General features: G+C 68.7%; 54 protein-coding genes, 6 tRNA genes, 1 pseudogene and 1 riboswitch (1 of these 62 only partly in view). Of the genes and pseudogenes, 42 read left to right on the plus strand and 19 right to left on the minus strand.

Features of this window, described 5'->3' with window-relative positions; all coding sequences use genetic code 11:
• Positions 1–197: 197 nt before the first annotated feature.
• The 3 genes from KY572_RS15225 to KY572_RS15235 all read left to right on the plus strand — a co-directional run bounded on the left by KY572_RS15225 (position 198) and on the right by KY572_RS15235 (position 4,417).
• Positions 198–1,115, plus strand: a complete 918-nt coding sequence (locus KY572_RS15225) for a hypothetical protein (protein ID WP_224243344.1) — start codon at positions 198–200, stop codon at positions 1,113–1,115.
• Positions 1,116–1,394: 279 nt separating this feature from the next.
• A complete protein-coding gene (locus KY572_RS15230) occupies positions 1,395–2,312 on the plus strand; it encodes an aldo/keto reductase (protein ID WP_224243345.1) in 918 nt (305 codons plus the stop codon).
• 104 nt (positions 2,313–2,416) lie between these two features.
• Entirely contained in the window at positions 2,417–4,417 is a 2,001-nt protein-coding gene (locus KY572_RS15235) for an Ig-like domain-containing protein (RefSeq protein ID WP_224243346.1), read from the plus strand.
• Positions 4,418–4,684: 267 nt separating this feature from the next.
• Here KY572_RS15235 and KY572_RS15240 read toward each other — a convergent pair whose 3' ends face one another.
• Complete coding sequence (locus KY572_RS15240; protein WP_224243347.1) at positions 4,685–5,497, minus strand: SDR family NAD(P)-dependent oxidoreductase; 813 nt, start codon at positions 5,495–5,497, stop codon at positions 4,685–4,687.
• A 112-nt stretch (positions 5,498–5,609) separates the two neighbouring features.
• On the opposite strand from KY572_RS15240, the gene KY572_RS15245 reads away from it, so the two are divergent.
• Complete coding sequence (locus tag KY572_RS15245; protein ID WP_224243348.1) at positions 5,610–6,227, plus strand: TetR/AcrR family transcriptional regulator; 618 nt, start codon at positions 5,610–5,612, stop codon at positions 6,225–6,227.
• 65 nt (positions 6,228–6,292) lie between these two features.
• Here KY572_RS15245 and KY572_RS15250 read toward each other — a convergent pair whose 3' ends face one another.
• The gene (locus tag KY572_RS15250; protein WP_224243349.1) at positions 6,293–7,366 is read right to left on the minus strand and encodes an aldo/keto reductase; all 1,074 of its coding nucleotides are present in this window, start codon (positions 7,364–7,366) and stop codon (positions 6,293–6,295) included.
• Between the two features lie 119 nt (positions 7,367–7,485).
• Here KY572_RS15250 and KY572_RS15255 point away from each other — a divergent pair, with 119 nt between their 5' ends.
• On the plus strand, positions 7,486–8,382 hold the full coding sequence (locus KY572_RS15255) for a LysR family transcriptional regulator (protein ID WP_224243350.1): 897 nt from the start codon (positions 7,486–7,488) through the stop codon (positions 8,380–8,382).
• On the opposite strand, the gene KY572_RS15260 is transcribed toward KY572_RS15255, so the two are convergent.
• Positions 8,379–9,344: an aldo/keto reductase gene (locus KY572_RS15260; RefSeq protein WP_224243351.1), complete on the minus strand. Its 966-nt coding sequence runs from the start codon at positions 9,342–9,344 to the stop codon at positions 8,379–8,381. The two genes, KY572_RS15255 and KY572_RS15260, sit on opposite strands and share 4 nt — an antisense overlap.
• A 180-nt stretch (positions 9,345–9,524) precedes the next feature.
• On the opposite strand from KY572_RS15260, the gene KY572_RS15265 reads away from it, so the two are divergent.
• Positions 9,525–9,914, plus strand: coding sequence for a YbaN family protein (locus KY572_RS15265; RefSeq protein ID WP_224243352.1), 390 nt, complete (start codon positions 9,525–9,527; stop codon positions 9,912–9,914).
• Positions 9,915–9,948: 34 nt separating this feature from the next.
• On the opposite strand, the gene KY572_RS15270 is transcribed toward KY572_RS15265, so the two are convergent.
• Positions 9,949–10,323, minus strand: coding sequence for a hypothetical protein (locus KY572_RS15270; protein ID WP_224243353.1), 375 nt, complete (start codon positions 10,321–10,323; stop codon positions 9,949–9,951).
• Between the two features lie 352 nt (positions 10,324–10,675).
• Here KY572_RS15270 and KY572_RS15275 point away from each other — a divergent pair, with 352 nt between their 5' ends.
• A complete protein-coding gene (locus KY572_RS15275) occupies positions 10,676–10,861 on the plus strand; it encodes a hypothetical protein (protein WP_224243354.1) in 186 nt (61 codons plus the stop codon).
• Between the two features lie 52 nt (positions 10,862–10,913).
• The gene (locus KY572_RS15280) at positions 10,914–12,089 is read left to right on the plus strand and encodes a YARHG domain-containing protein (RefSeq protein WP_224243355.1); all 1,176 of its coding nucleotides are present in this window, start codon (positions 10,914–10,916) and stop codon (positions 12,087–12,089) included.
• A gap of 78 nt (positions 12,090–12,167) precedes the next feature.
• Here the strand turns inward: KY572_RS15280 and KY572_RS15285 are convergent, their stop codons facing one another.
• Positions 12,168–12,944, minus strand: a complete 777-nt coding sequence (locus tag KY572_RS15285; protein WP_224243356.1) for a TetR/AcrR family transcriptional regulator — start codon at positions 12,942–12,944, stop codon at positions 12,168–12,170.
• 92 nt (positions 12,945–13,036) lie between these two features.
• Between KY572_RS15285 and KY572_RS15290 the strand changes: the two genes are divergently transcribed.
• From KY572_RS15290 to KY572_RS15300, 3 genes are all read left to right on the plus strand, one after another.
• Positions 13,037–14,227, plus strand: a complete 1,191-nt coding sequence (locus tag KY572_RS15290) for an epoxide hydrolase family protein (protein ID WP_224243357.1) — start codon at positions 13,037–13,039, stop codon at positions 14,225–14,227.
• A gap of 140 nt (positions 14,228–14,367) precedes the next feature.
• Positions 14,368–15,294 (plus strand): hypothetical protein, encoded by a 927-nt coding sequence (locus KY572_RS15295; RefSeq protein ID WP_224243358.1) that lies wholly within the window; start codon positions 14,368–14,370, stop codon positions 15,292–15,294.
• A 327-nt stretch (positions 15,295–15,621) separates the two neighbouring features.
• A complete protein-coding gene (locus KY572_RS15300; protein ID WP_224243359.1) occupies positions 15,622–17,055 on the plus strand; it encodes a sensor histidine kinase in 1,434 nt (477 codons plus the stop codon).
• An 18-nt stretch (positions 17,056–17,073) separates the two neighbouring features.
• Here KY572_RS15300 and KY572_RS15305 read toward each other — a convergent pair whose 3' ends face one another.
• Together KY572_RS15305 and KY572_RS15310 are read right to left on the minus strand one after the other, a co-directional pair.
• Positions 17,074–17,973: a tRNA threonylcarbamoyladenosine dehydratase gene (locus KY572_RS15305; protein ID WP_224243360.1), complete on the minus strand. Its 900-nt coding sequence runs from the start codon at positions 17,971–17,973 to the stop codon at positions 17,074–17,076.
• Between the two features lie 27 nt (positions 17,974–18,000).
• Positions 18,001–18,798: a TatD family hydrolase gene (locus KY572_RS15310; RefSeq protein WP_224243361.1), complete on the minus strand. Its 798-nt coding sequence runs from the start codon at positions 18,796–18,798 to the stop codon at positions 18,001–18,003.
• 146 nt (positions 18,799–18,944) lie between these two features.
• Between KY572_RS15310 and KY572_RS15315 the strand changes: the two genes are divergently transcribed.
• Entirely contained in the window at positions 18,945–19,193 is a 249-nt protein-coding gene (locus KY572_RS15315) for a hypothetical protein (protein ID WP_224243362.1), read from the plus strand.
• 29 nt (positions 19,194–19,222) lie between these two features.
• Here the strand turns inward: KY572_RS15315 and KY572_RS15320 are convergent, their stop codons facing one another.
• On the minus strand, positions 19,223–19,429 hold the full coding sequence (locus KY572_RS15320; RefSeq protein WP_224243363.1) for a hypothetical protein: 207 nt from the start codon (positions 19,427–19,429) through the stop codon (positions 19,223–19,225).
• 303 nt (positions 19,430–19,732) lie between these two features.
• On the opposite strand from KY572_RS15320, the gene KY572_RS15325 reads away from it, so the two are divergent.
• The 6 genes from KY572_RS15325 to KY572_RS15350 all read left to right on the plus strand — a co-directional run bounded on the left by KY572_RS15325 (position 19,733) and on the right by KY572_RS15350 (position 26,594).
• Positions 19,733–20,689: a DHH family phosphoesterase gene (locus KY572_RS15325; RefSeq protein ID WP_224243364.1), complete on the plus strand. Its 957-nt coding sequence runs from the start codon at positions 19,733–19,735 to the stop codon at positions 20,687–20,689.
• A gap of 64 nt (positions 20,690–20,753) precedes the next feature.
• Complete coding sequence (locus tag KY572_RS15330) at positions 20,754–22,079, plus strand: MFS transporter (RefSeq protein ID WP_224243365.1); 1,326 nt, start codon at positions 20,754–20,756, stop codon at positions 22,077–22,079.
• 327 nt (positions 22,080–22,406) lie between these two features.
• Complete coding sequence (locus KY572_RS15335; protein ID WP_224243366.1) at positions 22,407–22,988, plus strand: YfiR family protein; 582 nt, start codon at positions 22,407–22,409, stop codon at positions 22,986–22,988.
• Positions 22,985–24,499 (plus strand): ATP-binding protein, encoded by a 1,515-nt coding sequence (locus KY572_RS15340; RefSeq protein ID WP_224243367.1) that lies wholly within the window; start codon positions 22,985–22,987, stop codon positions 24,497–24,499. The genes KY572_RS15335 and KY572_RS15340 overlap by 4 nt, the downstream gene beginning before the upstream one ends.
• On the plus strand, positions 24,496–24,885 hold the full coding sequence (locus tag KY572_RS15345) for a response regulator (protein WP_224243368.1): 390 nt from the start codon (positions 24,496–24,498) through the stop codon (positions 24,883–24,885). Before KY572_RS15340 ends, KY572_RS15345 begins: the two co-directional genes overlap by 4 nt.
• Positions 24,882–26,594, plus strand: coding sequence for a response regulator (locus KY572_RS15350; RefSeq protein WP_224243369.1), 1,713 nt, complete (start codon positions 24,882–24,884; stop codon positions 26,592–26,594). Before KY572_RS15345 ends, KY572_RS15350 begins: the two co-directional genes overlap by 4 nt.
• Before the next feature lie 18 nt (positions 26,595–26,612).
• Here the strand turns inward: KY572_RS15350 and KY572_RS15355 are convergent, their stop codons facing one another.
• The gene (locus tag KY572_RS15355) at positions 26,613–27,200 is read right to left on the minus strand and encodes a Maf family protein (protein WP_224243370.1); all 588 of its coding nucleotides are present in this window, start codon (positions 27,198–27,200) and stop codon (positions 26,613–26,615) included.
• Between the two features lie 113 nt (positions 27,201–27,313).
• Between KY572_RS15355 and KY572_RS15360 the strand changes: the two genes are divergently transcribed.
• Positions 27,314–28,561 carry a metallopeptidase family protein gene (locus KY572_RS15360; protein ID WP_224243371.1) on the plus strand — a complete coding sequence of 416 codons (1,248 nt, stop codon included), beginning with the start codon at positions 27,314–27,316 and terminating at the stop codon, positions 28,559–28,561.
• A gap of 4 nt (positions 28,562–28,565) precedes the next feature.
• Positions 28,566–29,750, plus strand: coding sequence for a class I SAM-dependent rRNA methyltransferase (locus KY572_RS15365; protein WP_224243372.1), 1,185 nt, complete (start codon positions 28,566–28,568; stop codon positions 29,748–29,750).
• 6 nt (positions 29,751–29,756) lie between these two features.
• Here KY572_RS15365 and KY572_RS15370 read toward each other — a convergent pair whose 3' ends face one another.
• The 4 genes from KY572_RS15370 to KY572_RS15385 form a co-directional block, all read right to left on the minus strand.
• Complete coding sequence (locus tag KY572_RS15370; RefSeq protein WP_224243373.1) at positions 29,757–31,628, minus strand: GAF domain-containing sensor histidine kinase; 1,872 nt, start codon at positions 31,626–31,628, stop codon at positions 29,757–29,759.
• 120 nt (positions 31,629–31,748) lie between these two features.
• Positions 31,749–32,204: a hypothetical protein gene (locus KY572_RS15375; protein WP_224243374.1), complete on the minus strand. Its 456-nt coding sequence runs from the start codon at positions 32,202–32,204 to the stop codon at positions 31,749–31,751.
• 166 nt (positions 32,205–32,370) lie between these two features.
• Positions 32,371–33,786 carry an adenosylhomocysteinase gene (gene ahcY, locus KY572_RS15380; RefSeq protein WP_224243375.1) on the minus strand — a complete coding sequence of 472 codons (1,416 nt, stop codon included), beginning with the start codon at positions 33,784–33,786 and terminating at the stop codon, positions 32,371–32,373.
• A gap of 73 nt (positions 33,787–33,859) precedes the next feature.
• Positions 33,860–33,927: riboswitch (S-adenosyl-L-homocysteine riboswitch) on the minus strand.
• An 86-nt stretch (positions 33,928–34,013) separates the two neighbouring features.
• A complete protein-coding gene (locus tag KY572_RS15385; RefSeq protein ID WP_224243376.1) occupies positions 34,014–35,126 on the minus strand; it encodes a glycoside hydrolase family 3 N-terminal domain-containing protein in 1,113 nt (370 codons plus the stop codon).
• Positions 35,127–35,268: 142 nt separating this feature from the next.
• Here KY572_RS15385 and KY572_RS15390 point away from each other — a divergent pair, with 142 nt between their 5' ends.
• Complete coding sequence (locus KY572_RS15390) at positions 35,269–35,877, plus strand: CAP domain-containing protein (protein ID WP_224243377.1); 609 nt, start codon at positions 35,269–35,271, stop codon at positions 35,875–35,877.
• A 55-nt stretch (positions 35,878–35,932) separates the two neighbouring features.
• Here KY572_RS15390 and KY572_RS15395 read toward each other — a convergent pair whose 3' ends face one another.
• Both KY572_RS15395 and KY572_RS15400 read right to left on the minus strand, forming a co-directional pair.
• Positions 35,933–36,427 (minus strand): caib/baif family protein, encoded by a 495-nt coding sequence (locus tag KY572_RS15395; protein WP_224243378.1) that lies wholly within the window; start codon positions 36,425–36,427, stop codon positions 35,933–35,935.
• Positions 36,428–36,455: 28 nt separating this feature from the next.
• Positions 36,456–37,022, minus strand: coding sequence for a hypothetical protein (locus KY572_RS15400; RefSeq protein WP_224243379.1), 567 nt, complete (start codon positions 37,020–37,022; stop codon positions 36,456–36,458).
• 34 nt (positions 37,023–37,056) lie between these two features.
• On the opposite strand from KY572_RS15400, the gene KY572_RS15405 reads away from it, so the two are divergent.
• The 4 genes from KY572_RS15405 to KY572_RS15420 all read left to right on the plus strand — a co-directional run bounded on the left by KY572_RS15405 (position 37,057) and on the right by KY572_RS15420 (position 41,660).
• Positions 37,057–39,105, plus strand: coding sequence for an ATP-dependent helicase (locus KY572_RS15405; RefSeq protein ID WP_224243380.1), 2,049 nt, complete (start codon positions 37,057–37,059; stop codon positions 39,103–39,105).
• A 183-nt stretch (positions 39,106–39,288) separates the two neighbouring features.
• Positions 39,289–39,735, plus strand: coding sequence for a 50S ribosomal protein L13 (gene rplM, locus KY572_RS15410; RefSeq protein WP_224243381.1), 447 nt, complete (start codon positions 39,289–39,291; stop codon positions 39,733–39,735).
• A 36-nt stretch (positions 39,736–39,771) separates the two neighbouring features.
• On the plus strand, positions 39,772–40,173 hold the full coding sequence (gene rpsI, locus KY572_RS15415) for a 30S ribosomal protein S9 (protein ID WP_224243382.1): 402 nt from the start codon (positions 39,772–39,774) through the stop codon (positions 40,171–40,173).
• Between the two features lie 134 nt (positions 40,174–40,307).
• Positions 40,308–41,660, plus strand: a complete 1,353-nt coding sequence (locus tag KY572_RS15420; protein ID WP_224243383.1) for a type IV pilus twitching motility protein PilT — start codon at positions 40,308–40,310, stop codon at positions 41,658–41,660.
• Positions 41,661–41,750: 90 nt separating this feature from the next.
• On the opposite strand, the gene KY572_RS15425 is transcribed toward KY572_RS15420, so the two are convergent.
• Positions 41,751–42,488, minus strand: a complete 738-nt coding sequence (locus KY572_RS15425) for a hypothetical protein (RefSeq protein ID WP_224243384.1) — start codon at positions 42,486–42,488, stop codon at positions 41,751–41,753.
• 34 nt (positions 42,489–42,522) lie between these two features.
• Here KY572_RS15425 and KY572_RS15430 point away from each other — a divergent pair, with 34 nt between their 5' ends.
• The 13 genes and pseudogenes from KY572_RS15430 (at position 42,523) to KY572_RS15490 (ending at position 50,100) form a co-directional block, all read left to right on the plus strand.
• A complete protein-coding gene (locus KY572_RS15430; RefSeq protein WP_224243385.1) occupies positions 42,523–43,029 on the plus strand; it encodes a regulatory protein RecX in 507 nt (168 codons plus the stop codon).
• Positions 43,030–43,044: 15 nt separating this feature from the next.
• Positions 43,045–43,818, plus strand: a complete 774-nt coding sequence (locus KY572_RS15435) for an outer membrane protein assembly factor BamD (protein WP_224243386.1) — start codon at positions 43,045–43,047, stop codon at positions 43,816–43,818.
• Entirely contained in the window at positions 43,815–44,549 is a 735-nt protein-coding gene (locus tag KY572_RS15440) for a hypothetical protein (protein WP_224243387.1), read from the plus strand. Before KY572_RS15435 ends, KY572_RS15440 begins: the two co-directional genes overlap by 4 nt.
• 29 nt (positions 44,550–44,578) lie before the next feature.
• Positions 44,579–45,316, plus strand: a pseudogene (locus KY572_RS15445) (tetratricopeptide repeat protein); the annotation flags it as partial.
• A gap of 37 nt (positions 45,317–45,353) precedes the next feature.
• The gene (locus KY572_RS15450; protein WP_224243389.1) at positions 45,354–46,295 is read left to right on the plus strand and encodes an FHA domain-containing protein; all 942 of its coding nucleotides are present in this window, start codon (positions 45,354–45,356) and stop codon (positions 46,293–46,295) included.
• A gap of 4 nt (positions 46,296–46,299) precedes the next feature.
• On the plus strand, positions 46,300–47,355 hold the full coding sequence (gene selD, locus KY572_RS15455) for a selenide, water dikinase SelD (protein ID WP_224243390.1): 1,056 nt from the start codon (positions 46,300–46,302) through the stop codon (positions 47,353–47,355).
• A gap of 54 nt (positions 47,356–47,409) precedes the next feature.
• The gene (locus KY572_RS15460; RefSeq protein WP_224243391.1) at positions 47,410–48,234 is read left to right on the plus strand and encodes an N-acetylmuramoyl-L-alanine amidase family protein; all 825 of its coding nucleotides are present in this window, start codon (positions 47,410–47,412) and stop codon (positions 48,232–48,234) included.
• 57 nt (positions 48,235–48,291) lie between these two features.
• Entirely contained in the window at positions 48,292–49,005 is a 714-nt protein-coding gene (gene rph / locus KY572_RS15465) for a ribonuclease PH (protein ID WP_224243392.1), read from the plus strand.
• Positions 49,002–49,598: an XTP/dITP diphosphatase gene (locus tag KY572_RS15470; protein ID WP_224243393.1), complete on the plus strand. Its 597-nt coding sequence runs from the start codon at positions 49,002–49,004 to the stop codon at positions 49,596–49,598. Before rph ends, KY572_RS15470 begins: the two co-directional genes overlap by 4 nt.
• A gap of 61 nt (positions 49,599–49,659) precedes the next feature.
• A tRNA-Pro gene (locus tag KY572_RS15475) sits at positions 49,660–49,733 on the plus strand.
• Positions 49,734–49,756: 23 nt separating this feature from the next.
• Positions 49,757–49,833: transfer RNA gene (locus tag KY572_RS15480), tRNA-Arg, on the plus strand.
• 94 nt (positions 49,834–49,927) lie between these two features.
• Positions 49,928–50,001 (plus strand) — tRNA-His (locus KY572_RS15485).
• A 25-nt stretch (positions 50,002–50,026) separates the two neighbouring features.
• Positions 50,027–50,100, plus strand: a tRNA-Arg gene (locus KY572_RS15490).
• Positions 50,101–50,178: 78 nt separating this feature from the next.
• Here the strand turns inward: KY572_RS15490 and KY572_RS15495 are convergent.
• Entirely contained in the window at positions 50,179–50,823 is a 645-nt protein-coding gene (locus tag KY572_RS15495; protein ID WP_224243394.1) for a hypothetical protein, read from the minus strand.
• A gap of 101 nt (positions 50,824–50,924) precedes the next feature.
• Here KY572_RS15495 and KY572_RS15500 point away from each other — a divergent pair, with 101 nt between their 5' ends.
• Positions 50,925–51,905, plus strand: coding sequence for a ketopantoate reductase family protein (locus tag KY572_RS15500; protein ID WP_224243395.1), 981 nt, complete (start codon positions 50,925–50,927; stop codon positions 51,903–51,905).
• Here KY572_RS15500 and KY572_RS15505 read toward each other — a convergent pair.
• Positions 51,898–52,056, minus strand: a complete 159-nt coding sequence (locus KY572_RS15505) for a hypothetical protein (protein WP_224243396.1) — start codon at positions 52,054–52,056, stop codon at positions 51,898–51,900. The genes KY572_RS15500 and KY572_RS15505 overlap by 8 nt on opposite strands.
• 131 nt (positions 52,057–52,187) lie before the next feature.
• On the minus strand, positions 52,188–53,285 hold the full coding sequence (gene bet, locus KY572_RS15510; RefSeq protein WP_224243397.1) for a phage recombination protein Bet: 1,098 nt from the start codon (positions 53,283–53,285) through the stop codon (positions 52,188–52,190).
• 329 nt (positions 53,286–53,614) lie between these two features.
• On the opposite strand from bet, the gene KY572_RS15515 reads away from it, so the two are divergent.
• The 3 genes from KY572_RS15515 to tig all read left to right on the plus strand — a co-directional run.
• Positions 53,615–53,687: transfer RNA gene (locus KY572_RS15515), tRNA-Lys, on the plus strand.
• Positions 53,688–53,806: 119 nt separating this feature from the next.
• Positions 53,807–53,888: transfer RNA gene (locus tag KY572_RS15520), tRNA-Leu, on the plus strand.
• Between the two features lie 103 nt (positions 53,889–53,991).
• Positions 53,992–54,855 carry the 5' portion of a trigger factor gene (tig, locus tag KY572_RS15525; RefSeq protein WP_224243398.1) on the plus strand. Its footprint extends 411 nt past the window's final position, so 864 of the gene's 1,275 nt are visible here — the first part of the coding sequence; it begins with the start codon at positions 53,992–53,994; the stop codon falls past the right edge of the window.

Consider the following 54,855-nt stretch of genomic DNA (forward strand, 5'->3'; position numbering starts at 1 on the left):
CCACTCCGGGCGCCCGGGGAGTGGGGCCGTCGTGCGACCGATGACCCGATTTCCGCGCTCCACGATGACCGCCAACATCCGGGTAAGCCCCGACAGAAGCCCGCTCACCAACACGCATTCGCATCCGCTCCAGAACGGAAGGAACCGTTTCTTTCCGCGATGGCGGTTGACGAACCTCCAACGAAGAGGAGTTAGTTATGTCTATTCACCGCCCTTTGATGGCTCTGGCCACATTCATCGTTTTCGGACTGTGTCCGGAGATTGCTTTTGCAGAGCGTGTCAATCGTGATCAGCCGATGTGGTTCTCCTATGCTTCCGAAGATGCAGCCACGTTCGGATCTCAGTACACCGAAGAGGTTTTCCTGGACATGTGCAGCTGGACGAGTCGGCCTAACAACGCCAGTTGCACGGTCCAGAGTCTCGATACCCCTTGGTCAAATGAGAGCGCTATCTCCTGTGGGCCGCCGACTGGCGCTGCGCCAAGCAACTCCTGGTTCAAATACACAGCCTCTCAGGTTTGTGTCGTCGATCCATATACGGGTTGCCGCACTCAGCGCTGGGAGTGGCCAGATGGGAGAATGTTGAGCGGCTCTGGCAATCATGTCCTCACCTGCCCTTCGGACTCGGCAAACATGGGCACTGGGCTGTTCAGCAAGGTACTGGTGAGCACGGTGCCCCACCACGTCTTTATGCGGTTGCCTGGCTTTTTCAGCCACATCCGGCCCCAATATGTTCGTGGCCAGGTGGTGCTCAGTGCCATCGCCAACCCCCCTTATTCCCCGAGTGGGCTTCCTTCGAAGCCTATGTCGTTCATCCTTGCCCTGCAGCACCTGACAGCAAATGGCCAATGGCAGGATCTCGCCACGCGGGAGTTCTGGGCTCAGTCTTCTACGGGAGGATATGAAAAGGCTTTGTATGAGGTCGGAGCCTGGGTATCTCCCAACACGAGCGTAAGGGTTGAGCTTCGCGCCAATGTGGTTCCTCCTTTGCGCGTTGCCAACGAAAACAACTTCTATGAGAACTACTCGTTGATGATTGACCTTGTTGATGCGCGTCTTGTGTTGCCGGTGTGTATTCCGGACATGAGTAATCCCGGGCAGTGCCTCTTATTCTAGCGCTCTTTGTTGGGACAGTTGGTGGGACTCCTCCGGGCGGACGGGGAGGCGAGCGGCCCAGAAGGGCTCGCCCTGGGGGCCGAAGAGGAAGATCTGGGTTCCACCGTATCGAGAGAGGATGCGGTGGCTGACAGCCGCCAGGAAACCATCGACGTCGTTGATAGAGACCATGGCCCGGACCTCCGGCGGAGGGACAGGGCCGCATCATAGCTGACACGGACCAGGTCTCCTTCACACGGAGCGGGCATCCCTGCTGAGTGCGGGGTAGGGTGGCCCGCCATGAGTCTGCCCCTGCGTGTGAAGATGGCTCCTGGAGGCCCCGAGGTCTCTCGGCTTGCGTACGGCGCGTGGCGACTGCTGAACGACGAGCAGGACGCCGACGCCCAGCGGGTGCTGGCGCTGATCCAGACCTGCCTGGATCAGGGCATCACGACTTTCGACCATGCGGACATCTACGGGGGGTATCGCTGCGAGGCGGCCTTCGGGGCCGCGCTGCGTGCCAGTCCCGGGCTGCGCCAGCGGATGGAGCTGGTCAGCAAGTGCGGCATCATGCTGGTGGACCCCGCGCGGCCCCAGAACCGCATCAAGCACTACGACTACTCGCGCCAGCACATCATCGCGTCCGTGGAGAACTCGCTGCGGAACCTGGCCACGGACTACCTGGACGTGCTGCTCCTGCACCGGCCGAGCCCGCTGCTGGACCCGGACGAAGTCGCCGAGGCGCTGCGCCAACTCGTGTCACAGGGCAAGGTCCGCTACCTGGGTGTGTCCAACTTCACTCCGGCGCAGCTCGATGCCCTGGCCAGCCGGCTCGATCAGCCGCTGGTGACGAACCAGGTGGAGCTCCACCCGCTCCGGCTCGAGCCCTTCCTGGATGGGACACTGGACCAGTGCCTGCAGCACCGGATCTCGCCCATGGCCTGGTCTCCCCTGGCCGGCGGTCGGCTGTTGAAGGGCGAGGGGGGCGCAGAGAGTCGGGTGCGCGCCGTGCTGTCGGAGCTGGCGCGCAAGTACGGCGCGGAGCTGGACCAGCTCGTCTACGCCTGGCTGCTGCGGCACCCGTCGCGGATCATCCCCGTGCTGGGCACCCAGCGGCTGGAGCGAATCACCTCGGTCGCGGGCGCGCTCTCGTTGGAGCTGGACATCCAGGACTGGTTCGCCGTGTGGAGCGCCTCCTCGGGAGCTCCGGTGCCTTAGCGGGCCCTGCGCTGGCGCTGCCAGGGCGATGCGACATTTTTCCGGGCTTCTCGTTCCAAGGATGAGCGCCACTCCCGGCGCGCTCTCTCACGAGGAATCCGTTCATGAACTGGCACCTGTGTTGCTTCCGCATTGCCCCTGCCCTGGGGTTGGCGGTGCTGCTGGCGAGCTGCGGCTCGGAGCAAGCCGCCGCTTCCGAGTCCGCGAGTGCTCCCGCCACGGCGCTGGCACCTCTCACCCTGCCGGAGCAGGCCGCGTATGGGTACCGCCAGGGAACGTGCAACTACACGGTGGTGGATGGATACGGGCGCCCCATGTCGGGGGTGACCGTGACGGCCGAGCTGGTGTCGCTCGAGCTGTTGGAGGTCGAACGCGCAACGGGCTCCACGGATGCTTCCGGATACGTGAGCGTCACCGTGGGCGCGGAGGGAGCCGCGAGCGACTGGCTCTTGCGGTGCGAGGCGGGCTCGGGGCCTCCGGACACCAAGGCGATCGGAGACACCCGGAAGCTGAGCCAGGTGGAATCGGTGCTCACGAACACGGTGATCTACGCGCCGGCTCCGAATGCCTCCTACCCGGTCTGCGGCGAAGTCTCGGGCTGCGGCATCCTGCGGCTGTACCTGAGCGGCGCGTATGACAAGCCCATCGTCGTCGCCGAGCCCTTCAACTCCGACGAGCCGCTCTACGGCCCGCGCTCGGCCGGCAGCCTGTGGGCGCAGTACAACGGTCATCCGTCTCACCTGGGCAGCTGGTCCAACACGATCCTCAACCGCATGTACCAGCAGGGCTACGACGTGTGGCTCTTCCAGCCGTACCAGACGGGCCAGAACGTGCACGAGCAGGCCGCCGAGTTCGCGCAGGCCATCCATCGAGCCCACACCCACGATGGCGCCGCGCGGCCCGTCACGGTGATGGGCTTCTCCCTGGGAGGGCTCGTCTCGCGCGTGGCCACGGCCCGCTGGACGTCCGACACTGCCTGGCGGACCCGGCTGGGCATCCCGTCATCCGCGCTGCCGGTCAACCTCATCGTGGCCGGGGACGCGCCGCTGCGGGGCGCGCAGGTGACCAACGAGCTCCAGCGCTCCATGTGGAGAGAGAAGAAGGAGAAGGAGAAGAACTTCAACACCTGCGCCGTCGAGCAGATGTTGCAGCGCTCCTGCCGGCTGAAGCCGACCGGCCCGGTGACGACGGACCTCGAGTGCAACGATGCCCACTGGGATGCCTTCTTCAACAAGGGCACGGCCTTCACCTACTACGACCGGGAGCCTGTCGAGCCCACCGCGCACACCTGCGCGGCCGGCCCCGCCGTGCTCATGCTGGGCGACGGAACAGGCTGGCCGGCCGGCGTGAAGCGGATCGCCTGGACGCAGGGGACGCTCGATACGGGCACGGGCCAGTGCTACGGAGACTATCGGGATCTCAATGGGGACGTGGAGGACCTCTGCCCCGACCGCGGCGCGGACACGTTCGGCTACGGCTTCAACTGGCTGAACATCGACATCAATGCGTACCCGGACAAGGCGCACTACCTGGAGCGCTTCTGCGGTACCAGCGTCTGCGCGGATGATCTCGAGCCGGGCAGCAAGCACGACAGCGTCTTCACCGGAGTCGCGGGCAGCTATCTCATCTGGCAGGGAGTCTTCGACCAGCACAGCCACGCGGGCACCTTCATTCCGTCCCGCAGCGCGCTGGATCGGGCGTGCCCCACGTGCGCCATCCCGTTCGACGACTACTGGCACCACTCGTACAACGCCGCCCACCGCGCCATCTCCCAGCAGCCCGGTCGCTACGGCAAGTCGGTGGTGGACTGGCTCAACGAGCACCTCGCCACGGCGTGGTCCAACGGTGGCTGTGTTGGCAACGTGGGCCAGGCCTGCGACGGCGGCGACAGCGACATGTGCCGCGAGGGGACCATCCAGTGTGACGGCACCTGCACCGACGCCACGGGCTCGACGGGAGAGTCCTGCGGTGACGGGGTCGACAACGACTGCGACGGGCTGGTCGATGAGGGGTGCGTCAGGTGCGGCGATGGCATCTGCTCCCCGGGGGAGACCTGCCTGTCCGACTGCCGTTCGAGCTGCTACCCCAAGCTCATCTGCGACTGATTGAGCAGGTCCGAAGAGTTTCATGCCCCCTGGAGGCAAATGTCCGTGCCAGGGGGCCGGTCTGGCCAGGGAGGCGCCCTGGGCGCGAACTGGTCCCCAACTGGTATGACAAGCAGACCAGTTCGGACCGAGCGCGACCGGCAGGGGGCGTACCGGGCGCGAGTGCGGACTCGGGCCCGGTGCCCGTTTCCAGGCTGAGCAGCCTCTTACAAGGAGCGTGAAGGTGCGCCTCCGCCCCGGAAGGGGGGTGTTTCCCCCTCCGGAGGGTCACGCGGCGGAGAGGAGGCGGGCCGTGGTTTCCCGCACCGCGCGCCGGGTGGCCTCGTCCTCGGCGACGGCGGGCCACGGCTCTTCCTTCTCCTCGAGGAGCCATCGGGCCTCGCCAGCGGGCGACCACCGCTCACGGGCGAGGATTCGGGCAAGGCGCGCGGCGCACACCTCGGGGGACTCCCAGCTGCGCTTCACCAGCGACAGGAGCCACCCTATCGGGCCCGTGCGCGCCCCCAGGTCCGTGCGCACCACGCCCGGGTGGAGGACGACGACGTCGATTCCAGGCCAGGCGGCGGCGAGCTCACGCATGGCCACGGCGAAGCAGAGCTTGGTGTTGCAGTAGGTGCGGATGCTGGAGAAGTCCTCGCCGGTCGGTGTCCGGGCGGCATCGAAGTGGCCCTTGATGATGAGGCCCGCGCTCACCACCATGATGCGGCGAAGGCGCTGGGCATCGAGCAATGGCCGCTGCATCACGAGCGGCGCCAGGTGGTTGACGACGAAGGCCGTCTCCAGGCCCTCGGGCGTGAGCACCCGCTTGGACGGCCACAGCCCGGCATTGTGGACGAGCGTCGCGCCTGGGCTCACGACGTCGGCCAGCCGCTGCCCGAGCGCCCGGGCCTCGGCCAGCGACGAGAGGTCTCCAGGCACCGCGACGGCCTTCCCACCCTTCTGCTGGACGGCGGTGACGAGGGCATCGAGGCGGGCGCGGTCGCGCGCCACGAGGACGAGCCGATCGCCGCGCTCGGCGAGGGCCAGGGCCAGGGCGTGGCCGATACCGCGGGAAGCTCCGGTGAGGATCAGGTCAGCCATACCCGAAGCCTGACAGGCCGGTCCTCAAAGTGGAAGTTTATTCCACTTTCATTTGATGGCACGACGGGGGTGGTCGACCCCGGACCGGGCTCCGCACTAGGGTAGGGGGAGGATGGAGCCAGCTAGACGTGACGGCCTGAAGCGCCGCGACGCACTCCTGGACGCGGCGCTGCGGTGCTTCGTGAGGCAGGGAGTGCTCGGCACCGGCATCGAGGAGATCCGCCGCGAGGCGGGAGCGAGCCCTTCGAGCGTCTACCACCTGTTCGATGGGCTGCCGGGCCTCATCCTGGCTCTGCTGATGCGCACCTTCGAACGGCTCTTCGCGCATCTAGCCGAGCGGGTGCAGCCGACGGCGCGGGCGGAGGATGCCGTGGTCGCCCTGGTGGACGGCCACCTCGAGTGGATCCTCGGCCACCCGGAGGAGGGGCGCTTCATGTACCAGGCCACGGCGATCGAGTTCGGCGCCGATGCGGAGGCCATCCAGGCGTTGCAGGCCCGGAAGGCTGAGTTGCTGGCGCCCGTGGTCCTCCACCTGAGCCGCTTCATCGCCGAGGGGAAGCTCCCGCCCTGGTCCCCCCTGGCCTTCGACGTGGTGCTGCTGGGGCCGAGCCACGAGGCGTGTCGCCGCTTCCTGGCGGGCGCGCCGCTCGATCCGGAGTGGATGCGCGCCACGCTGCCGGGGCTGGCCTGGCAGAGCGTCAAGCCCCGGCGCTCCACTGGGAAGCGGTAATGTGCCCACATGTGCGAGGCCAGTACCGGTTCGCGGCAACCACCTCTATGCGCTCTGAGCGAGCCTCACCCTCGCGGTGAGAGCCTCGTGTCGCCGAAGATCACCCCACGCGTCATCGGCCGATTGAGGAAGTCGTGCGGGAACCCCAGCTCCACGGCGCTGGCCTCCTGCAGCCGCGCGAGCGCGTCCCCGGGCAGCTCGACGTCGAGAGCCCGGAGGTTGTCCTCCAACTGCTCGATCGTCCGCGCGCCGATGATGGGCGAGGTGACGGCGGGCTGTCGCAAGACCCAGGCGAGGGCCACCTGCGCCGGTGTGCGCTCGATCCGGGCCGCGACGTCCTTCACCACCTCGGCGATGGCGAGCCCTCGCGCCGTGAGCGAGCCGTTGCCCGCGGCCACGTTCCTTCGCGTGCTCACCACGCCGGCCGTCTCTCCGCCCGCATCGAGATCGGCCTTCGAGTACTTGCCCGTCAGCACTCCGCTCGCCAGGGGGGACCAGGGGATGACACCCAGGCCCATCTCCTTCGCCATGGGGATCAACTCGCGCTCCACCGTGCGTTCGATCAGGCTGTATTCGATCTGCAGGGCGACGAGCGGCGCCCACCCGCGCAGGTCGGCGATGGCCTGCATGCGAGAGATCTGCCAGGCCGGGGTATCCGAGATGCCCAGGTAGAGCACCTTGCCGGAGCGGACCAGATCGTCCATCGCGCGCAGCACCTCCTCCACCGGAGTGGTGGCGTCCCAGGCGTGGAGGTAGAGCATGTCGAGATAGTCGGTCCGCATCCGCGCCAGGCTCTGCTCCACCGAGCGGAGCATGTTCTTGCGGTGGTTGCCGCTGGAGTTCGGATCGCCCGGCCGCATCGACAGGGTGTACTTGGTGGCCAGCACCAGCCGCTCGCGCTTGTCGGCCGCGAACCTGCCGACGAACTGCTCCGACGTGCCGTTGGTGTACTTGTTGGCGGTGTCGATGAAGTTGCCGCCGCGATCGACGTAGGCATCGAAGATGCGGCGCGACTCCGCCTCGTTCGAGCCCCAGCCCCAGTCGGAGCCGAACGTCATCGTGCCCAGGGACAGGGGCGAGACGCGCAGGCCCGAGCGGCCCAGCAGGCGATAGGTATCCAGAGAAAGCTTCGTGCTCATGACGACCTCCCGAAGGGCGGCCGCTCCACGCGACCGCTTCCTGGTGGGAAGGATGCGGGCGCGTGGCTATTTAGATCATCGGGCATAATCGGAATGGGCTTTGAAGCAGGAGGTACAGAATGCGGGGCACCGAGTTCGCCGAGCTCACGGCCTTCGTGGCGGTCGCCGAGCACAAGAGCTTCTCCCGGGCGGCGGCCCACCTGCGCATCTCACCCTCGGCGCTCAGTCAAACGATCCGCCAGCTCGAGGAGCGGCTCGGGGCTCGCCTGCTGAACCGCACGACGCGCAGCGTGGCGCTCAGCGAGGCAGGCGAGCGGCTCCTGGCGCGGGTGGTGCCCGCCATCTCCGAGCTGGACACGGCGGTGGCCCAGGTGCGCGAGCTGCGCGACACGCCCTCCGGGAGCCTGCGCATCAACGCTCCCCGGATTGCCGCCGTGCAGTTCCTGGCGCCGCTGCTGGCTCCCTTCCACGCCGCCTATCCCGACATCGTCCTGGACATCGCGGTGGAGGACGCGTTGACGGACATCGTCGCTGGCCGGTTCGACGCGGGGATCCGGCTGGGGGAGACGGTGGAGAAGGACATGGTGACGGTGAAGATCGGCGGCGAGTTCGAGATGGCGGCGGTCGGCTCGCCCCAGTACTTCGCGCGCCATGGAGTCCCCAGGCATCCGCGAGAGCTGCACGCGCATCGCTGCCTCAACTGGCGCTGGAACTCCAACGGGAGCCTGTACCGCTGGGAGTTCGAGCGGGACGGAGAGGAGCTCGAGATCGCCGTCGACGGTCCGCTGATCGTCAACGACGCGGAGCTCTTCCTGCGAGGAGCGATCGACGGGGTGGGGATCGCCTACGTGTTCGACGAACATGCGCGGCCCTGGATCGAGGCGGGCCGGCTCCAACGCGTGCTGGCTGACTGGGCCCCGAGGTTCCCAGGCTTCCACCTCTACTACCCGAGCCGCCGGCAGGTGCCGGCGACGCTGAGGGCCTTCATCGACTGCCTGAGACGCCAGGCGCGCTAGCGGACCTGCCGTGACACCTCGTCGATGCGGCGCAGCTCGTCCTGCGAGAGGGTGAAGGCCGTGGAGCCGACGTTCTCCTCCGCGTGGCGCCGCTTGGTGGCGCCGGGGATGACGACGACCGTGTCCCCGTGGAAGTGGGCCAGCCAGTTGAGGGCGACCTGCGAGGGCGTGGCGCCGTGGGCGGTGGCGATCTTCTTGAGCTCGTCGATGAGCGGGCGGGTGCGCGCCAGTCCCCGGGGGCGGAAGCTCGGCAGGAACTTGCGCGGGCCCGGGCTCTTGCGGATGAGCGTCGGGTCGTCGTGGAACTTGCCCGAGAGCAGGCCCTGGGCCAGCGGCGAGTACGCGATGATCGTGATGCCCAGCTCCTTGGCGGCGGCGAGCACGCCATTGGACTCGATGCGCCGGTCCAGCAGGCTGTAGGGCATCTGGTTGGACACGAGCGGGATGCCACGGCGGGCCAGGGCGGCGTGCATGGCGCGCATCCGCTTCTCGGAGAAGTTGCTGACCCCGACGGTGCGGATCTTCCTCGCCTTGACCAGGTCCGCCATGGCGTTGGCCTGGGCCTCGATGGTCGCGATCGCGAAGGGCTGATGGATCTGGTGCAGATCGATGCCGTAGGGGCTCAGGCACGCGATGCGCTCGTCGATCGTCTCGGTGATGCTCAAGGCACCACGCATGAGGGGCAGCCACTTCGTGGCGATGATGACCTCCCCGGGCTTCTTGCCCAGGCGCTCGAGCGCTCCGGCCAGGGCCTGCTCCGAGCGGCCATGGCCGTAGGCCTCGGCGGTGTCGAACCAGTTGATGCCGCCCTTCAGGGAGGCGTCGACGATCTCCTGGACCGTCTCGGGGGGCAGCGCCTCCCAGAAGCCGCCCACCAGGCCGAAGCCCTCGGAGAACTGCCAGCACCCCAGTCCGACCACGGAGATCTCGATGTCCGACTTCCCGAGTCTTCGACGCTGCACGGTGTGTCCCTCCTTGGGGGCAGCATGCTCCTGGACCTCGCCAGCTTCCAGGGAATCGGTGCGCCATCGTCCATCCGTCCGCTTCCGGTCGCTCGGCTGTTCGAGGGGACTTGCCGGTCGTCCGGTCTTCGGCGAGGGTCAGGGGACATGTCGAGTCCGGAGCAGAGACCACCGCCTGGAATGAAGGAGAACTGGGACCCGCGGTTCCGGCACCTCTTCATGGCGCTCGGGTTCGTGTGCTTCGGCCTCGGGGCGCTGGGGGCGTTCCTGCCGCTGCTGCCGACGACGCCCTTCATGCTCGTCGCGCTGTGGGCCTTCTCGCGCAGCTCGCGCCGCTTCCATCACTGGCTGTACACGCACCCGCGCTTCGGGCCTCGGCTCCAGGAGTGGCATGAGCACGGCATCGTGCCGGTCAAGGTGAAGGTCACCGCGATCAGCACGATGATCGTGAGCCTGTCGCTCATGGCGTTCGTCGCCCGCGTGAAGTGGCATGTGCTGGCCATGGCCGGGGCGTCCATGCTGATCGGCGCGACGTACGTGCTCAGCCGGCCGAGTCGCCCACGCTCCTGAGCCTCACGCAGGAACGGGATGCGCCGTCCGGAAGTCAGGGGCCGGGCGGGCCGACGCGAACCGAGCTGAGCCGAGCGGCGGCGGCCCTCACTCCAGCGAGCAAGGTCTCGACGCGAGCCTTGTGCAGAGGCTCATCCCAGATGTCCTTGGGGTTGCCAGGCGCCTGTCTGCGAAGCGTGAGCGGCGGAGTCTCCGACGTCACCGGCGGACTGGCGCACACGAACGCGCGCTCCTCGAGGCCCCACACCCACAGGCGTCCGGTGACGGTACCCGGTGTGTACGAGTCGCTCCCCAGCTCGATGGGCTCGTCAGGCCGCGCGCGGGCGATCTTCTCGGCGAACACGGGATCGGTCCACGCGTCCACGATGTACGTGAGGCGATAGGGGCGAGGCGGGTACCCCTCGTCCACGGCTGCGTCCCGGTGTAGCCGCCGGCGCACCGGTCCCACCCCATCAGGTGGCCCGAGCTGCCGTAGGAAGAGAGCTCGAAGACGATGGGGCGGTCACGCCGCAGCTCATCCAGGTTGCCAAAGGACAGCCCGATGCCGAGCACGCGGCCCCGATCGCCGTCGGCGACGAATCGGATCAACCTGTCCTCCCATCGAAGCGCGCTCTCGACACGGTGAGGCGGGTTGAAGCACCTCACCGTGTCGCAGGCAAGCCTGTCCGCTCCGGCTTACGGGCGAGTGGCTTCCATCTGGAGGACCTCGAGGGCCCAGGATAGCCGGGTCATATCGGCCTCTGACTGGCCAGGCTGCGCTGGTGGCCTGGGATCAGCTCTTCTCGGTGGACTCCGGAGCCCTGAAGCTCACCCGTGAAGTCAAGGGCGAGCCGAGCCCCGAGGAGTACGATCGCCGCCAGAAGGGCACCCTGAAGTTCCTCGACTGGGGGAGCGTCAAGCAGGTCCGTCAGTGGGAGGCGAGCCGTAAGGGTGGCAGAAGCCCTTGAGGAGTATTTCCGACACTGTTCGGAAACGAGCGCGGAGAGCTATCGTGGCTCCATGCGTCTCCTCGCTCTGGCCTCCCTCGTCCTCGCCGCCCCCGCCATGGCGGAGCAGCCTCCGGAGTACGTCCCCGCTCCGGCCAATCAGATCCCCGGATATTCGGAGACGGTCTTCCCCTGCGAGGCCGTGCGTGGGTGGAAGGAAGGCAGGACCACGGTCCACCGTGAAGACGAGATGACCGAGGAGAAGCTGGGCGCCTGGACGTTCGATCCCGGCGACGTGGAGCCATCCACGTACATCGTCTGCAAGGGCAATCCCCGCCTGGAGGCGCTCTCGCTGCGCGAGCTGTCCATCCTGCGCAACACCATCTTCGCCCGCTATGGCTGGGGCGGCTTCCGCAAGCCGTGGCTGCGCGAGCACTTTCAGAAGCAGCCCTGGTACAAGCCCGATCCGAAGTTCTCCTACAAGCGACTGGGCCCCAACGATCGCCGCAACGTCGAGCTCATCGCCCAGGCCGAGATGAGCCTGCGCTACGCCGACCTGGAGCAGATGCGGGATCCGCTGCTCGCCAAGGCCGGCAAGTGGTGGGGCGACATCCCGTTCTACCAGGCGAAGGATGGCGAGTTCATCACCGCGTGCGAGGTGGACGAGTCCCGGGCCCCTCCCAAGGAAGAGTGGGAGATGAAGCGCGTGTGGGAGGAGAAGTTCGAGAAGGATGCCTTTGCCTCCAAGGACTGCAGGTACCACTCCCCCTCGCCCCCCTCGATCCTGGAAGCCGAGGACAACAAACCGGTCTCGCCCGATCTGAGCAAGCTCTCGGCCGAGGAGCGCATCGAGCTGGGGCTCATCAGCCGCGCCATGGGGGAGTTCGCCGTCGACACGGATCGGCGCGAGCAGACGGTGGCCTCACTGGACAAGGTGCTGTCGGTGAAGGAGCTGCGCGAGCTGTCGCTCCGGGATCTGCGACTGCTGCGCAACACCATCTTCGCCAGGCGCGGGCGCTCCTTCAAATCCGAGCTGCTCCAGGAGCACTTCGAGCACATGCCCTGGTACAAGCCGGATCCGGCCTACTCCGACAAGCGCCTGACGAAGACGGACAAGCGCAACATCGAGCTCATCCGTCAGGTGGAGGGGGAGTTCGGCGGCGCGCTGAAGGACAAGGACTTCGCGGTCGACAACCCGTCCAGCGCGGAGGACGTCGACGGGTCCATCGCACCCGTGCACGCGGCCTGATGAGGCCGCGGCCACCCCGGGCGGGTGGAGACGAAGACAGCGAAGGCAGACACGGGAGCCCGACGGGCCACCTCGCCGCTACTTCCGCGCCAGCTGCTCGGAGCGCGCCTGGATGAAGACCGCGATGCCATCGAGGACCCGCTGCAGCCCGAACTCGAAGGCGAGCTCGGGATTGTAGGCGGAGCCATGCGCAGCCCCCGCCGCCGCGCCGACCCGGGCGGCGGTGGGATAGCGGCTGGCGTCGAAGACCTTCTCCAGCAGCGGAGCGTGGGCCTCCCACCACTGCGCATCGGACATGCCGGTGTGCTGCTCGGCCTGGGTGGCCTCCACCGCGCGGCGCGCGGCCCCTTCGACGTGTCCGTTGACGAGGCTGACCACGGAGTCCATCTCCACCTCCGTGAGGCCCAGCTCCGACACGGCGCGAAGCTCGTAGTCGTACTTGGCGATCAGGTGGGGCCCCATCACCGGGCGGCTCATCGCGATCTGCAGCATCCAGGGGTGGCGGTGGTAGAGCGCCCAGTTCTCCCGGGCGATCCGCTCGAGCCTGGCGCGCCAGCCCCCGGCCACCTTCTCGGGCCTGGGCAGCTCGCCGTAGACGGCGTCCAGCATGACGTCGATCAGCTCCGCCTTGCTCGGTACATAGGTGTACAGCGACATGGGGGCCACCCCCAGCGCGTCCGCGACCCGCCGCATCGACAGCGCCGCGAGGCCCTCCGCATCCGCCACCCGGATGGCCGCCTGGCTGATCTGCTCCACCGTCAGGCGCTGCTTGGGGCCGCGCTTCGGAGGCTGCTGAAGCCCCCACAACAGCTCCATGCTCCGCTGAGGATCACCGCTGCCGCTGTACTCGCTCACCCCGGCATTATGGCCCCGTCCAGAAACTCTGTAGATCGAACGGAGTTTCAGGCATGGTTACTCCGTACGGTGTACGGAGTAGGAGGGTTGCCATGCATTCGACCGTGTCCGTGAAGAGGGAGCCGCAGCTCCAGCCGTTCCGCATCGAGGTGCCTCAGTCCGAGCTGGATGACCTGCGAGCCCGGCTGGGCCGTACCCGCTGGCCGGACGAGGTGCCAGGGCTGGGGTGGAGCCAGGGCGTGCCCGTGAGCTACCTGAAGGAGCTGGCCGAGTACTGGCGCACCGCCTACGACTGGCGCACCCACGAGGCCGCGCTCAACCAGCACCCGCAGTTCACCACCGAGATCGACGGGCAGACCATTCACTTCCTGCACGTGCGCTCGCCCGAGCCCGACGCGCTGCCGCTCATCCTCACGCATGGCTGGCCGAGCTCGGTCGTGGAGTACCTGGACGTCATCGGGCCGCTCACCCAGCCCCGAGCGCACGGCGGCACGTCCGCGCAGGCGTTCCACCTGGTCATCCCGTCCCTGCCGGGCTACGGGTTCTCCGGGCCCACCCGCGAGGTGGGCTGGGGCTCACGCCGGGTGGCCAGGGCCTGGGCCGAGCTGATGAAGCGGCTCGGCTACTCGCGCTATGGCGCCCAGGGCAGCGACTGGGGCACCTGGATCTCGCGCGAGCTGGGGCTGGTCGCTCCCGAGCAGGTCATCGGCGTGCACGCGAACGGGTTCATCACCTTCCCGTCGGGGGACCCTGCCGAGATGGTGGGCCTGAGCGAAGTCGATCAGGCCCGGATGGCGTTCGGCGAGCACTACATGCGCGAGCTGTACGGCTACAAGAAGATCCAGTCCACCCGGCCCCAGACGCTGGCGTATGGGCTGGCGGACTCTCCGGTCGGCCAGCTCGCGTGGATCATCGGGGTGTTCAAGGAGTGGACCGACTGCACCACCACCCCGGAGGACGCGATCCGCCGGGACCGCCTGCTGACGAACGTGATGCTGTACTGGCTCACGAACACGGCAGGCTCGGCGGCCCGCTCCTTCGTGGAGACGCCGGACTCGCCCGAGCAGGCGGACCTCGAGGTGGACGTGAAGCCGTCCACGGTGCCCACCGGCGTGGCGGTGTTCCCCCATGGCATCCTGCGGCCCATCCGCCGGTTCGCCGAGCGGGACAACAAGAACATCGTGCACTGGTCTGAGTTCGACCGCGGCGGCACCTTCGCCGCCATGGAGGAGCCCGACCTCTTCATCCAGGACGTGCGCGAGTTCTTCGGACGCCTGCGCTGAGCCATCCGCCTGTCCAGGCAAGCGCTGCTGGCAACGGCTGCCGGCAAGAGTTGCCGGTCCCTCCTCGTCGCGTCGCTCCCGCGCGCGCAACCCCTCCATCAGAGGCGGATGCGTTCGGCCTTCGTGCCTGAGCACGCCCCGTGCAGAGAGGGCGTGGCAGGTCGGCGGCCACGGGCTACCTGTCGGTGTTTGGCACGCGGGACGGAGACGTGGATCCGTCCGGGGTCTACCGGCAGTACGACAACGCGGGCGACGAGGGCCCGCAGTTCGACACGACGTGGAACAACGAGGTGCTCTACAAGGCCATGAAGCTCATCGGCGGAGCGAGCCACGCGGGGTTCACTGACGGGGTGGCCCTCGACGAGAACCAGCGAGCGCTCACGCGGGGCTATGTCCTGTCGTTCCTCAAGGCGCACAACTCGAACGACGTGACGTGGTACGAGGACTACATCCGCGGCAACGCCGTGCCGAACGGCTGGTCCGGCAAGATCGTCAGCCAGTACAGCGACGGGTTCTACCGCCGCGTGATCGATCACTTCGAGGATGGCTCCCTCGGCCTGAGCACGATCGGGGACGGAGTGACCCTCGGCGGGAGCATCAACGGGGAGGTGCTCAACCTGGCTTCCAGCCCCACCCTCTACGCGAACAAGACGCGGGCCCTGCGCGTGACGGCCGCCTCCGAGGCCAGCTACGCCCTCTGGGCCATCCCGAGCGGAAAGCGTGACGCCTCCTCCTTCAAGTGGCTGAGCCTTCGACTGGGGCAGGGGAGTGGCACGGCCAGCGATGACCTCAGGGTCCAGCTCCGCAACGGAGGCGTCTGGTCCCCCGAACTCAGGGTGGCTGATCACGGCCCGATCGCGCAGCCGACCTCCATCTGCGCGGGCTTCGGGTGCACCGCCTCCAACACGCCGACCCTGCGTCACATGGGGACGATCCGCATTCCCCTCGATGCGTTCGGTGCCCACAACAACGTGGACTCCGTACGGCTCGTGTTCCGGGGGGACTCGCTCTCGAAGGACTTCATCCTCGACAACCTCGAGTTCTCCGAGTGGATCCTCAAGCCGTAGAGTTCCAACAGCCTCCGCTCGGCCAGCGGCGTGGGTTGCTCCGCTGGCCGAGCGAGCACGGGTCAGACCGAATGCCTTCTCCGTGGGGCGCCGTCGAGGGGACGCAGGGCTCGTCCTGACGAGAGGCGCCATTCGTGGCATCGTACGGCCCCGGTCGCTACCGCTTCAGGACTTCCTCCGCGTGGGGACTCCCCTGACAGGGTTGATGCTCGTCCTGTTGACGCTCCTCGTGCCGCTGGTCTGGCCGTTGACGAAGGCGTGAGGGAAATGGAACGGCTCGTGGCCCTCGCGCTTGACTCGGAAAGGGGCCGCGCGCATGGAGTGACCATGTCTTCTCCGCTGCCGCCTGGGAACGATCTCTCCGGGAAGATGCTCACCCTGGCCTTCGTGGCCGTCGTGGGGAGCTTCCTGGCCGCGAACATCATCGTTCAGCGCTCCTCCGCGGCGGTGGGGGCGCTCTCCGAGGAGATCATCTACAACTCGGCCCCGAGCATCGAGCACCTGGCGCTCGTCCGTCGGTCGGTGCTGGAGACCGAGCTGGTCCTCTCGCGCTTCATCCACGAGCCTGGCCATCGGCGCGAGCTGGGGCTCGCCCTGGATGAGGCCCTGGCGCGCTTGAAGAAGGGGACGCACGAGTACTTGATCCTTCCAGTCTTCGCCGGAGAGCAGTCGATCCGGATGGACGTGGAGGAGTCCTGGCTGAGCTTCGACAGCGCGGTCAAACGAGCGCGCAAGGCCGCCGAGTCGAGCTCGGCGGCGGAGGCGAGCGCGCTCTTCGCTCAGGAGGTGGAGCCGGTGGGGGGGCGTGTCCTCGAGAACGTCACGCGTGCCATCGAGTACAACGCCATCCGGGGCCGGGAGCTGGCGGCGAGCATCCATGAGAACCGCCGCCGGACCACGTGGCTCGCGAACGGCCTCAATGCGGTCTGCGGCATCCTGGCCGTGGTCGTGGCGTGGTTGCTCCACCGCGAGGCGCGCACCCGCCGCGCGCTCTTCGACGCACACACCCGGTCGCTCGAGGAGCGGGCCGCGGAGCTGGAGCAGTTCGCGGGGCGCGTCGCCCATGACATCCGGAACCCACTGTCAGCGGCCCGGATGGCCGCCGAGCTCGCGATCCGAAAGAATCCAGAGGACAAGGTCCGCGAGCCCGTGAACCGCATCATCCGGGGGCTCTCGAGGGCGGATGCGATCACCACCGCGCTGCTCGACTTCGCACGCTCCGGCGCCAGGCCGGATCCCGGTGCTCGGACCGAGCCCCGCACGGTCATTGCCGACATGCTGGCGGGCTTCACGGCCGAGACAGAGCCGCTCGGCATCGATCTTCGCTGCGAGCCGGTTCCCCCGGTCCTCGTCTCGTGCAGCACGGGGGTCTACTTGAGCCTGCTCGGCAACCTGCTCCGCAATGCCATCAAATACATGGGGAGCGCGGAGGTCCGACGGGTCGTCGTTCGAGTGAGGGATGAGGGCGCCTTCGTTCGGACGGAGGTCTGCGACACGGGCCCGGGGATTCCCCCCGAGAACCTGCCCTCCCTGTTCGAGCCGTACTTCCGTGTGAAAAGTGGCGGCGCGGAGGGGCTCGGGCTGGGGCTGGCGACCGTGAAGCGGCTGGCCGAGGGGCATGGAGGGCGCGTGGGCGTCGCCTCCGAGCGTGGGAAGGGGAGCACCTTCTGGTTCGAGCTCCCACGGGCAGGCTCCTCCTGGGAGTCTCCCCAGGAGGGCGATGACGCTCCGCTCCCCCGGCCGCCGGAGGTCCATCACTGAGCGGCGGAGAGGAGGCGCTCAGCGCGTCGAGGCGAGCCGGCGCACCACCACGCCCGCCGCGTTCATCCCGAAGGCGGAGGTGACGAAGACCACGCTGCCGTCGATCTGCGTGCGGTGATCGCAGGTGTGGAACTCGTTGTCCTGCGGGCACACGCAGAGGAAGCCGTCCGACGCGTCGTCATAGCGCAGCGGCACCGGCTGGCGCCGCGCCTCGATGGAGTAGACGGCGGTGATGCCCGTGTGCCGGTCCGTCTCCACCCCGTACTTGCGCTTGAGCAGCTTGCGGATGTCCTTGGCGAACGGGTCCATGTGCGTCTCGGACAGGTCCTCCACCCGGATGGCCGTCGGATCCAACCGGCCCGCCGCGCCCATCGAGCTGACCACCGGCACGCCCAGCGTCACGCAGCGGTGCAGCAGGTGCAGCTTCGCCTTCACGTTGTCGATGGCGTCCACCACGAAGTCGTACTGGCCCGGCTGCAGCAGCTGCTCGGCCAGCTCCTCGCGGTAGAACTCGCGCCTGGCCTCCACTCGGACGTCCGGGTTGATCTCCTTGCAGCGCTGCGCCATCAGCTCCGCCTTGGACTTGCCCACGCCCTTCACCGTGGCGTGGAGCTGGCGGTTGGTGTTGGTCACGCACACGTCGTCGTGGTCCACCAGCGTGAGGTTGCCCACGCCGCTGCGCACCAGCCCCTCGACGGCGTAGCTGCCCACGCCGCCCACGCCGAACACGATGACTCGGGCCGACGCGAGCCGCTCCATCGATGGGTCCCCAAGCAGGCGGCCGGTCCGGTCGAACCGCCGCGAGAGCTTGAAGGGGCGGGCGAGCGTGTTGGCGCCCGTCTCCGGTGCCGTGGGAGCGGTCGGAGCCGGGGTGGAGGCAGGGGCGGGAGCGGAGGCGGTGGGGGGCTGCGTGTCCATGGAATCCCTCTATAACGCGACGCTTGCCTACCGCGAAGGAGGGGGAAAGGCTTCCCGGAAGAAGCGGCGGGCGTTGGCGGTCGTCCGCTGGGCAAGCGCCTCGACGGGCTCGCCCAGCACCCGGGCCATTCCCTCAATGATGCGGGGCAGATAGCCGGGCTCCGAGCGCTGCCCCCGGTGGGGCGCGGGGGCCTGATCCGGCGAGTCCGTCTCCGCCATCAGCCGATCCGGGGGGATGGCCCGCAGGGCATCCAGCGGCTTGCGCGCCTCGGCCCACGTCACCGGGCCCGCGAAGGAGAAGTGGCAACCCTGCTGCACGTAGAAGCGCGCCAGCTCCACGCCTCCGCTGTAGCTGTGCATGAGGATGCCCGCCTCCGGGAGGGGCTCTTCCTTGAGGAACTCGATCATCGCCGGGTGCAGCCGGTGGCAGTGCATCAGCACCGGCAGCCCGTGCTTGCGCGCCAGCGCCACGTGCCCTCGCAGCACCCGCAGCTGTCGCTCCAGCGGCGCGCCAGTCTGGGAAGGGCCATCGAGTCCGCACTCGCCCACCGCCACGGCGCCGCCCCGGGCCAGCAGCGCGTCCAGCCGCTCCAGGTGCTCCGCGTCCTGCGCCGGTGGCAGCTCCGGCAGCAGCTGGGGGTGGATGCCGAGCCCCACCTGCACGCGGGCGTCGCTCCGGGGCAGCTCCAGCAGCGGCTCCCAGGTGTCGGGGCCGACGGCGGGAATCACGATGCCCTCCAGGCCCGCGGCCCACGCGCGGGTGAGGACGTCGGGACGGTCCGGGTCGAACCGCGAGGCATCGAGGTGGCAGTGGGTGTCGATCATCGGGATCAAGGAGCCGGAAGCGCCAGCGGACCCCCGGAATATGTCCACAGTCGAGCCCGTTTGGGGGGCTTGTCACGCGGGCACGAGTCGACGTAGGAGAGGCGCCCCCGCTCCGCAGCCCGGAGCCCTTCCTCGGGAGGACACGGATGAAGCTCTCCACCGCGCTCTGCTTCCTGGTCTTCGCAGGCTGTGCCACCGCGTCCCAGCACGCGGTGACGGCGCAGGAGTCCTCGCTCCAGGGAGAGAACGGCAGCGAGCAGATGGCCGACCCGGTGCGTCTGGAGACGCCCGCCGGAACCTTCCTCGTGAACCCGGAGCACGCCGACGACTTCCAGAGGCTGCTCGCGGGTGAGCCCTCCACGAAGCCCTTCTACGCCGCCGACGTCATCGAGTAGTCGCTCGGGACGCAGCCGCGCACGGGCTCTCAGGACACCAGGACGATGCGGCGCCCGAGCGCCTTGGCGAGCTGCGGCGAGGCGACGACCTTGAGGACCTCGCGCAGCTCTCCACCGGCCGTGTCGAAGGCCGCGGCGATGAGCTCTCCCAGGGTGAGCGGCTCCGGCCGGGCCGAGCGCTTCTTCTTCGCCCGGGCGGGCTTCACCCGACGGACTGCCCGCCGCAACGCAGGCATCACCCGTCGCCCCTGGCGCCGGACCGAACCGCCCTTTCGTGCTGTCCCCGACTTGGCCATGGTGCTCCTCCCATTGGACGTCATGGGTTGTTCACCGGGTGGATCTCCTAAGACCCAGCAAGTAACGGGCCAGTCGCCTGGTTGCCCCCATTTCGTGGGAAATCGAACACTTACCTCGCACCAAGGACTGAGACCGGGAGGGAAAATTTCCACAGTTCCCGCTCAACCGGGGCAGCGGTGCCACATTCCGTTGCCACCTTTCGTTCAACCTCCTGCCCAGGATTCAACGTTTCATTCAACGCCATGAACGTTCAGGTTCTCTTCCACGACAACTGCTTCGACGGGGCGGCCAGCGCGGCCGTGTTCACGCGCTTCTACCGGGAGCGCTTCCGGCCGGACGCGACCTTCACGTACCGCGGGCTGGCTCATAAGCCGGGCGCGGAGGGCATCGATCCGGCGGTCTTCACCGGGGACGAGAACGCCATCGTCGACTTCCGCTACAGCCAGGACGGGCGGCTCACCTGGTGGTTCGACCATCACGTCTCCGCCTTCCAGCAGCCGGGGGACGAGGCGCACTTCCGCGCGGACTCGAGCGGCCGCAAGTTCCATGATCCGCACCGCAAGAGCTGCACGAAGTACCTGGCGGACGTGGCGCGGGAGCGCTTCGGGTGGGACGCCTCGGGGATGGCGGACCTCATCCACTGGGCGGAGATCATCGACGGGGCGCAGTTCCCGAGCCCGCGGATGGCGGTGGCGCTGGAGGAGCCGGCGCTGCGCATCATGACGGTGCTGGAGGCCAACAAGTCGCCGGACCTGATCCCCCAGCTCATCGAGCGGATGCAGACGGAGTCCCTGGCGCGGATCGCCGCCTCGCCGCTGATCGCCGAGCCGCTGGCGCCGCTGCTCGAGCGCCACCAGCGCAACATCGAGCAGGTGCGGGCCAAGGCCAGGTTCGAGCGCGGGGTGGTGTTCTTCGATCTGGCGGACGAGGGCGTGGACAGCCTGAACAAGTTCATCGCCTACGCGCTGTACCCGGAGGCGCGCTACACGCTGTGGGTGGGGCAGGGGCCGAGCCGGGCCAAGGTGTCGCTGGGCTCGAACCCGTGGCGGCCGGAGCTGCGCAAGCATGACCTGGCGGCCATCGCCGGGCGCTACGGCGGGGGCGGCCACCCGGTGGTGGCGGCGGTGAGCTTCAAGCCGGGCGAGCTGGAGAAGGCCCGCGCCGCCTACCGGGAGATCCTCGCCGAGCTGTCCGCCTGAGTCCGCCGGACGACAGTCCCGTAAAGCCTTGCCCGGTTCGTGGGGTTCACGCTCTCATCCCCCCATGCAGACTCCGTCGACCCGTGAACCGGGGCAGTCGATCGCGGCGCGGCCGCTCACCGCGCGGGATGTCAGGACGCTCGCCCTGGCGGCGCTGGGCGGTGCGCTGGAGTTCTACGACTTCATCATCTTCGTGTTCTTCACGAAGGTGATCGGGCAGCTGTTCTTTCCGCCCGACACGCCGGAGTGGCTGCGCCAGCTGCAGACGTGGGGCCTGTTCGCGGCCGGCTACCTCGCGCGCCCCCTGGGCGGCATCATCATGGCGCACTTTGGAGACCGCACGGGCCGCAAGCGCATGTTCGCGCTGAGCGTGTTCCTGATGTCGGTGCCAACGCTGCTGATCGGCCTGCTGCCCACCTACGCCACCGCCGGTTACGCGGCGCCGCTGGCCCTGCTGGTGCTGCGCATGATGCAGGGCGCGGCGGTCGGTGGTGAGGTGCCCGGCGCCTGGGTGTTCGTCTCCGAGCACGTCCCGAACCACCGCGTCGGCCTGGCGTGCGGCACGCTCACCTCGGGCCTCACGCTCGGCATCCTGCTGGGCTCGCTGGTGGCCACGGCGATCAACAAGCTCTACGCCCCGGAGGCCGTGCAGGCCTTTGCCTGGCGTGTGCCCTTCCTCGTCGGTGGCGTGTTCGGCTTCTTCGCCGTGTTCCTGCGCCGCTGGCTGGCCGAGACGCCGGTGTTCGAGGAGATGCGCCAGCGTCGCGCCCTGGTGCAGGAGCTGCCGCTCAAGGCCGTGCTGCGCGGCCATGGCCTCTCCGTCACGCTGTCGATGCTGCTCACCTGGGTGCTCACCGCCGGCATCGTGGTGGTGATCCTCATGACGCCCACGCTGGTGCAGACGCTGTTTGGCGTCAGCACGACGCGGGCGCTGGAGGCCGGCACGCTGGCCACGCTGAGCCTCACCTTCGGGTGTATCGCCTTCGGCATGCTCACGGACCGCTTTGGCATGGGCCGGGTCCTGGCCGCCGGCTGCCTGGCGCTGCTGTCGGCGTCGTACCTGCTCTATCGCGGCGTGGCCCAGCAGCCGGAGCACCTCGTCCCGCTGTACGTGCTGGCGGGTGCGTGCGTGGGCGTCGTCGGTGTGGTGCCCACCGTGATGGTGCACTCCTTCCCGGCGGCGGTGCGCTTCTCGGGGCTCTCGTTCTCATACAACGTCGCCTACGCCATCTTCGGCGGCCTGACGCCACCGCTGGTGCAGCTCATGGTCAAGACGACTCCCATGGCGCCCGCCTACTACGTGGGGGCGGTGTGCCTGATAGGGCTCGGGGTGTCCGCCTACCTCTTGTTCGTGGGCCGCGCTCGCTTCTCCGCGATGAGTGCCTCGTAGCCCGCGTCCGCACCTCACCAGCCACTGAGGCTTGACCCGAGGCTCAGCCCTCTCGCTGAACCATGTGTCGACACGTGTGTCAATCTGCCTTCAGTTCATCATGAAAGAACAACAAGTCATGTAATCAAGGGGCGAATTGGCTCCGGTGGTTTCACTTTAGGTGCGCACGAGTCGTCTTGTGATACACCCTTGTTTAAAAAATCTCGACAGCACGTACACCGGTGAGGAGGGCCAGCGCATGGGACTGAGCAATGAGACATGGGGCTGCACGAGGGCGCCTCGGCCCCAGCGGATGGGTTGCGAGGACTGGCGCTAGGGAGAGTGTAGATGAAGTGCTTCCCGATCCGCGCGGCCACGCTCCTGATGACGATGCTGATGGGGGCTCCCATCGCCAGGGCCGCGGATGATCTGGCTCCTGGCCGGCAGGCGGCCCTGCTGCTCCGCGTGCTTCCCTATGATCGGACCTTGAAACAGCGCGCGCGCGAGGCCGTCACGGTCGCCGTCCTCCACCGCGACGGACAGGTCGCGTCCGCGGCCTACGCGATCGACATGACCGCCGCGCTGCAAGACTTCGCGCGCGCGGTCCGGGTTCGCGGTCTCCCCGTTCGTGTCATCGGCCTGCCGTACTCCTCGCCCGAGAAGCTCGAGGCGGAGCTCACGCGCGCTCAGGTGACGGCCGCCTACGTCTGCCCGGGGCTCACGGATGTCTCGGAGACACTCATGGACATCACGCGGCGCAGGAAGATCCTGACGTTCTCTGGACGCGAGAGCGACATTCGAGAGCACTTCAGCATCGGGCTCATCCGACGGGGCACGAAGGCGGCGCTGCTCGTGAACCTGCCCGAGGCCCAGGCCGAAGGCGCGGAGCTGGAGCCAGAGATGCTCGCCATGAGCGAGGTGCTGCGATGATCAGCGCGCTGAAGAACTTCGTGAGCGCCAGGCCGCTCAAGGTCAAGCTGGTGAGCCTGGTGTCGCTCGTGGTGCTGGTGACGGTGCTCGTGCTGTCGGTGTCGCTGACCCGCTCGCTGACGTCCCAGACGGGAGATCTCCTCAAGGTGCGGGCCACGAGCCTGGCCACCGTCATGGCCACCCTGGTCTCCGCGGCCATCGAGTTCGACAACCCGGAGGCGGCCACCGAGCGGCTCAGTGCCCTCTCCAAGAGCCCGGACGCCACCTACGCCGTCATCTACGCGCGGGATGGCAGCGTCATGGCCCACTGGGGCGCCATCCCCCCGGCCTCCGTCGTGCCGCTGCCAGTCAGCGCCCTGACGACGAAGGACGAGCACCACCTGCTGCACGTGGCCATGCCCGTGAGCGAGACGCTCCATGCCTCCCTGGTCGTCGCCTTCTCCCGCGCCGAGCAGCAGCGACAGACCGCCGCCATCGGCCGGGCGGCGCTGGTGACCTCCGGGGCGCTCCTGCCGGTGATGATCCTCCTGGGGTACCTGGTCGCGGCCGGCTTCGTGCGGCCCATCCGCTCCATGGCGCGGATCGCCGACGCCATCGCCCGGGGAGATCGCGTGGCGCTGTCCCAGCTGCCGGCCGACCGCGTGGACGAGTCCGGCATCCTCGCGAGGGCCTTCCAGCGGCTCCTGCGGCAGGAGCACGAGAACCAGGCCATGCTCGAGACGCGCGTCGAGGAGCGCACGCGCGAGCTGCAGAAGGCCAACGAGGAGCTGGCCTTGCGGCTCCGCCAGCTCGCGGATGCCCAGGAGCAGCTCGTGCAGAGCCGGAAGATGGCCGCGGTGGGGCAGCTCGCTGGCGGCGTGGCGCACGAGATCAACAACCCGCTGGCCGTCATCCTCGGGTTCGCGCAGGGCATGGAGCGGCGGGTGCCGGAGAAGGATCCGCTGCGCCTGCCCGTCACCTCGATCGTCCGCGAGGCGCTGCGCTGCAAGAACCTGGTCCAGGAGCTGCTGACCTTCTCGCGGACGGGGAAGAAGAACTTCGAGTCGGTGGACGTGAACGCGCTCGCGCGCTCCACGCTCGTCCTCATCGAGGCGCGGGCGAAGACGCAGGGCGTGAAGCTCATCACGGAGTTCGCCGACGGGCTGCCCACGCTCCAGGCCAACAAGACGCAGCTGCAGCAGGTGCTGGTGAACCTGGGCACCAACGCCCTGGACGTGATGAAGGGCGGCGGGACGCTGACGGTGCGCTCGCGTCCGAACCCGAAGGGAGGCGTCTTCCTGGAGGTGGTGGACACGGGCGGGGGCATCCCGACGGACGTGCTGCCCCGCATCTTCGAGCCCTTCTTCACCACCAAGGGCGTGGGGGAGGGCACGGGCCTGGGCCTGAGCCTGGTCTACGAGATCGTCCAGCAGCACCGGGGCGACATCGAGGTGGACAGCACCCCGGGGCAGGGCACGCGGATGACGGTGTCACTGCCCGTGGACCCCGCGGCGGGGGCGGTCAGCGCATGACGTTTCCGCCCGGGAAGAGCATCCTGGTCGCGGATGACGAGCAGGGCATCCGAGACCTCTTCCAGTTCACGATGGAGCCGCTCGGGCTCGAGGTCGTGACGGCCAGCGATGGCTGGGAGGCGCTCCAGGCCGTCCAGGCGCGCAGCTTCGATCTCATCATCCTGGACGTCCACATGCCCCGGCTGAGCGGTCCCGAGGTCCTCGAGAAGATCCGCGAGCTGCGGCCGCACCAGAAGGTCCTGGTGGTGAGCAGCAGCTCCGATGCGTCCCATTCCTTCGAGCAGCGGGTGACCGAGTTCGGCGCCGCGGCCTGCTTGTTCAAGCCGGTCGAACTGGACGAACTGATCCGCACGATCGAGCGCGCCCTTTCCGGAGAGTTTCCATGACCATACGCGCCGCTGTCCTTGTCATCGATGACGAGCCAGGCATCCGGGACATGCTCCTGTATGAGCTCTCCCAGGAAGGCTTCGACGTGGAGACGGCCGAGAACGGCTTCGCCGCGGTGGAGGCCCTCAAGCGCCGGAAGTTCGATCTGGCCGTCACGGACCTCAAGATGCCGGGGATGGACGGCATGCAGACCGTGGAGGCGCTGCGCGCGCTGGATCCGGACATCGAGGTGATCGTCGCCACCGGCTATGCGAGCGTGGAGACGGCCGTGGCCTGCATGAAGCGCGGGGCCTACGACTACATCCAGAAGCCCTATGATCCGGCGGAGCTGAAGCTCCTGCTGGAGCGGGCGACGCAGAAGAACCACCTGCAGGGCGTGGTGTCCCTCTACGAGGCGAGCCGCGCGCTGCTGTCCACGCTCAAGCACTCGGACCTGGTCCGGTTGGTGGTGACGCTGGCCCAGCGGGTGCTGCGCGCCGATGACGTCGCCCTCCTGCTCCAGCGGGGGGACTCCAAGGACTTCGACATCCACCGGCTCACGGAGGCGGCCACCCCCTCCACCGAGCTCCTCACGGAGCTGGGCCAGCGCGTGATCGACTCCGACTCGGCGCTCCGGCTGCCCGCTCCCTCCATCCCCATGGTCACCTCCACCCGAGCGGGTGACGCCTATGCCTTCGCGCTCGTGTATCCGCTGATCGCGCGCGACCGCACCATGGGCGCCCTGGTCGCGCTGCGCCGCTCGGCGTCACCGGAGTTCGCCCTGTCCGAGCTGGAGCGGGGCACGGTGTTCGCCAGCCAGCTCGCCGTCTCGCTGGACAACGCCCGCCTGTATGACGAGCTGGCCCAGAAGATCTCCGAGCTCATGGCCACCCGCGAGCAGCTCGTCCACGCCGAGAAGCTGGCCCTGGCCGGCAAGCTGGCCGGCGCCGTGGCTCATGAGGTCAACAACCCGCTGTCCTTCGTGCGGGCGAACCTCGATGCCCTGAAGGACTACTCCTCGGCGGTGGGGGGGCTCTGGCGCGCGGTGGAGAGCGCCGCCCTGTACCTCCGCGGTCTGCCCGAGGCCCAGGCCCAGGAGCATGCCCGCGGCCTGACCCATGCCGGCGAGCGCGGCGATCGGACGGAGAACCTCGTCCGGGAGATCGGCGAGGCCATCGACGAGACGCTCGAAGGCGTGAGGCGGATCTCCGAGCTCGTGGCCGGCTTCGCGAGCCTCGCCAGCCTGCGGGAGGCCGCGACTCCCGAGCCGGTCGACGTCAACGAGGTGCTCCAGGACTGCGTGGAGGCACTGCCGAGCCAGGCCCGGCGGCACCTGGCCCAGGTCAGCACCGAGGCCCAGCCGTGCATGGCGCTCCTCGCGAGGGAGGAGCTCCGCTCGGCCCTGTTCAACCTGCTGGCCTTCCTCTGCGCGACCGAGCGGAAGCGGACCCAGGGCACCGGAGCGCTGAAGGTCCTCACCACGTTGGAAGGTACCCAGCCGGTGGTGCTCTTCCAGGACGAGACGCTGGTGCTGACCGAGGACGAGCGCCACCGCATCTTCGATCCGAGCGTGGAGCTGGACCGCGGCGGCCGTACCATGCGCCTCAACCTCGCGCTCGCGCTGTCCTACCAGGTGCTGCGCCGCGGCGGCGCCGAGGTGTCGACGAGCTTCGAGAGCGGGCGCGGCCTCACGCTCCGGGTGCTCCTGCCGCCCGTCATCGGCAAGTAGACGGGCGCGCGGCGGCCGTCACGGCGTCCGCGGCTCGAAGAAGGAGAACCCGGCCTCGCGCAGCATGCGCACCACGGTGAGCATGGGCAGCCCCTGGACGTTGGTGCGGTCGCCCTCGAGCCGCGCCAGCAGGGCCTGTCCGGCGCCCTCCACGCGGTAGCTGCCGGCGCACCCCCGCCACTCGCCCAGGTCCAGGTACCGCTCCAGCTCCTCCGGACGGAGGGGGTAGAAGGTGAGCCTCGATACCTCCAGGGCCTCGGCCACGTGGCCTCCAGGGCCCACCAGGCACACGCCGGTGCAGATGTCGTGGGTCTGCCCCAGGAGCTTGCCGAGCTGACGCCGCGCGGCGTCACGGTCCTCGGGCTTGGCGAGCACCTCCGTGCCCACCTGGACGAGCTGGTCCGCGCCGATGACCCAGGCCTCCGGGTGGCGGGCGTGGACGGCGCGGGCCTTGCGCGCGGCGAGCAGCTGCACCGCCTCGCGGGCGGAGAGGGTGGGGGATACGTCCTCGTCCACGCCGGGGGCCTCGGCCTGGTAGGGCAGGCCGAGCCCGTCCATCAGGGCCCGACGGGCGCTCGAGGTGGACGCCAGATAGAGGGGGTTCATGGGGGCACACCCTACGACGGACCCGAGCCGCCAGGCATCCAGGCATCCGGCACCGAGCAGGCAGGCATGACGATTCTTCCCGAGCCGGTGGGGATGCCGTACCCTGGGGAGCCATGTCGCGGCGCGGCCTGCTCGCCCTCTTCCTTCTGCTCGGTGCCTGTCAGCGGACCTCCTCGGAGCCTGCCGCGGTGGCGGCTGTCCCGGATGCCGGGCCCGCCGTCGCGCCCGCCGCGGCCACGGCTCCCGCTCCCGCCGTGGAGGACTCCGCCCCGGCGGCTCCTCATGGGCCCGGTGCGCACTCGGACGCCATGGCCGCGCTCCCCGTCTGCTCCTCGGGCGGCAAGGCGCCGCTCGACGCGGCGCGCCTCTATTACGACGAGCAGCGCTACCTGGAGGCGCTCTCGTGCGCGGCCCGGGCCGCCGCGCTGGAGCCCGACAACGCCGAGGCCCATGCCGAGCGGGGGATGGCCCTGTCCGCGCTGGGCAAGGTGCCGGAGGCGCAGATGGCCTTCGCCCGCTCGCTCGCCATCGACCCGGACTCGCCGGATGGCCTGCTGGGCGCGGCCCACCTGTACGTGGTGGAGCTGCCCTCCAGTCACGAGCGGGACGAACTGGGGCTCCTCTACTCGGAGCGGGGCCTGGCCAAGCCCGGAATGCTGCCGGACATGGTGGTGCAGTTCGCCCTCATCTCGGCCATGGCCTTCAACGATCTCGGCCAGGCGGAGGAGGCCCTGGCGCGCGCCGCCATCGTGCTGTCGCACGAGCCCAACAACCACGAGGCCATGTATGAGAGGGCCCTGGCCCTCTTCGAGCTGTGCCGCTTCGCGGAGGCGAAGGCCGCGTTCTCGTCCCTGCTGGGCAACCCGCAGCATGGGGCCCACGCTCACCAGCACCTGGGGCTGCTCCTGGAGCGGGAGGGCAGATGGAAGCAGGCGCAGGCCCACTTCGACAAGGCCCGCGAGCTGTCGCCCGAGGACTTCCCTCCGCCGCCCATGCCCTCCGAGGCCGAGTTCCGCGAGGCGGTGGCGAACGCCGTGGCGGCGCTGCCCGAGGCCATGCGCAAGGATCTCGAGGGAGTTCCCGTCTCGGCCGAGGAGCTCCCCGCGGACGATGATCTGCTGTCGGGCGAGCCTCCGCTGTCGCCGACCATCCTGGGGCTGTTCCGTGGCCCGCCGCTCAGCGAGCCGTGTGATGGGACGGAGACACCGTGCCGCTCGGTGGTGCTCTACCGCCGGAACCTGGCGCGCGCGGCGAGCACCCCGGCGAAATTGCTGGAGCAGATCGAGATGACGCTGCACCACGAGGTGGGGCACCTGCGCGGTGAGGACGACGAGGAGCTGGCCGCGCGCGGCCTGGAGTGAGCCCATGCCCCCCCGAACCCTTCCCACCGCGCGCGTGAGCCTCAAGGGCGCCAAGAGCCTGCGCCGCGGCAACCCCTGGCTCTACCGGACCGAGCTGGCCGAGCCTCCCTCCACGGAGACGCGCGGGGCGGTGGTGGCGGTGGTGGATCCGCAGGGCAACCCCATCGGCCAGGCCTTCTACGCCCAGCGCTCGCCGCTGGCGCTGCGCCTGCTGACGCGCCGTCCGCCCTCCGAGGAGCCGGTGGACGAGGCCTTCATCCGCCATCGCCTGGAGGCCGCCCTGGCGCGCCGCGCGCCGCTCAAGCACCGCGACGGGCTGCGGCTGGTGCACGGCGAGTCGGACCTGCTGCCGGGCCTCTTCGTGGACCGCTATGGCGCGGGGCTGACCCTCCAGACGCTCTCGGAGGGGATGGACGCCCGGAAGGAGCTGGTGGCGCGAATCCTCGTGGAGAAGACCGGGGCCACGCACGTGGTGTGCCGGGACGACGCCTCCGGCCGCGACTTCGAGGGCCTGAAGCGCGAGGTGTTGCTGCTGCACGGCTCCGGCGATGCCCGCTTCACCTACCACGAGGGCGAGAACCGCTTCGAGGTGGACCTGCTGGGCGACATGAAGACGGGGGCCTTCCTGGACCAGGTGGACAACCACCTGCGCGCCGGAGAGCTGGGCCGCGGCGAGGCGCTGGATCTCTTCAGCTACCACGGCGGGTTCGCGCTGGCGCTCAGCCGCTCGTGCGACACGGTGCTCGCCGTGGAGCAGGACGCCAAGGCCGCCGAGCGGATTCGCGAGAACGTCGCGCGCAATGGCCGCTCCAACGTGACGGTGGACAACGCCAACGCCTTCGACGTGCTGCGGCGCTTCGCCGACTCGGGCCGCCGCTTCGACACGGTGGTGCTGGATCCGCCGGGCCTGGCCAAGCGCCGCGAGGGCCTGGCCACCGCGCTGCGCGCCTACCACGAGCTGAACCTCCGGGCCCTGAAGTGCCTGAAGCCGGAGGGGCTGCTCGTCACCTGCTCCTGCTCGGGGAAGCTGGGCCGCGAGGCCTTCGAGCAGATGGTCCTCTCCGCCGCGGAGGACGCGCGCCGCCCGGTGCAGATCCTCGAGCGGCGAGGAGCGGGCCTGGACCACCCCGTGCTCGCGGGGCTGCTGGAGACCGAGTACCTCAAGGCCCTCTACGTCCGGGCCCTGTAGGCCGGCTCACGGCTCCTGGCGGGTGGCCAGGGAGACCTCGAAGGTGGAGCCCTCTCCCGGCTGGCTCTCGACGCGGATCTGCCCCCCGAGCGCCGCGACGATCTGCTTGCAGATCCACAGCCCCACGCCGAACCCGCTGTAGTTCTGGCCTGGGACGGCGCGCTCGAACCGCTCGAAGATGCGCGCCTGGTCCTCCAGCGGGATGCCGATGCCCCGATCCTTCACGGACAGCAGCGCCCGGTCCCCGTCGGCCGTGACGGTGACCTCGATGGGCCTGCCGGCGCCGTATTTGAGCGCGTTGCTCAGGAGGTTGGAGAGCACCTGGTCCAGCCGGGCCCGGTCCCACCGTCCCCTCGCGGCGCCCTGGGCGTGCACGGTGATGGGGCTCTCCGCGCGCGTGGCGTCCTCCGCCATCCGCTCGCGGACCTCGCGCACGAGCTCCTGGAGATCGAACTCCTCGAGCCGCAGCTCGAGCTTGCCGGCCGTGAGTCGCGACAGATCCAACAGGTCGGTCACCAGCGCCTCCAGACGCTTGACCTGGCGATCCACCCCACCGGCCTTCGCGAGGAGCGGGGACTTGCTGTCCTCGGGCGCCTGCAAGCGGCCCAGGCTCTTCTGCAGCGACTGGACCTGGAGCTTCATCGTGGTGAGCGGCGTGCGCAGCTCGTGGGCGGCCACCGAGAGGAACTCGTCCCGCTGCGCGACGGCCTTCTTCGCCTGGGTGTAGAGCCGTGCGCGCTCGAGCGCCTGAGCGCTCTGCGCCACCATGGTGGACATGAGCCCGCGCTCGTTCTCGTCGAACGCTCGGGCCGTCGCGAAGCGGACCCACAGCACGCCGAGCACCTCGTCGCGTGCCAGCAGCGGCAGCGCCGCGGCGGCCTGGTACCCGGCCTCGGAGGCGGACGGGAGCAGCGCGGGGTACTGCGCGCCGTAGCTCGCCAGGTCCTCGAAGAAGAACGCCTTCCCCTCGCGGTAGGCGGCCGCCACCGGGTTGTCCGCCGTGACGGGCAGGGTCTGGAAGCGCTTCAGCACGTGCTGGGCGTGGGCGTGGCCCACGCTGGCGGCGATCTCCAGCACGGTGCCGGTCGCGTCCGGCAGCACGAGCGAGCCCGCGGCGCCCTCCATGGAGGCCACCGCGATCTGCGCGACGACGGTGGCCACCTCCTCGGGAGTGGCCGCGCCCGACAGCGCCGCGGTGACCTGCTGGAGCCGGCTCATCCGGGAGGCCGCCTCCGCCAGCCGCCGGCGGTCCTCACGCAGCTCGGCATGGAGCCGGAGGCTGTCCAGGGCGGTGGCCGCGCAGTCCGCGACGGCCTCGATCAGCTCCCGGTCGGCCTGGGTGTAGGGGGGACTGCCGGGATCCCTCGCCAGCCAGAAAGCGCCATGCACCCGGGCCTTCCCCTCCATGGGCACGACGATCAGGCTGCTCACGCCCACGCGCTCCAGATAGGCCCGGTACTCCGGGACCACGGTGCTCTGCAGGAGTGTCGGATCGGCCTCCGGCAGGCAGATGGGGCGGCCCGACGCGACGGCCTTTCCCACGAAGCCCTCACCGACGCGCAGCTGCCGCGCCTGGTTGACCTGCTCGATGAGCCCGCGCCGGACCGGATCCCGGTGGCGGATGGTGATGGGCTCCAGCGACGTGTCGTCCTCCCGCAGGAGGTAGGCGGCACAGCCGTCCCCGAGCACCGACACGAGGTGTGAGCAGACGGTGTCCAGGGCCAGCTCGAGATCGGGCTCGGCCTCCGCCAGCTGCCGCGACAGGTGGACCAGGATGCGCAGTCTCGCGGCCGCTTCGAGGACGGAGGCCTCGTGAGCGGAACTCCCCTCCGAGGCAGTGCTGTCGCGCCCGCGCGGAAGGGGGATGCCAGGGCTCATGGGAGGACTCGAGAGGGAACGAGCCCCTGGGCTAACAAAAATGTCCCGTCCAAACAAGGAGCCGGACGCTCACGCGTCCAGTGGTGAAACCCTCGCCCGCTCCTCGGCGGGAGCGCGAGCTCAGGCGCTGGGACGGGCCGCCTTCGCGTCGCGCTCCGCGGTCCGCAGCTCCTTGCCCGCCTTGTCCTGCGCGGGCTTGCGGGCCTGGGCGGCGCGGCTCTTGGAGGCCGGAGGCGCGTCCGAGAGGCTGAAGCCGCTGTGCTCCGACTCGGCGCGGGAGGTGGAGTAGACCTCGGCGCCGCTCGGGGTGACGTGCACGTTGAACTCGTGCGTGTCGCCGTCGCGCAGCCGCAGCGTCACCCGGCTGACGCCCGGGTGCACCGCGCGGATCTCCGCGCCGCTCTTGGTGATCTGCACCGCGATCACCGACGAGTCAGACACCTCCACCTTGCTGCCCTTGCCGGGGAAGCCGAGGAACGTCGTCTGCCCCACCCACAGCGCCAGCGGACCGGCCCACGCACCCGTCGAGAACAGGGCCACCGCGACCAGCATCAGCTTCCCGGCGTTGCGCATCATGACGACCTCCCAGGGGGCGTTGTGGGCTGCTTGCTCTAATTATCCGACATGTGGGCAGGAAGTTGCGTGCTACTGTAACGTGAATGATTCCAAGGGGTTGGGGGCAAGAAAAAAGGCCACCCCCGGCTGGGAGTGGCCCATTTTCGGGCGGCGGGAGCCGCAGGGACTAGTAGCGGTAGTGGTCGGACTTGTACGGGCCCTCCTTGGGCACGCCGATGTAGCTGGCCTGCTCAGCGGTGAGCTCGGTGAGCTGGGCGCCCAGCTTGGTGAGCTGCAGGCGCGCCACCTTCTCGTCCAGGTGCCGCGGCAGCATGTACACGCCCGGCTTGTACTTGTTGGGGTTGGCGAAGATCTCCACCTGCGCCAGGACCTGGTTGGCGAACGAGGAGCTCATCACGTAGCTGGGGTGGCCGGTGCCGCAGCCCAGGTTCACCAGCCGGCCCTCGGCCAGCAGGATGATGCGCTTGTTGTCCGGGAAGATGATGTGGTCGACCTGGGGCTTGATGTTCTCCCACTTGTACTGCTTGAGGCTGGCGACATCGATCTCGTTGTCGAAGTGGCCGATGTTGCACACGATGGCGTTGTTCTTCATCCGCTTCATGTGCTCGTGGGTGATGACGCGGAAGTTGCCCGTGGCGGTGACGAAGATGTCGGCGTGCTCGGCCGCGTAGTCCATGGTGACGATGCGGTAGCCCTCCATGGCGGCCTGGAGCGCGCAGATGGGATCGATCTCGGTGACCCACACCTGGGCCTGGAGCCCGCGCAGCGCCTGGGCCGAGCCCTTGCCCACCTCGCCGAAGCCGGCGACCACGGCCACCTTGCCGGCGATCATGACGTCGGTGGCGCGCTTGATGCCGTCCACGAGCGACTCACGGCAGCCGTAGATGTTGTCGAACTTGGACTTGGTGACCGAGTCGTTCACGTTGATGGCCGGGAACATGAGCTTCCCCTCCTTGGCCATCTGGTACAGGCGGTGGACGCCGGTGGTGGTCTCCTCGGTGACGCCGCGGATGCTGGCGGCCGTCTTCGAGTACCAGCCGGGCCTGGCGGCCAGGCGCTTCTTGATGGAGTTGAAGAGGAACGTCTCCTCCTCGCTGCCGGGGTTGGACAGGACGGAGGGATCCTTCTCGGCCTTGCTGCCCAGGTGGAGCAGCAGGGTGGCGTCGCCGCCGTCGTCGAGGATCATGTTCGGGCCGCCGTCGGCGAACTCGAAGATGCGGTGGGTGAAGTCCCAGTACTCCTCGAGGGACTCGCCCTTGTAGGCGAACACGGGGGTGCCGCTGGCGGCAATGGCGGCGGCGGCGTGGTCCTGCGTGGAGAAGATGTTGCACGACGCCCAGCGGACCTCGGCGCCGATGGCCTCCAGCGTCTGGATGAGCACCGCGGTCTGGATCGTCATGTGGAGCGAGCCCGCGATCTTCGCGCCCTTGAGGGGCTGCGTCTTGGCGAACTCCTCGCGGATGGCCATCAGACCGGGCATCTCGGTCTCGGCGATCGCGATCTCCTTGCGGCCCCAGTCGGCCAGCTTGATGTCGGCGACGTGGTAATCGGTGAACTTGGTCAAGTCGGTGACAGCCCTCATTGCGTTGCTCCTGATGGCAGGGGCTGAGGGGAGGAGCGCGGGCTTCTGCTCGCCTCCCGGGCCCTCGGCCGCGAGTCAGCGAGCGCCGTTACAGAACCTGAGCCTGGCGGGGTTCAGCCCCGTTGCAGCGCTCCTCAGGTGAAGAACACCCTAACGGAGGAGGGGGGATCTTGACCAGTGGGTTGCGCGGCCCGCCTGCATGCCCTGCGGCGGGACGAAGGTGTCGCCTACATGCCGTCCAGCAGCCCCAGCCGATCCTTCAGGCGCAGGACGCGCCGGACGGCCGCGTCCAGCTGCTCGGCCATGCGGGGCTCGGACTGGGCCAGCTTCGTGAGGATGCCGAAGTAGTCCAGGCCGCCGCTCCAGTCGGGGGGCTCGGTGGTGAGGATGAGATCGTTGCCGGCGAGGAAGGCCAGGCGCACCACCTCCTCGCGCTCGGCGCCGATCTGCTCGGCGAGGGCGCGGATGGCCACGTCGTCGGTGATGGTGATCCACCCGTTCTCGTGGGCCAGGGAGACGAGTGACGGCTCGAGGATGGCGGGCCTGGGGCCGAACTTCGAGTAGACGATGTTGGACATCATCACCCCGCCGAGGAACGGGTTGGCGGAGCGGAACACGGAGGCCTCGGTGCGCACGCGCTGCTCGTCCCAGTCCACGGTGGCGCGCTCGTGGTCCGAGTCGGCGTCGAGATCTCCGTAGCCCGGGAAGTGCTTGCCGATGGCGGCCACGCCGGACCTGGCCAGGCCGCGGGCGAAGGCGGTGGCTTTCTGCTTCACCACCTCGGGGTTGCCGGAGAAGGCGCGGCCGTTGCGGAACATGTGGCCCGAGGGGGCCACGTCGAACACGGGGGCCAGGTTCATGTTGAGCCCCACCTCGCGCATCGCCTTGCCGACGCGCACGCCCCAGCCCTCCACCTCGGAGTCGGCCAGCCCCGCCATGTCGCGCGCGAGCGGCAGTTGCTGGATGGAGGGGTGCCGGCTGAGGCGGTTGAAGCTGCCGCCTTCGATGTCCACGGCGAAGAAGGGCGGAACCCGGGCGCGCTCGCGGGACGTGCGGATGCGGTCCCTGGCCTCGGGAATCTTGCGGAGCGTGGCCCCGACGAAGAGCACGCCGCCGACCTCGACTGGCGCGTCCTTGCTGATCTGCGGATAGGCGAGCAGCAGCTGCCCCACCTTGTCGCGCAGGGACAGCGACTGGAGGACGCGCTCGACGCGAGCCTCATCGGGAGTGCGCTCGGCGAGCCCCTTGTTCGACTTCGCCTTCGTCTGGGCGGAGGCCTCGTCGAAGGCGCAGAGCAGCAACAGCAGGGACACGAGCGATGAGCGAAGGACTCCGTGCATGGCGGCGCCAGTCTTCCACAAAGGAGCCGCGTCGCCTTCCAGCGCGGAGGGGAGGCGGGGCCTTTACGCCACCCCCCTGGCCATGCGATCAGTAGCTCAGTAAAAGCAGATTAAACTGCTATTCTAGAAAAGGATGATGAGGATGAAACGAGGATTCTCCGTGCTGGTGGGCGCCGTGCTGCTGGCTGGCTGTGGAGCAGAGGAGCGTGTCGAGACGACGGCGGAGGGCGTGCTCGGAGAGGGCCTGCGGGTAGAGCGCGAGTCCGCCGTGGAGCGCGAGCTCGCGGCCCTGGCGTACTGCGATGACGTGGCGAACTGGAGCACGGCGTGGACCGACTTCGAGAACCAGGTCCTCACGTTGGTGAACCAGAAGCGCGCGGCGGGGGCCACGTGCGGTGGCGTCTCCAAGCCCCCCGTGCCCGCGCTCACGCTGGACACGAAGCTGCGCTGCGCCGCGCGCAAGCACTCGAAGGACATGGGGGACAACAACTTCTTCAGCCACGTGGGCTCGGACGGCTCGACGTTCTCCCAGCGCATCACGTCTGCGGGCTACCGCTGGCGCTCCGCGGGAGAGAACATCGGAGCAGGGTACGCCACGCCGGCCGCGGTGGTGAACGGCTGGATGGCCAGCACGGGCCACTGCAACAACATCATGAACGGCGGCTTCAAGCAGCTGGGCGTGGGGTACTACTCCCGGTCCGGCAGCCCCTACACCCACTACTGGACGCAGTCGTTCGCCGCGCCGCTGTAGTCCGGGCCCGGGACACGGGCGGCCCGCTCGGCTCGCCCGTGCTCTCCGGTGGGGCTCAAGGGATGCCCAGCTCCTTGCGCAGCCGGTGGGTCACCTTGAAGTACTCGGTCCTCGAGAAGGGCACGTTGAGGATGTGGAAGTCCTTCTTGGACAGGCCCACGCAGCCGAAGCAGTAGTTACAGTCCTGCAGGCTGCGGCAGAGGATGAGGTACGCGCTGCCGGTGCAGTTCTCGCACTGCACGCAGTAGGCGCACGCGTGGCAGCTCTTCGAGTCCACGCAGTGCGAGCAGTTGTTGCACAGCTCGCAGCGCACGCAGTGGGTGCAGTGGTAGCAGCTGTCGCAGTCCTTGCAGAACATGCAGTTGGCGCAGCGCTGGCACCCCTCGCACGCGTACGAGCCCGGGTTGCCTGGATCCGAGGCGAACGACTTGGCCAGCTTCTGGAACTGGTCCATGAACTCCCGCTTGCCCAGCGCCACCACCGCCTCTCGCGCCGCGGCCTCCTCCGTCACCATCTCCGGGGTGGGCGCGCGCGTTCCTTTCTCCTTCACTCGAGAGACTCCTTCCGTTACCGGGGACTTAGCGCAGTTGGGCGAGCCCCGCGAGGTCGATGCCACGCGCCACCCGCCGCACCTCCACCGTGCCCGGGAAGCCTCGGCTCGTGACCGCCACCACGAACCGGTCTCCCACCAGCAGGTTCGCCTCGGCCGTCGCCTCCGTCGCGTCGTAGCGCACGAAGCCCACCGCCGCGTCCCAGAAGATGGGCGCCGTCGGATCGCTCTCCGGCCGCTGCTTGGCGTCCTCGGCCGCCGCCTTGATGGCCTTGGCGATCTTCCCGCCCAGCGTGGTGTCCACGATACGCACCTTCACCTCGCGATCCTCACCTCGGGTGAACGTGCGCTCGGCCTCGCTGACGGACACCTCGCCGTACTTGCCGGTGGAGCCCTCGGTGGAGGCGTGGGTGAAGCCCTCCAGGGCGTCGGGCAGGAAGGGGGCCAGGTCCTTGAAGTACACGCACGGTGCGGGAGCGGTGGCTGCCTCCGAGACGGTGGGAGTCTCCGCCCTGTCGCGGCTGTCGTCCTTACAACCCCAGCCCGGCATCAGGGCGAGCAGGAGCAGGGGCAGATGCGATTTGATTTCGCTCACGAGCCGATCAAAAGGTATCCCCGCGCGGCGCGCAATGGACCTCTCGAAGCTCAACCCCCCTCAGCGCGATGCGGTGACGACCCTCGAAGGCCCCCTGCTCGTGCTGGCGGGCGCCGGAAGTGGGAAGACGCGCGTCATCACGCACCGCATCGTCCACCTGCTCAACGAGCGGCCTCTCGGGGCCACCGCTCGCAACATCCTGGCCGTCACCTTCACCAACAAGGCCGCCACCGAGATGAAGGAGCGGCTCGTGAAGATGGCGGGCCCCCGCGCACAAAGTGTCCTGGTGTGCACCTTCCACGCCTTTGGTGCGGAGATGCTCCGGGAGGACATCCACCGGCTGGGCTGGCCCAAGAAGTTCGCCATCGCGGACATGGGGGACCAGCTGGCGCTCATCCGCCGGGCCATGCGCGATCATAAGGTGGACGATCGCGCCTTCGACGCGCGCAAGGTGCTGACGCTCATCTCCAAGGCGAAGAACTCGGGGCAGCCGCCGTCCCCGAAGCCGGAGGGGATGGGGGACGACTACGATCTCATCACCCACATGGTGTACCCGGGCTACCAGCTGGCGCTGAAGGCGCAGGGCTCGGTGGACTTCGACGATCTGCTGGTGCTGCCGGCGCGGCTGCTGCGCGAGCACGAGGACCTGAAGCAGAAGTACACGCGGCGCTTCCGCTACCTGCTGGTGGACGAGTTCCAGGACACGAACCTGGCGCAGATGGATCTGCTGCGGCTGCTGGCGGGCGAGGCGAAGAACGTGTGCGCGGTGGGGGACGACGACCAGGCCATCTACAGCTGGCGTGGCGCGGAGGTGAAGAACATCCTCCAGTTCGACAACTACTTCCCGGGCACGAAGGAGGTGCGGCTGGAGCAGAACTACCGCTCCATGCAGGTGGTGCTGGACGCCGCCAACGCCGTCATCGCGAAGAACCCAGAGCGCAAGGCCAAGCGCATGTGGACGGACCGCGCGGGCGGCGAGCGCATCAAGGTGGTGAAGTGCCCCAATGAGGAGGAGGAGGCGCGCTACGTCGCGCGGGAGATCGAGAAGCACATCGCCCACGGCATCCCCGCGGACGACATTGCGGTCCTCTACCGCACCAACGGGCAGTCCCGGCCCATCGAGGAGTCGCTGCGCGAGAAGGGCATCGCCTACGAGGTGGTGGGCGGCAGCGAGTTCTTCGATCGGCGCGAGGTGAAGGACGTCATCGCCTACTTCAAGGTGATCGCCAACCCGAAGGACGAGGTGAGCCTGCTGCGCATCGTCAACGTGCCGGCGCGAGGCATCGGCGACGTGACGATGGAGCGGCTGAACGGGCACGCTCGCAACCAGGGCGTGTCGCTCTGGGAGGCGATGGAGCGCAGCGAGCAGTACGAGGACCTCCCGGCGGGCGCGGGCGGCAAGGTGCGCGAGTTCCTCCGGATGATCGAGCGCTACCGGGGGCTGTTCGAGGGCGGCAACCTGGCGCACGTGACGCGCCAGCTGCTGGAGGAGATCGGCTTCAAGGAGGCGGCGCGCTCGATGGCGCTCTCGGCGACGTCGGCGGACAAGAAGCTGAAGTCCGTGGACCAGGTGCTCAACTCGCTGGAGGCCTTCGAGAAGCGGGAGGGGCCCAAGGCCAGCCTGCTGACGTACCTGAACCGCCTGAGCCTGGACACGCGGCAGGAGGAGGAGGAAGTCCCCGGGGGCAACCGGCGCGTCACCTTGATGACGGTGCACGCCTCCAAGGGGCTGGAGTACCGGCTGGTCTTCTTCATCGGGATGGAGGAGGACCTGATGCCCCACAAGGGCATGCAGGGCGAGCCCCAGAACCTGGAGGAGGAGCGCCGGCTCTGCTACGTGGGCATCACCCGGGCCAAGGAGCTCCTCTATTTGACGCGAGCCGCCATCCGGGTGAAGCGGGGCAAGGACGTGCCCTGTACGCCGTCCCGCTTCCTGGAGGACCTGCCGGCCGAGGTGGTGGAGCAGATCGACCTGGAGGCCCCCCGGACGGGCGCCCCCACCGAGCAGGAGAAGAACTTCTTCGCCAACCTGAAGGAGCGCTTCAAGGCCAAGGGGGCAGGCGGGGGACCAGCCCCGAGATAGGGCGAAAGTGGGGTTTGTTGCCTCGGAGTGCGGCCCGGCCTTGACTTGCCCCCTGGCTCCTCCTAAGAGGGTCGGCCTTTCCGGGCCTCTCCCTGGAGTATTCAGGAAGGACCCGTGGTTGGTTCGACTATGTCAGGCGGCCTGCGCACGCGGCCGCCGCAGCAGAGTTTTGGAGTGCAAACAATGTCGCAGAGGACCTACAGCGCGAAAGCGTCTGACATCAAGCGCGAGTGGCACGTGGTGGACGTCTCGGACAAGGTGCTGGGCCGCGCCGCCAGCCAGATCGCCACCCTGCTCAAGGGCAAGCACAAGGCGATGTACACCCCGTCCATCGACACCGGGGACCACGTCATCGTCATCAACGCCGCCAAGGTGAAGGTGACGGGCACCAAGGAGAAGGACAAGCTCTACTACCGCCACCCGCGGGCGGGCTTCCCTGGCGCCCTGAAGATCACCAACCTCGAGAAGCTGCGCCAGCGGCACCCTGAGGACATCATCATCAACGCCGTGCGCCGCATGCTCCCGCGCAACGCGCTGGGCCGGCAGATGATGACCAAGCTCAAGGTCTACGCGGGTGACACCCACCCCCACGCCGCGCAGAAGCCCGCCGCGCGCGCGGTCGAGGCGTAACCTTCTCCCAACCTTTGATGACGAGAGCAGAACCCCATGCCTATCAACCCTGAGAATGGTTTCTACGCCACTGGCCGCCGCAAGGAGGCCACCGCTCGCGTGTGGCTGAAGGCCGGCACCGGCGTCGTGTCGATCAACGGCCGCGACATCAACAACTACTTCGGCCGTGAGACCTCGAAGATGGTGCTGTTCCAGCCCCTCGAGGTCCTCGAGCAGAAGGGCAAGATCGACCTGACGGTGAACGTCAAGGGCGGCGGCCTGTCCGGCCAGGCGGGCGCCATCCGCCACGGCATTGCCCGCGCGCTGTGCGCCTTCAACCCGGAGTTCCGTCCGGTGCTGAAGAAGGCCGGCTTCCTCACCCGTGACGCCCGCGCCGTCGAGCGCAAGAAGTACGGCCAGCCGGGTGCGCGTCGCCGGTTCCAGTTCTCCAAGCGCTAGTCTGCTTGCTCCTCATGGGAGCACTTCAGCGGCGGAGGTTCCCCCTGGGGAGCCTCCGCCGTTGTGCTTTTGGACTTTGGAAAGAGGGGTCTATTCGCCCGGCCCGGAGGCGGTGCTAGCATTCCGTCCCGACCATGGAACTCAACGAGATTCTCCAGATCGCTCTTCGAGGCGGCGCCTCGGACATCCATCTCAAGGCCGGACTGCCGCCCATGTTCCGCGTGGACGGCTCCCTCGTGCCCCTCAAGGACGGCAAGCGGCTGCCGCCAGAGGAAGTGGCGCGGATGGCGTTCGGCATCATGAACGAGTTCCAGAAGGAGAAGTTCAAGGCGAGCAACGAAGTGGACCTCGCCTACGGAGTTCCCGGCCTGGGCCGCTTCCGCGTGAACATCTTCCAGCAGCGCGGCACCATCGGCGCGGTGCTCCGCGTCATCCCCTTCAAGGTGATGACGATCAAGGATCTGCTCCTGCCGCCCATCCTCGAGAAGATCGTCGGCGAGGAGCGCGGACTGATCCTCGTCACGGGGACGACGGGCTCCGGTAAGTCGACGACGCTCGCGGCGATGATCGATCACATCAACGCCAACGAGACCAACCACATCATGACGGTCGAGGACCCGATCGAGTTCCTCATCCGTGACAAGCGCTCCATCATCAACCAGCGCGAGGTGGGCGTGGACACGCTCTCCTTCTCGCAAGCCCTCAAGAGCGCGCTGCGCCAGGACCCGGACGTCATCCTGGTGGGCGAGATGCGTGACTACGAGACCATCGAGACGGCGCTCCACGCGGCGGAGACGGGCCACCTGGTGATGTCGACGCTGCACACGCTGGACGCCACGGAGACGATCAACCGCATCGTGTCCGCCTTCCCTCCGCACCAGCAGAAGCAGGTGCGTCTGCAGCTGGCGGCGGTGCTCAAGGCGGTGGTCAGCCAGCGCCTCATCCCGCGCGCGGACGGCAAGGGCCGTGTGGCCGCGGTGGAAGTGCTGCGCGTCACCGCGCGTGTGCGCGAGCTCATCGAGGACAAGGACCGCACGAAGGAGATCCACGACGCCATCTCGCAGGGCTTCGACACCTACGGGATGCAGACGTTCGATCAGTCGCTGATGGGCCTGGTGCGCAACGGCCTCGTCTCGTACGAGGAGGCGCACCGTCAGGCGACGAACCCGGACGACTTCGCGCTGCGCTTCTCTGGCGTCAGCGGCACGGCCGACTCCAAGTGGGACAACTTCGACGGCAAGTCCGGCGAGCAGCGTCCGGTGCCGGGCTCCGCGCAGTTCGCGCAGAAGGGGCAGCCTGGGGCCGGGGCTCCGCCTGCGCCTGCCGCGGGGGCTCGTCCGGGCGCGGCGACGCCGGCTCCGGGCGCCCGTCCTCCGCCTCCGCCCGCCGCCGCGGCTGGGCGTCCCGCCGCTCCCGGTGCGCGTCCTCCGCCTCCGCCCGCCGCCGCGCAGGGTGGCGACGACGACTTCAGCATCGAGCGGTTCTGATCCCGGAAGGGATGGCCCTCTCCCTCCCCTGCTCGGAGGGGGAGGGGAGTGGTTCCCAGGTCTCCCTCCGGCGCGGCACCGCGTTCCGGCTCAGGCGTCCTCGTCGCCGAGCTGGGCCCGGAGGCGGGACAGGCGCATGGGCCCGATGAGGCCCTGCTGGGAGAGGAGCTGCAGCAGCTCCACCGTGGCGCGCAGCCGGGCCTCCTGCTGCTCCTCGTCCTGGCCGGCGATCTCCGCCTCCACGAGCTGATCCATGTGCTCGGGGTTGATGGGCGCGGGGCCCTCGGACCAGGCGATGTCGAAGAGGCTCTTGGCGATGTGGGCTCGCGCCGTGCGCTCCGTGTCCGTGGCGCCCTTCTGCGAGAAGCGCATCATCATGGCGTCCACGCCCTCGCGGGTGAGGGCGGCGAGCGCCGGCACCTCCGTGAGCGCCTCCTCCACGAAGGAGGCATCGAAGGTGTCCACCTCCTCCTCGTAGCCGAAGGCCTCCTCCAGGAGGATGGAGGCGATGAAGGCTTCCGTCTCCTCCTCGCTGGCGCCCTCGGAGATGAGCGCCTCGCGGGCCTTGGCGGTGGCGGAGGCGAGCTTGGAATCCTGCGCGATGGAGCGCGCCGCGGTGTGCGTGGCCAGCAGCACGAGCGAGGCCTGGGCGTCCGAGGCGAGCTTGCGGCCGGCGACGCCGAGCACCTCACCCCGCTGCTGGGGGTGGGCGGCGGCGGCGGCGACGAAGAGCTGCTCCTCGGCGTCCAGCGGCTCTCCGGCCTTTTCCTTGCGGAGTGTCTCCCGGGCGGCCTCGAGGCTGAGGAAGCGAGCAATGAGAGGGTGCATGCCGCGCCTGTTACCACATGCTAGAGAGCAAGCGATGGACACGGAGCAGGATGGCCCCGAGGCCGTGCAGCGAGCGACAGAAGCGTGCCTGCGGCTGTTGGCCGTGCGCGCTCGGAGCCGGCACGAGCTGCGGCTCTACCTGACGCGCAAGAAGTTCTCCATCCCGGTGCAGGACCAGGTGCTGGAGAAGCTTCAGGGCTTCGGCTACGTGGACGACGCGCGCTTCGCCCGGGAGCGGGCAGCCTCGCTGCTGCAGAAGGGGCGGCTGGGGCCCCAGGCGGTGCTCCATCGGCTGGAGGCCCACGGACTGGGGGCCGAGGAGGCGCGCGAGGCGCTGGCCGCCGCTACCGGCGCCGTGGACTTCGACTCGCTGGCCGCCGCCCGGCAGGTGCTGGAGCGCCGGGGGATGCTCGGGCGCCGGCTCGATGCCAAGGAGCACGCGAGGGCCGGACGCCTCCTCCTCAGCCGGGGTTTCTCCGAGGAAGTCGTCCAGCGGCTGCTCGGTGAACCATCGCTGGATCCGCCGGGGCTGGACGATTAGCTTGCGCGGGTGCCCATGCGTCTCGCCGTCTCCTGCCTGACTGCCCTCCTGCTGCTCTCCACCGGCTGTGCCTCGCTCGAGCGCAACGCCGGCGACCCGGACTACGCCTCCAAGGCCGAGGAGAACCTCGCCCTCGGGAACGAGGCGCTCGAGAACCGGGACTTCTACAAGGCCGAGAAGTACTTCGAGTTCGTGAAGACGAAGTTCCCCTACCTGGAGGCCTCCAAGGAGGCGGAGCTGAAGCTGGGGGACGTGGCCTTCGAGCAGGACCAGTTCCCCGAGGCACGCGAGCTGTACCTGTCCTTCATCAAGCTCCACCCCACGCACCCCCGGGTGGACTACGCGGCGTACCGGGCGGCCCTCACCCACGTGAAGGACATGCCCTCGGACTTCTTCCTGCTGCCGCCGTCGGAGGAGAAGGACCAGACGGAGGTGCAGTCCGCGCTCCGGGCGATGACGGACTTCCTGCGCCAGTACCCGGATTCGCAGTACGCGGCGGAGGCGAAGGTCCAGGAGGCCGAGGCCAGGCGCCGGCTGGCCGAGCACGAGCTGTACGTGGCCGCCTTCTACCGCAAGCGCCAGCGCTGGAACGCCGTGGCCCAGCGGCTGGAGGCCATGCTGAGCCGCTACCCGGGGACGCAGTACGAGGAGGAGGCGCTCTTCTCCCTCCATGATGCGTACCTGCGGCTCAAGCAGCCGGAGCGGGCCCAGGAGACGCTGCGCAAGGTAATCCAGCGGCTGCCGAACACGCCCGCCGCGCAGCGGGCCCAGCGCATGCTCGGGTCGTGAGATCCAGCGAGGACTGGAGCCGGCTGGGCGGCATCCTGATTGCCGCGACGGCCGCCATCACGGTGGCGGTGCTGGCGCCTCGTACGCTCGGGCTGGCCGCCGGGCCCGAGCCCGAGATCATCACCGAGCTCAAGAGCCTGGAGCGGGAGGGGCTCGAGCTCACCCTGCCGGGGCTGCCCGCCCCGCTCACCTCGCGCCAGGCCTACTTCGACCGCATCACCGTGCGGGTGGAGCCTGGAGGCCAGCGGGCGGAGGCGCTGGCCACCCTGGACTTCACGGGCTCCGTGGGCGACACCGAGGTCAGCTCGCTGGGCGTGGAGCAGGTCCCCTTCGTCCTCCAGAGCGGCAGCTGGAGCCCGGCGGGGGCGGTGGCGCCCCGGCTGGCGGCGGTGGTGGTGGCGCTGGAGGCCCGCCGGCGGGCCTTGGACGCCGGGGATGCGGAGGCGCTGGCCCGGCTCACGGCTCCGTCGGACGGGGATGCCGGGGGTGGAGGGGATGGCGGGTCGGTGAGGGTGGGAGAACCAGACCTGGAGACGGTGCTGGCCCTCAAGCGCAGGCGCTACAGGGCTGATGCATGGTTCATCCGGCTCGAGCGGGACGAGGCGCTCGTGACCGAGCACTGGCATCTGGAGGGAGATCTCCCCTCCCGACCGGTGAACCAGCAGGGGGAGGGCAGACTGATCCTCGTGAGGCGCGGTGAGGAATTCTTGTTTTCGTCGGCGCTCAGGTAGGCTAACCGTCTTATCGCCAGCCTTGGCGAGGTAGGGACATGGACGAGGCCCTCAAGCAGCTTCTCACCCTCGGGCGGGGGTACTTCGAAAAGAAGCAATACGCGCAGGCCGAGCAGCACCTGTCGCAGGTCGTCGAACAGAATCAATCGTTCGCCGACGTCTACAACATGCTCGGCATCATCTACCACGACCAGGGCCAGTTCGCCCGGGCGCAGCGGGCGTTCGAGTCGGCGCTCCGCATCAACCCGGCCTATACGGAGGCCGCGCTCAACCTGGCCGTCATCTACAACGACATGGGCAAGTACGCCGAGGCGAAGGAGGTCTACCAGAACGCCCTCGCCCGGCAGAAGAACACCCCCGGGGAGATGGACCCCTTCGTCAAGGGGAAGATCGCCAACATGTACGCGGACATCGGCAACGTGTTCGCCTCCAACGGCGCCTGGGAGCCGGCCATCGGCGAGTACCAGCGGGCGCTGGGGCTGTGCCCCCAGTTCGTGGACATCCGCATCAAGCTGGGGGATGCGCTGAGGGATGCCGGGCGGCATGCGGAGGCCCTCCAGCAGTTCGAGCAGGCCATCTCGCAGAACCCGGGCTTCATGCCGGGTCGCATCCACTACGGAATCGCGCTTTACTCGGCGGGTCAGCGGGCGGAGGCTGTGAAGGTGTGGGAGGACGTCCTTACGCGCGATCCGGACAACAAGAGCGCGCGGATGTACCTCAATCTGGTGAAGGAGTCGGCGGCGGGTAAGGCGGAGCAGGCGAGCTGATATTCATGGAAACCCTCTTCATCGAGGTCTCGGTACCGTGAGCACTCCGAGCGGGTCGAAGAACTACGCCCTGAAGTTCATCTCTGGGAAGTACCAGGGCGGCGAGTTCCCCCTGAAGGCGGACAAGCAGATCGTCATCGGCCGGTCGAGCGAGCTCGACATGGTGCTCGTCGAGGACATGGTCTCGCGCAAGCACGCGAAGATCATGATCAGCGCCGGGAACATCACCATCGAGGATCTCGGCTCGACCAACGGCACCTTCGTCAACGGCGAGAAGGTGAAGCAGGCGCGGCTGAAGGAGGGGGACCGAATTCTCATCGGCACCTCCATCCTCAAGCTCATCCAGCAGGGCGCGGACTCGGCCAACGTGGACGAGAACGTCGTCAAGCAGAAGCTGGAAGAGGCGGCGGCGGCGCAGGCGGCGCGCTCCACGAAGACTTCCTCCATGACGGGGAAGATCGAGGAGATCCCGCTGCCGGACCTGCTGCAGCTGTTCCACACCTCCAAGAAGAACGGCGTGCTGGTCATCACCAGCGACCGGGAGGGGAAGATCTACCTGCGCCAGGGCCGCGTGTACTACGCGGTGATCGACGAGAACCACAACCTGGGTCCGCAGAAGAGCTTCAACCGCATCATCACCTGGGAGACGGGCGACTTCGAGCTGCGCCCGGCGGACAACCAGGAGTTCATGGTGGAGCTGGACTCGTCCACCGAGGCGCTCCTGATGGACGCGCTGCGCCAGCTGGACGAGTTCAAGCGCATCCAGGGCAACCTGCCGGACATGGCCGCTCCCATGCGGCTCTCCCAGCCGATGACGGCGCCGCTCAAGGAGCTGACGCCGGAGCTGCTGGACGTGCTGCAGCTGGTGCACAACTACGGCAGCCTCGGCGGGGTGCTGGACCACGCGGACCAGGACGACGTGCTGACGGCGGAGGCCGTCGTCCAGCTGCTCAAGCGCGAGTACATTCAGCCGGGGTGATGCCATGGCGGACGAACAGCACCAGCACAAGCGCCTCACCGAACTGAGTCACTGCGCGGGCTGAGCTGCGAAGCTCCGGCCCGCGGACTTGGCGCAGGTCTTGCGTCGACTGAAGAGAGCGAAGGGACCGCAGGCGTTGGTGGGGTTCGCCACCAACGATGACGCGGCCGTGTACCGTCTGACGCCCGGCCTGGCCGTGGTGGAGACGGTGGACTTCTTCCCGCCGGTGGTGGACGACCCGTTCCAGTTCGGGGCCATCGCCGCGGCGAACGCGCTCTCGGACATCTATGCGATGGGCGCCAGGCCCATCTTCGCGCTGAACCTGGTGGGGTTCCCCAAGGAGCTGCCGCTCGACATCCTCGAGGAGATCCTCGCGGGCGGGCAGTCGAAGGCGGACGAGGCGGGCATCCCCATCCTCGGTGGCCACAGCGTGCAGGACCCCGAGCCCAAGTACGGCATGGCCGTCACCGGCGTGGTGCACCCGAAGAAGGTGCTCACCAACGCGGGCGCGAAGCCGGGGGACGTGCTGCTGCTCACCAAGCCCCTGGGCTCGGGCATCGCCACCACGGCCATCAAGCGGGGCGTGGCGTCCAAGGCCCTGACGAAGCGGGTGGTGGGGGTGATGTCCGCGCTCAACCGCGCCGCGGGCGAGGTGTTCGCCTCCGGGAAGTTCAAGGTGAACGCGCTCACGGACGTGACGGGCTTCGGGCTGCTGGGGCACCTGCTGGAGATGATGACGGGAGCCAAGGCGCGGGCGCTGCTGGCGCTGGAGCGCATCCCCATCATCCAGGAGGTGCCGGCGCTGGCGTCGCAGGGCGTGGTACCGGGCGGGACGAAGGCGAACCTCCTTCACGTGAGCCCGCGCGTGCGCTTCCCCGAGGGGCTGCCCGAGGACATCCAGTGGGTGCTCGCGGACGCGCAGACCAACGGAGGGCTGCTGGCCTCCGTGCCTGCTCGGGACGCGCGCAAGGCGCTCCTGGCGCTGGACAAGGCCGGCGTGGAGGCCGCCCTCATCGGCGAGGTGGCGCGCGGTCGCCCCGGCATCGATGTCGTGGGCTGAAGGCTGGGGTGGGATTCACCCAGGGGCTCCGGCTTGGATAGCATCGCGGGTGGCATGACGCTCCGCACCTTCGTCCCTCTCGTGCTGCTGCTGGCCACCTCCGCTCGCGCCGAGCGCATCCCTCGCATCGTCATCGATCCGGGGCACGGCGGCTCGCAGGAGGGAGCGAAGGGGCCTGGGACGCTGCAGGAGAAGGAGGTCGTCCTGCAGATCGCCCGGAAGCTGCGCGAGCGGCTGGAGAAGGAGGCGGGGGCGCAGGTGTTCCTCACGCGCGAGAAGGACGGGACGCTGCCGCTGCCTCAGCGCGTGGACTTCGCCAACAGCAAGCGGCCGGACCTGTTCCTGTCCATCCACGCCAACTCCATGCCCACGAAGAAGCTGCGCGAGCGCATCGAGGGCATCGAGACGTACTTCCTGTCCGCGACGGCCTCGGGAGCGGGGGCGCGGGCCACGGCGGACCGCGAGAACGCGGAGGTCTCCTCGGGGCCGTCCGTCCAGGCCGACTCCACGCTGAGCTTCATCCTCAACGATCTGGCGCGCATGGAGGCGCACGCGGACTCGTCTCGCCTGGCGTACGCCATCCACCAGCAGCTCATCTCCGCCACGGGGGCCTCGGACCGAGGCGTCCTGCAGGCGCCCTTCTTCGTCCTCACGGGCGTGGAGGCCCCAGCCGTCCTCATCGAGGTGGGCTACATCTCCCACCCGCACGAGGGAGTCCAGCTGGGCCGGGCCGAGTACCAGGAGAAGCTCACCTCGGCCATCACCGAGGGGGTGAAGAACTTTCTGGGGCAGGTGCGCAAGCGGGATGTCCGGCCGGCGGTGGAGGCGCCCGCCGAGGCGGAAGAGGCCCCCGCGGTGGCGGCCCCAGCGACTCTTTGAGCCGGAAGCGCCCGGCTCTGCTAGAGAGCGACTCTCTCTCAAACCGAGGAGCTGCCCGTGCGGTCCTTCCAACGCGGTGCGCTGGACCTTCGCCCTGTCACCCTGACGCCTGGTGTGAACCGTCACGCCGAGGGCTCCACCCAGGTGGAGTTCGGCCACACCCGCGTCATCGTCACCTGCTCCGTGGAGGAGCGGGTGCCTCCGCACCTGATGGGGAAGGGCACGGGGTGGGTGACGGCCGAGTACGGGATGCTCCCGCGCTCCACGCACACCCGCTCGCAGCGCGAGGCGGCCAAGGGCAAGCAGAGCGGCCGTACCATGGAGATCCAGCGCCTCATTGGCCGCTCCATGCGCGCGGCGGTGGATCTGGCGACGCTGGGGCCGCGCACGCTCACGATCGACTGTGACGTCATCCAGGCGGACGGGGGCACGCGCACCGCCTCCATCACGGGCGCCTACGTGGCGCTGGTGCTGGCGCTGCGCAACCTGCAGAGCCGGGGCGTGCTGTCGAAGACTCCGACGCTCACGCCGCTGGCGGCGGTGTCCGTGGGCGTGGTGGGCGGCGAGGTGCGAGTGGACCTCGACTACGAGGAGGACTCGAGCGCGGACGTGGACCTCAACCTGGTGGCCACCGGCGACGGCCGCATCGTCGAGGTGCAAGGCACGGCCGAGCACAAGCTCTTCGACCGGAAGCTGCTGGACGGGATGCTCGACGGCGGACTGGCGGCCATCCAGCAGCTCACGGCGGCGCAGGCGAAGGTGCTGGGATGAAGCCTCGCGTCCTCTTCGCCACCACCAACGCGGGCAAGGTGAAGGAGCTGCGGGGGCTGGTGGGGGGCTCGGTGGAGGTGGTGTCCCTGAAGGACCTGCCGCCCATCCCCGAGCCCGTGGAGGACGGGGAGACCTTCGAGGCCAACGCGGAGAAGAAGGCGCGGGCCTACGCGGAGGCCTCGGGGCTGCCAGCCCTGGCGGATGACTCGGGGCTGTGCGTGGACGCGCTGGGGGGCCGGCCGGGAGTTCACTCGGCGCGCTACGCGGAAGGGGACGACCGGGCGAGGTACCTGAAGCTGCTCGGTGAGCTGGAGGGCGTGCCAGAGGCCCAGCGCACGGCCTCCTTCCGGTGTGCCCTGTGCCTGGCCTTCCCAGGAGGCAAGGCGCTGGTCGAGGTCGGCCGCTGCGAGGGGAGCATCCTCACCGGGCCGCGTGGCGCGCACGGCTTCGGCTATGACCCCGTCTTCTTCATCCCCGCACTGGGCAAGACGATGGCGGAGCTGACCTCGGAGGAGAAGTCGGGCGTCTCCCACCGAGGGGAGGCATTCCGGAAGATGAAGCCGGCTTTGCTGGCTCTCCAGGCAACTGGGTGACAGGTCAGTCAGGTTCACCTTGCACGTCCGTGCGCGATGTCACAAGAATGTCCGTCTTGATCGGGGCGTAGCGCAGCCTGGTAGCGCACCTGCCTTGGGCGCAGGGGGTCGGAGGTTCAAATCCTCTCGCCCCGACATAGTTGTAAGAGACGGTACGGGCTCCAGTAGCTCAGCTGGATAGAGCACCGGCCTTCTAAGCCGGGGGTCGCAGGTTCGAGTCCTGCCTGGGGCGCCAACCGTCCCTGGAGCATTTGGGTCTTGTCAGGGGCCCGGCTTCCACGATAGGGAAGCCGCGCGTTTCACCCTGTTGTACGGCGGTAGGCAGAACGGCGGCCATAGCTCAACTGGTTAGAGCGCTGGACTGTGACTCCAGAGGTTACCGGTTCGATCCCGGTTGGCCGCCCACCTTTCACCCGTACGTAGCCCAAGCGCCTATAGCTCAACTGGATAGAGCATTGGCCTTCGAAGCCAAGGGTTGGGGGTTCAAGTCCCTCTGGGCGCACTCTCCTCAAGAGGCTGGAATCGCTGGGAACACTCCCCAGTGGCTCCGGCCTCTTCGCTTGTGCGGGAGGGGCGGAAGCTAGGTGCCCGGCGGCTTGCGCGGCAGATCCGTGCCGAGCACCGCCTGCAGCAGGTCCACCAGGCCGGGCCAGGCTTCGGCCGACAGCCAGAGCCCCTCCGCGCAGTGCTCGGCCGACATCGTCAGCGACGAGGACTCGAAGAGGCGCGCTGAGACCACGCCCTCCTTCGGAAGCTTTCCCTCCACCACCAGCACCTGTCCGTCCCAGCGGATGCTCGGCGGCAGCAGCTTCTCCGCCAGGGCCCGCAGCGCGGCCTGGCCCGCTCCCGCACGCAGCACTCCCATCAGCAGCGCGGAGGCCGTCCGAGACTCCTCCAACTCCACCTTGCCGGGCGTGCGCAGCCACAGCTTGTAGCGACCTCCGGCCAGCTCCAGGCGCTCCAGCGTCGCCTCCACCCGCAGCTTCCAGCCGCTCACCGTCAGCCGCACGTCGTACACCGCCGGACGGGACTCCCAGGTGCCCAGCTCCAGCGCCTTCACGTTGCGCAGCATCTGCCGCGTGAGTGCCTCCACGCGCGCGTGGGACAGGCGCACCCGCTTGTTGGCGACGTCGATCGCCACGTCCCCCGACAACGCCGAGGGCAGCTGCTTCACCCAGTCGAGCGCGCCTTCCAGAATCTTCGTCGCCAGTGATCGCCCGGCCATCCTGCGTCCTCCGGGGCCAAGTGTAGCAAGGATGAATGCTCGCGGGCGGAGGCTCGGGAATCCGCTGGTGTGCGCGTGCCTCGTGCGGCAGGTTCGTGGCCATGAATGCAAAGCCACGGGTCCTCCTTGTCGGAGCGGGAGCCATCGGCCAGGTGTTCGGGTGGTACCTCCAGTCGGGCGGGGCCCAGCTCGCCTACCTGGTCAAACCGAAGTACGCCGAGGAGGCTCGGCGGGGCTTCACCCTCTACGAGCTCGGCATCTTCGAGCAGGAGCCCAGGCCGATGGAGTTCTCCGGCTTCGGGGTCCACGTCTCCACCGAGGAGGTCGCCGCCGAGCGCTGGGAGCAGGTGTGGCTCTGTGTCTCCTCGACGGCGCTGCGCGCTGGGAACTGGGTGGAGGAGCTTGCCCGAGCCACGGGCGAGGCCACCTGGGTCATGCTCCAGCCCGGCATCGAGGACCGTGACTGGCTGCTGCAGCGGATTCCTCCGGAGCGGCTCGTCACCGGGATGGTGCCCTTCCTCAGCTTCCATGCACCGCTGACTCCGCGGGAGCCTGTTCCGAGGCCCGGTACGGCCTTCTGGCTGCCCCCCATGTCTCGAGGCCTGTTCAGCGGCCCCGAGGATCGCCTCCAGGCCGTCATCCGGGCGTTGAAGGCGGGGGGCTATCCCGCCCACCGCCTTGCGGACGTGACACGCACCTCGGCCATCCCCACCGCGCTGCTGACATCCTTCGTGGACGGGCTGGAAGCCGCGGGCTGGAGCTTCTCGCGCTTCCTGGAGCCCGAGTCCGTGGAGCGGGTCCGCCAGGTGGCAGGGGAGGCCGTGGCGATCGCCGCGTGGCGGATGCAGCAGCGCGCCCCGCCCATGGCTCCGCTCCTGCGCCCCTGGCTGTTCGACCTGATCGTGTCGCTCGGATCCTGGATGGCGCCCTTCAACCTGGAGGACTATCTCCGCGTCCACTTCACCAAGGTCGCGGATCAGTCCCGGGCGATGATGCGAACGTACCTCGAGCTGGGAAGCAAGGCCGGGCTGCCGGTCGCGGCCCTCCAGGCCGCCTCCCAGCGAACCGCCGCCGCTACGTGACCAGCCTCTGGATGTCGCCCAGCGTCCGGTAGAAGCCGCCCCTGGCGGACGGGAGCACCTTCTCCACCACGTCCCCGCGCACCATCCAGCCCTTGTCGCCCGTGCTCTTCTTCGACCACTGCGTCTCTTCCTCGTGGTTGAAGGTGCTCACAGAGAGCAGTGCTCCCACTCGCGGAGTGCGAGCGTAGCCGCGGGCGGGGGCAGGGGACCCCAAAGAAAAACGCCGTGCCAGGGCTTCCCGGCACGGCGTTCATGTTCTCGGCGCTCCGTCACGCCCGGGGATCAGGCCTCGACGGTCGCCTCCTTCTTGGAGGAAGAGGGCACCCGGCAGCGCAGCTCCGTCTCGGCCTCGAGCGCCGCGAGGTTCTCTCGCATCGCCTTGGCCCACTTCGCCTTGGGCTGCTCCATCAGCTTCTCGTGCGCCATGTCGATGGTCTCGCTCAGCTCGTCGTCGCTGAGCTCGGAGGTCGTCTTCCCCTTGTAGGGGCCGAAGGCCACCACCGTCCCGGAGTTCTTGGGACGCGGCAGCTCGACAGCCGGCGCGGCCGGCGGCGCGGCCTGCTCCTCCGCCTTCGTCTCCTTCACGTCCTTCACGTCCTTCACGTCCATGGCGAGCTGCTGCGCCGACCCGTTGCCGGACTTCTCCTCCTTCGCCACGCCGGGCAGGGGAGGGAAGGACGCCTTGACCGGACCCGGCTTCGCTCCCAGCACCTCGTAGGTGCCGGTGCCCGTGGCGGGCGTCGGCTCCTCGTGGGCCACCGGCGTCTCGTACTCGTCCGCCGGCATCTCCTCGCGCACGTACAGGCCGCCGAAGGCCTCCGGGTACGCCTTGCGCAACGCCGCCACGCGCGCGCACTTCTCGATCATCGTCGTGGGGATCTTCGCCCACAGCGGCGTCTGCTGGACGTAGCCCGAGAAGTCCAGCCACACCACCACGGGCAGCTTTCCTTCACGCACCACGCGCGCCCAGGCGCCCACCAGCGCGCCCTTGCGCTTGGCCGGGTTGAAGCGGTGCACCACCTCTCCCTTGCCCTGGTCGACGATGATCTCGTCCTCCGCGTACACCGCGCTGGCCTGGATGCCCTTGAAGTCCGGGAAGCGCTCGGCTCGCGCCAGCATCCCCGCCTCCGAGGGCTGGAACTCGTACCGAGTCGTCCAGTTGGGCCGTTCCCGGCTGCCGGTGTTCTGCCTGCGGCCCACGCAGAACGCCTCCTTCAGCAGCGGGTCCAGCCCGGAGCGCTTGCACTGCTCGATGAAGAGCGTGAACTCGTCCTCTCCAATGCCCTTGGGGCAGATGGTCCGTCGGATGAGCTCCACGCGCTCGCGGCTCCAGGGCGACTGGGCCGCCGCGGTGTCCACCTTGTTCTGTGCTTCCGTCACTTTGCTTCTCCGTTCGAAAAGGCGGACGACCTCCGTCCGCCTGCCTGGCGTGCTGCGGTACGACCACGTCTCGAGGATGCTTCCGGTGATCCTCCCGGGGCGGGACGATCAGAGGCCGCAGCGTGGTTCAACAGATCCACGGGATCATGTGATCCCGAGGATCCGGGCCGCACGGCAGGCTGCTCACAGCCGGCCGGAGGGCGGACAGGCAGGCCTGGAACGGGGAATTGGGGCGGGGGTGCAAAAACGTTTTGACAGGACCGGCAGGCTTCTGTAGACACCGCCGCCATCTGAGGGGCGCGTCACCGCGTCGCTCGGGATGCCAATACGGGAGCGTAGCTCAATTGGCAGAGCAATGGACTCTTAATCCATAGGTTGTGGGTTCGATTCCCTCCGCTCTCACTCGTCGGGGTCCCTTCAGGAATGAAGGGGCCCCGACGTCTTTCCGGGGTCCTTCTCTCCACGTCGTCCAGGGCTCAACAGCCCGATCGTTTCGGAGTAGAAGGTCGCGGAGCAACGCCGGGCGGGTGGCGAAACTGGTAGACGCGCCAGACTTAGGATCTGGTACCGCAAGGTGTGAGGGTTCGAGTCCCTCCTCGCCCATTTCGCGTTGACCCGTCCGTGCGTATCCCCTAAACGCGCACCTCCCACTCACTTTTCTCATTCGGCGCTGGCGCGGCGGCCCCGCGCGGCGAGCGAGGCGTTCATGAAGGTCCAGGTCGAGGAGCTGTCTCCCATCGAGAAGAAGCTCTCCATCGAGGTCGACAGCGCGCGCGTGGCGGAGGAGCTGACGCGCGCCTACACGGCGATCGGCCGGCAGGTGCGGCTGCCCGGCTTCCGCCAGGGCAAGGTGCCCCGCCGCATCCTCGAGCAGAAGTTCCGCGAGCAGGTGGAGGACGACGTCATCCAGCGCGTGGTGCAGTCCGCCTACGTGGAGGCCATCACCCAGCACAAGATGGAGCCGGTCAGCCAGCCGCAGGTCACCAACTCCGGCCTCAAGCCCGGCACCCCCTTCACCTTCGAGGCCCGCGTCGAGGTCAAGCCGAAGGTGGAGGCCAAGGACTACAAGGAAGTGCCGCTCAAGAAGACCGAGACGGCGGTGGACGACGCCCAGGTCACCGAGCAGCTGGAGAAGCTGCGCCAGTCCTACAGCCGCGTGGAGCCGGTGACGGACCGGGACGTGGCGCGCGCGGGCGACCTCGCCACCGTGGACTACGAGGCCACCATCGACGGCCAGCCCTTCGAGGGCGGCAAGGAGGAGGGCTTCAACGCGGAGATCGGCGCGGGCGAGCTGGTGGAGGGCAAGATCGCCGCCCTGGAGGGCGTGAAGGTCGGTGACACCAAGGAGCTCGACTACGCCTACCCGCCCGACTTCCATCTGGAGCAGGCGAAGGGCAAGACGGCCCACTTCAAGCTCACCCTCAAGGGCCTGAAGCAGCGCATCGTCCCCGAGCTCAACGACGAGCTGGCCAAGGAGGTGGGCACCCAGGGCGTGGACGACCTGCGCGCCAAGGTGCGCTCCAACCTGGAGGCCACCCAGAAGTCCAAGGCCCAGGCGGACGACCGCGAG

It is taken from the genome of Hyalangium gracile (assembly GCF_020103725.1).
GTDB classification, from domain to species: domain Bacteria; phylum Myxococcota; class Myxococcia; order Myxococcales; family Myxococcaceae; genus Hyalangium; species Hyalangium gracile.

Excerpts from the sequence above, each read along its gene's own strand:
- KY572_RS15430 (WP_224243385.1), top strand. The coding sequence starts at position 42,523 with ATGGACACGGAGCAGGATGGCCCCGAGGCCGTGCAGCGAGCGACAGAA.
- KY572_RS15300 (WP_224243359.1), top strand. The coding sequence starts at position 15,622 with ATGTCTTCTCCGCTGCCGCCTGGGAACGATCTCTCCGGGAAGATGCTC.
- KY572_RS15345 (WP_224243368.1), top strand. The coding sequence starts at position 24,496 with ATGACGTTTCCGCCCGGGAAGAGCATCCTGGTCGCGGATGACGAGCAG.
- KY572_RS15405 (WP_224243380.1), top strand. The coding sequence starts at position 37,057 with ATGGACCTCTCGAAGCTCAACCCCCCTCAGCGCGATGCGGTGACGACC.
- KY572_RS15250 (WP_224243349.1), bottom strand. The coding sequence starts at position 7,366 with ATGAGCACGAAGCTTTCTCTGGATACCTATCGCCTGCTGGGCCGCTCG.
- KY572_RS15340 (WP_224243367.1), top strand. The coding sequence starts at position 22,985 with ATGATCAGCGCGCTGAAGAACTTCGTGAGCGCCAGGCCGCTCAAGGTC.
- KY572_RS15280 (WP_224243355.1), top strand. The coding sequence starts at position 10,914 with ATGCGTCTCCTCGCTCTGGCCTCCCTCGTCCTCGCCGCCCCCGCCATG.
- KY572_RS15350 (WP_224243369.1), top strand. The coding sequence starts at position 24,882 with ATGACCATACGCGCCGCTGTCCTTGTCATCGATGACGAGCCAGGCATC.
- KY572_RS15230 (WP_224243345.1), top strand. The coding sequence starts at position 1,395 with ATGAGTCTGCCCCTGCGTGTGAAGATGGCTCCTGGAGGCCCCGAGGTC.
- KY572_RS15255 (WP_224243350.1), top strand. The coding sequence starts at position 7,486 with ATGCGGGGCACCGAGTTCGCCGAGCTCACGGCCTTCGTGGCGGTCGCC.
- KY572_RS15245 (WP_224243348.1), top strand. The coding sequence starts at position 5,610 with ATGGAGCCAGCTAGACGTGACGGCCTGAAGCGCCGCGACGCACTCCTG.
- KY572_RS15425 (WP_224243384.1), bottom strand. The coding sequence starts at position 42,488 with ATGCACCCTCTCATTGCTCGCTTCCTCAGCCTCGAGGCCGCCCGGGAG.
- KY572_RS15310 (WP_224243361.1), bottom strand. The coding sequence starts at position 18,798 with ATGATCGACACCCACTGCCACCTCGATGCCTCGCGGTTCGACCCGGAC.
- KY572_RS15290 (WP_224243357.1), top strand. The coding sequence starts at position 13,037 with ATGCATTCGACCGTGTCCGTGAAGAGGGAGCCGCAGCTCCAGCCGTTC.
- KY572_RS15365 (WP_224243372.1), top strand. The coding sequence starts at position 28,566 with ATGCCCCCCCGAACCCTTCCCACCGCGCGCGTGAGCCTCAAGGGCGCC.
- KY572_RS15435 (WP_224243386.1), top strand. The coding sequence starts at position 43,045 with ATGCGTCTCGCCGTCTCCTGCCTGACTGCCCTCCTGCTGCTCTCCACC.
- KY572_RS15385 (WP_224243376.1), bottom strand. The coding sequence starts at position 35,126 with ATGCACGGAGTCCTTCGCTCATCGCTCGTGTCCCTGCTGTTGCTGCTC.
- KY572_RS15225 (WP_224243344.1), top strand. The coding sequence starts at position 198 with ATGTCTATTCACCGCCCTTTGATGGCTCTGGCCACATTCATCGTTTTC.
- KY572_RS15330 (WP_224243365.1), top strand. The coding sequence starts at position 20,754 with ATGCAGACTCCGTCGACCCGTGAACCGGGGCAGTCGATCGCGGCGCGG.
- KY572_RS15335 (WP_224243366.1), top strand. The coding sequence starts at position 22,407 with ATGAAGTGCTTCCCGATCCGCGCGGCCACGCTCCTGATGACGATGCTG.
- KY572_RS15235 (WP_224243346.1), top strand. The coding sequence starts at position 2,417 with ATGAACTGGCACCTGTGTTGCTTCCGCATTGCCCCTGCCCTGGGGTTG.
- KY572_RS15390 (WP_224243377.1), top strand. The coding sequence starts at position 35,269 with ATGAAACGAGGATTCTCCGTGCTGGTGGGCGCCGTGCTGCTGGCTGGC.
- KY572_RS15325 (WP_224243364.1), top strand. The coding sequence starts at position 19,733 with ATGAACGTTCAGGTTCTCTTCCACGACAACTGCTTCGACGGGGCGGCC.
- KY572_RS15265 (WP_224243352.1), top strand. The coding sequence starts at position 9,525 with ATGAAGGAGAACTGGGACCCGCGGTTCCGGCACCTCTTCATGGCGCTC.
- KY572_RS15500 (WP_224243395.1), top strand. The coding sequence starts at position 50,925 with ATGAATGCAAAGCCACGGGTCCTCCTTGTCGGAGCGGGAGCCATCGGC.
- KY572_RS15305 (WP_224243360.1), bottom strand. The coding sequence starts at position 17,973 with ATGGACACGCAGCCCCCCACCGCCTCCGCTCCCGCCCCTGCCTCCACC.
- KY572_RS15360 (WP_224243371.1), top strand. The coding sequence starts at position 27,314 with ATGTCGCGGCGCGGCCTGCTCGCCCTCTTCCTTCTGCTCGGTGCCTGT.
- rpsI (WP_224243382.1), top strand. The coding sequence starts at position 39,772 with ATGCCTATCAACCCTGAGAATGGTTTCTACGCCACTGGCCGCCGCAAG.
- KY572_RS15370 (WP_224243373.1), bottom strand. The coding sequence starts at position 31,628 with ATGAGCCCTGGCATCCCCCTTCCGCGCGGGCGCGACAGCACTGCCTCG.
- KY572_RS15375 (WP_224243374.1), bottom strand. The coding sequence starts at position 32,204 with ATGATGCGCAACGCCGGGAAGCTGATGCTGGTCGCGGTGGCCCTGTTC.
- rplM (WP_224243381.1), top strand. The coding sequence starts at position 39,289 with ATGTCGCAGAGGACCTACAGCGCGAAAGCGTCTGACATCAAGCGCGAG.
- KY572_RS15460 (WP_224243391.1), top strand. The coding sequence starts at position 47,410 with ATGACGCTCCGCACCTTCGTCCCTCTCGTGCTGCTGCTGGCCACCTCC.
- KY572_RS15420 (WP_224243383.1), top strand. The coding sequence starts at position 40,308 with ATGGAACTCAACGAGATTCTCCAGATCGCTCTTCGAGGCGGCGCCTCG.
- KY572_RS15470 (WP_224243393.1), top strand. The coding sequence starts at position 49,002 with ATGAAGCCTCGCGTCCTCTTCGCCACCACCAACGCGGGCAAGGTGAAG.
- ahcY (WP_224243375.1), bottom strand. The coding sequence starts at position 33,786 with ATGAGGGCTGTCACCGACTTGACCAAGTTCACCGATTACCACGTCGCC.
- KY572_RS15495 (WP_224243394.1), bottom strand. The coding sequence starts at position 50,823 with ATGGCCGGGCGATCACTGGCGACGAAGATTCTGGAAGGCGCGCTCGAC.
- KY572_RS15320 (WP_224243363.1), bottom strand. The coding sequence starts at position 19,429 with ATGCCTGCGTTGCGGCGGGCAGTCCGTCGGGTGAAGCCCGCCCGGGCG.
- KY572_RS15355 (WP_224243370.1), bottom strand. The coding sequence starts at position 27,200 with ATGAACCCCCTCTATCTGGCGTCCACCTCGAGCGCCCGTCGGGCCCTG.
- KY572_RS15240 (WP_224243347.1), bottom strand. The coding sequence starts at position 5,497 with ATGGCTGACCTGATCCTCACCGGAGCTTCCCGCGGTATCGGCCACGCC.
- KY572_RS15315 (WP_224243362.1), top strand. The coding sequence starts at position 18,945 with ATGAAGCTCTCCACCGCGCTCTGCTTCCTGGTCTTCGCAGGCTGTGCC.